The sequence below is a fragment of the Xanthomonas euroxanthea genome (assembly GCF_900476395.1).
GTDB classification, from domain to species: Bacteria; Pseudomonadota; Gammaproteobacteria; order Xanthomonadales; family Xanthomonadaceae; genus Xanthomonas; species Xanthomonas euroxanthea.
The window spans coordinates 105,604-163,274 of sequence record NZ_UIHB01000010.1 but is presented as its reverse complement, the minus strand read 5'-3'; the positions used below and the strand labels follow the sequence as shown (position 1 = coordinate 163,274).

The 57,671-nt window shown below is 67.2% G+C and carries 38 protein-coding genes, 2 pseudogenes and 1 riboswitch (1 of these 41 running past the window's edge); of the genes and pseudogenes, 21 read left to right on the top strand and 19 right to left on the bottom strand.

Translation table 11 applies throughout. From position 1 onward, the window contains the following. The 6 genes from CPBF1521_RS20700 to CPBF1521_RS20675 all read right to left on the bottom strand — a co-directional run. On the bottom strand, positions 1-360 hold the start of the coding sequence (locus tag CPBF1521_RS20700; RefSeq protein WP_115678136.1) for a mannitol dehydrogenase family protein. Its footprint begins 1,101 nt before the window's first position; only the first 360 of its 1,461 coding nucleotides appear in the window; it begins with the start codon at positions 358-360; its stop codon lies beyond the left edge, outside the window. 149 nt (positions 361-509) lie between these two features. Continuing rightward, positions 510-3,128: a glycoside hydrolase family 3 protein gene (locus CPBF1521_RS20695; protein WP_181901336.1), complete on the bottom strand. Its 2,619-nt coding sequence runs from the start codon at positions 3,126-3,128 to the stop codon at positions 510-512. A gap of 71 nt (positions 3,129-3,199) precedes the next feature. Beyond that, positions 3,200-4,891, bottom strand: coding sequence for a glycoside hydrolase family 43 protein (locus CPBF1521_RS20690; RefSeq protein ID WP_115678134.1), 1,692 nt, complete (start codon positions 4,889-4,891; stop codon positions 3,200-3,202). 125 nt (positions 4,892-5,016) lie between these two features. Further along, positions 5,017-6,276, bottom strand: a complete 1,260-nt coding sequence (gene manD, locus CPBF1521_RS20685; RefSeq protein ID WP_115678133.1) for a D-mannonate dehydratase ManD — start codon at positions 6,274-6,276, stop codon at positions 5,017-5,019. 11 nt (positions 6,277-6,287) lie between these two features. Beyond that, the gene (locus CPBF1521_RS20680) at positions 6,288-8,240 is read right to left on the bottom strand and encodes a sialate O-acetylesterase (RefSeq protein WP_115678132.1); all 1,953 of its coding nucleotides are present in this window, start codon (positions 8,238-8,240) and stop codon (positions 6,288-6,290) included. Further along, complete coding sequence (locus CPBF1521_RS20675; RefSeq protein WP_115678131.1) at positions 8,237-10,447, bottom strand: alpha-glucuronidase family glycosyl hydrolase; 2,211 nt, start codon at positions 10,445-10,447, stop codon at positions 8,237-8,239. The genes CPBF1521_RS20680 and CPBF1521_RS20675 overlap by 4 nt, the downstream gene beginning before the upstream one ends. 161 nt (positions 10,448-10,608) lie before the next feature. On the opposite strand from CPBF1521_RS20675, the gene CPBF1521_RS20670 reads away from it, so the two are divergent. Next, a complete protein-coding gene (locus CPBF1521_RS20670) occupies positions 10,609-11,682 on the top strand; it encodes a LacI family DNA-binding transcriptional regulator (protein ID WP_161960193.1) in 1,074 nt (357 codons plus the stop codon). Between the two features lie 69 nt (positions 11,683-11,751). Here CPBF1521_RS20670 and xylA read toward each other — a convergent pair whose 3' ends face one another. Beyond that, positions 11,752-13,089, bottom strand: a complete 1,338-nt coding sequence (gene xylA / locus CPBF1521_RS20665; RefSeq protein WP_115678130.1) for a xylose isomerase — start codon at positions 13,087-13,089, stop codon at positions 11,752-11,754. 477 nt (positions 13,090-13,566) lie between these two features. On the opposite strand from xylA, the gene ttcA reads away from it, so the two are divergent. From ttcA to CPBF1521_RS20640, 3 genes are all read left to right on the top strand, one after another. Beyond that, positions 13,567-14,487, top strand: coding sequence for a tRNA 2-thiocytidine(32) synthetase TtcA (ttcA, locus tag CPBF1521_RS20660; protein WP_115678228.1), 921 nt, complete (start codon positions 13,567-13,569; stop codon positions 14,485-14,487). A 66-nt stretch (positions 14,488-14,553) separates the two neighbouring features. After that, positions 14,554-15,459: a recombination-associated protein RdgC gene (locus CPBF1521_RS20655; protein WP_007974628.1), complete on the top strand. Its 906-nt coding sequence runs from the start codon at positions 14,554-14,556 to the stop codon at positions 15,457-15,459. A 992-nt stretch (positions 15,460-16,451) separates the two neighbouring features. Further along, positions 16,452-17,237, top strand: coding sequence for a YgjP family zinc-dependent metalloprotease (locus CPBF1521_RS20640; RefSeq protein WP_181901316.1), 786 nt, complete (start codon positions 16,452-16,454; stop codon positions 17,235-17,237). Positions 17,238-17,315: 78 nt separating this feature from the next. Here the strand turns inward: CPBF1521_RS20640 and CPBF1521_RS20635 are convergent, their stop codons facing one another. Both CPBF1521_RS20635 and hemH read right to left on the bottom strand, forming a co-directional pair. Beyond that, complete coding sequence (locus CPBF1521_RS20635; RefSeq protein WP_181901333.1) at positions 17,316-18,182, bottom strand: alpha/beta fold hydrolase; 867 nt, start codon at positions 18,180-18,182, stop codon at positions 17,316-17,318. 2 nt (positions 18,183-18,184) lie between these two features. Next, the gene (gene hemH, locus CPBF1521_RS20630) at positions 18,185-19,150 is read right to left on the bottom strand and encodes a ferrochelatase (protein ID WP_104649908.1); all 966 of its coding nucleotides are present in this window, start codon (positions 19,148-19,150) and stop codon (positions 18,185-18,187) included. A 152-nt stretch (positions 19,151-19,302) separates the two neighbouring features. Between hemH and CPBF1521_RS20625 the strand changes: the two genes are divergently transcribed. The 4 genes from CPBF1521_RS20625 to tatC all read left to right on the top strand — a co-directional run bounded on the left by CPBF1521_RS20625 (position 19,303) and on the right by tatC (position 21,900). After that, positions 19,303-20,205, top strand: a complete 903-nt coding sequence (locus CPBF1521_RS20625) for a lipid-binding SYLF domain-containing protein (RefSeq protein ID WP_181901315.1) — start codon at positions 19,303-19,305, stop codon at positions 20,203-20,205. A 73-nt stretch (positions 20,206-20,278) separates the two neighbouring features. After that, the gene (gene tatA, locus CPBF1521_RS20620; RefSeq protein ID WP_104584354.1) at positions 20,279-20,506 is read left to right on the top strand and encodes a Sec-independent protein translocase subunit TatA; all 228 of its coding nucleotides are present in this window, start codon (positions 20,279-20,281) and stop codon (positions 20,504-20,506) included. A gap of 15 nt (positions 20,507-20,521) precedes the next feature. Next, on the top strand, positions 20,522-21,166 hold the full coding sequence (tatB, locus tag CPBF1521_RS20615; RefSeq protein WP_115678126.1) for a Sec-independent protein translocase protein TatB: 645 nt from the start codon (positions 20,522-20,524) through the stop codon (positions 21,164-21,166). Continuing rightward, entirely contained in the window at positions 21,163-21,900 is a 738-nt protein-coding gene (tatC, locus tag CPBF1521_RS20610; RefSeq protein ID WP_104584358.1) for a twin-arginine translocase subunit TatC, read from the top strand. The genes tatB and tatC overlap by 4 nt, the downstream gene beginning before the upstream one ends. Before the next feature lie 330 nt (positions 21,901-22,230). Here tatC and CPBF1521_RS20605 read toward each other — a convergent pair whose 3' ends face one another. The 3 genes from CPBF1521_RS20605 to CPBF1521_RS20595 form a co-directional block, all read right to left on the bottom strand. After that, a complete protein-coding gene (locus tag CPBF1521_RS20605; protein ID WP_115678125.1) occupies positions 22,231-23,130 on the bottom strand; it encodes a BPSS1780 family membrane protein in 900 nt (299 codons plus the stop codon). 45 nt (positions 23,131-23,175) lie between these two features. Next, entirely contained in the window at positions 23,176-23,940 is a 765-nt protein-coding gene (locus CPBF1521_RS20600) for a glutamine amidotransferase (protein WP_115678227.1), read from the bottom strand. 537 nt (positions 23,941-24,477) lie between these two features. Next, positions 24,478-26,292, bottom strand: a complete 1,815-nt coding sequence (locus CPBF1521_RS20595) for a GspE/PulE family protein (RefSeq protein ID WP_115678123.1) — start codon at positions 26,290-26,292, stop codon at positions 24,478-24,480. A 90-nt stretch (positions 26,293-26,382) separates the two neighbouring features. Here CPBF1521_RS20595 and glyQ point away from each other — a divergent pair, with 90 nt between their 5' ends. From glyQ to CPBF1521_RS20580, 3 genes are all read left to right on the top strand, one after another. Next, entirely contained in the window at positions 26,383-27,291 is a 909-nt protein-coding gene (glyQ, locus tag CPBF1521_RS20590; protein ID WP_104584364.1) for a glycine--tRNA ligase subunit alpha, read from the top strand. Positions 27,292-27,480: 189 nt separating this feature from the next. Then, on the top strand, positions 27,481-29,673 hold the full coding sequence (glyS, locus tag CPBF1521_RS20585; protein ID WP_115678122.1) for a glycine--tRNA ligase subunit beta: 2,193 nt from the start codon (positions 27,481-27,483) through the stop codon (positions 29,671-29,673). Then, positions 29,673-31,262, top strand: a complete 1,590-nt coding sequence (locus tag CPBF1521_RS20580; protein WP_115678121.1) for a tetratricopeptide repeat-containing sulfotransferase family protein — start codon at positions 29,673-29,675, stop codon at positions 31,260-31,262. Before glyS ends, CPBF1521_RS20580 begins: the two co-directional genes overlap by 1 nt. 234 nt (positions 31,263-31,496) lie before the next feature. Here the strand turns inward: CPBF1521_RS20580 and CPBF1521_RS20575 are convergent, their stop codons facing one another. Continuing rightward, entirely contained in the window at positions 31,497-34,187 is a 2,691-nt protein-coding gene (locus tag CPBF1521_RS20575) for a TonB-dependent receptor domain-containing protein (RefSeq protein ID WP_181901332.1), read from the bottom strand. Positions 34,188-34,423: 236 nt separating this feature from the next. On the opposite strand from CPBF1521_RS20575, the gene CPBF1521_RS20570 reads away from it, so the two are divergent. The 5 genes from CPBF1521_RS20570 (at position 34,424) to CPBF1521_RS20550 (ending at position 41,447) form a co-directional block, all read left to right on the top strand. After that, positions 34,424-36,205, top strand: coding sequence for an autotransporter assembly complex protein TamA (locus CPBF1521_RS20570; RefSeq protein WP_104584372.1), 1,782 nt, complete (start codon positions 34,424-34,426; stop codon positions 36,203-36,205). Continuing rightward, the gene (locus tag CPBF1521_RS20565; protein ID WP_115678119.1) at positions 36,202-40,056 is read left to right on the top strand and encodes a translocation/assembly module TamB domain-containing protein; all 3,855 of its coding nucleotides are present in this window, start codon (positions 36,202-36,204) and stop codon (positions 40,054-40,056) included. The genes CPBF1521_RS20570 and CPBF1521_RS20565 overlap by 4 nt, the downstream gene beginning before the upstream one ends. 288 nt (positions 40,057-40,344) lie before the next feature. Next, a complete protein-coding gene (locus tag CPBF1521_RS20560) occupies positions 40,345-40,779 on the top strand; it encodes a hypothetical protein (protein WP_115678118.1) in 435 nt (144 codons plus the stop codon). A gap of 10 nt (positions 40,780-40,789) precedes the next feature. Further along, a complete protein-coding gene (locus CPBF1521_RS20555) occupies positions 40,790-41,239 on the top strand; it encodes a 3-dehydroquinate dehydratase (protein ID WP_161960178.1) in 450 nt (149 codons plus the stop codon). After that, on the top strand, positions 41,220-41,447 hold the full coding sequence (locus CPBF1521_RS20550; RefSeq protein WP_164739708.1) for a hypothetical protein: 228 nt from the start codon (positions 41,220-41,222) through the stop codon (positions 41,445-41,447). Before CPBF1521_RS20555 ends, CPBF1521_RS20550 begins: the two co-directional genes overlap by 20 nt. A 90-nt stretch (positions 41,448-41,537) precedes the next feature. Here the strand turns inward: CPBF1521_RS20550 and CPBF1521_RS20545 are convergent, their stop codons facing one another. Next, on the bottom strand, positions 41,538-43,268 hold the full coding sequence (locus CPBF1521_RS20545) for an outer membrane protein assembly factor BamB family protein (protein ID WP_181901314.1): 1,731 nt from the start codon (positions 43,266-43,268) through the stop codon (positions 41,538-41,540). Between the two features lie 570 nt (positions 43,269-43,838). Next, entirely contained in the window at positions 43,839-44,423 is a 585-nt protein-coding gene (locus CPBF1521_RS20540; protein WP_115678117.1) for a gluconokinase, read from the bottom strand. Positions 44,424-44,581: 158 nt separating this feature from the next. Here CPBF1521_RS20540 and CPBF1521_RS20535 point away from each other — a divergent pair, with 158 nt between their 5' ends. The 3 genes from CPBF1521_RS20535 to CPBF1521_RS20525 all read left to right on the top strand — a co-directional run bounded on the left by CPBF1521_RS20535 (position 44,582) and on the right by CPBF1521_RS20525 (position 52,440). Beyond that, complete coding sequence (locus tag CPBF1521_RS20535; RefSeq protein WP_115678116.1) at positions 44,582-45,964, top strand: MFS transporter; 1,383 nt, start codon at positions 44,582-44,584, stop codon at positions 45,962-45,964. A 62-nt stretch (positions 45,965-46,026) separates the two neighbouring features. Further along, a complete protein-coding gene (locus tag CPBF1521_RS20530) occupies positions 46,027-48,381 on the top strand; it encodes a GH36-type glycosyl hydrolase domain-containing protein (protein ID WP_181901331.1) in 2,355 nt (784 codons plus the stop codon). A gap of 609 nt (positions 48,382-48,990) precedes the next feature. Then, positions 48,991-52,440: a hybrid sensor histidine kinase/response regulator gene (locus tag CPBF1521_RS20525; protein WP_115678114.1), complete on the top strand. Its 3,450-nt coding sequence runs from the start codon at positions 48,991-48,993 to the stop codon at positions 52,438-52,440. Positions 52,441-52,621: 181 nt separating this feature from the next. Here CPBF1521_RS20525 and CPBF1521_RS21550 read toward each other — a convergent pair. The 4 genes and pseudogenes from CPBF1521_RS21550 to CPBF1521_RS20515 form a co-directional block, all read right to left on the bottom strand. Continuing rightward, positions 52,622-52,798 (bottom strand): annotated as a pseudogene (locus CPBF1521_RS21550) (manganese efflux pump); the annotation flags it as partial. A gap of 88 nt (positions 52,799-52,886) precedes the next feature. Then, a pseudogene (locus CPBF1521_RS21920) lies at positions 52,887-53,063 on the bottom strand (manganese efflux pump); the annotation flags it as partial. 88 nt (positions 53,064-53,151) lie between these two features. Next, complete coding sequence (locus CPBF1521_RS20520) at positions 53,152-53,736, bottom strand: manganese efflux pump MntP (protein ID WP_115678224.1); 585 nt, start codon at positions 53,734-53,736, stop codon at positions 53,152-53,154. Between the two features lie 12 nt (positions 53,737-53,748). After that, positions 53,749-53,911, bottom strand: a riboswitch (yybP-ykoY riboswitch). Positions 53,912-54,531: 620 nt separating this feature from the next. Continuing rightward, positions 54,532-55,281 carry an IclR family transcriptional regulator gene (locus tag CPBF1521_RS20515; protein ID WP_115678113.1) on the bottom strand — a complete coding sequence of 250 codons (750 nt, stop codon included), beginning with the start codon at positions 55,279-55,281 and terminating at the stop codon, positions 54,532-54,534. Positions 55,282-55,461: 180 nt separating this feature from the next. Between CPBF1521_RS20515 and fucP the strand changes: the two genes are divergently transcribed. Next, entirely contained in the window at positions 55,462-56,766 is a 1,305-nt protein-coding gene (gene fucP / locus CPBF1521_RS20510; RefSeq protein ID WP_104649879.1) for an L-fucose:H+ symporter permease, read from the top strand. Continuing rightward, entirely contained in the window at positions 56,763-57,128 is a 366-nt protein-coding gene (locus tag CPBF1521_RS20505) for an L-fucose mutarotase (RefSeq protein WP_104585593.1), read from the top strand. Before fucP ends, CPBF1521_RS20505 begins: the two co-directional genes overlap by 4 nt. Positions 57,129-57,671 lie beyond the last annotated feature (543 nt).

The window sequence follows — 57,671 nt, the reverse complement described above, 5'->3', positions numbered from 1 at the left end:
GGCGGGATCGGCCAGGCGCGCGAGCACGGCGGCCTGTTCGTCAGCGGCGCACAGCACCTCGCGGATGGCGCCGATGATGCGCAGTTGCGGGTGCTCGTCGAGCAGGGCGAGGGTGTACAGGCCGTCCTGTGGGCGCAGCGCGTCGCGCACGCTTGGGCTGTGCAGGGAGACGGCGCAGATGGCCCAGCTGGGATCGTCTGCGAGCAGGTCATCGATGTAGACGGCTTGGTGGGCGCGGTGGAAGGCGCCTGCGCCTAGATGGACGATGCCGATGGTGGTTGCAGCTGTGCCATAAGCGGGCGTTAAAACTACTGGCGGCAGGGTGGCAAGGGTGTCGAGCGAAAGACGTGGGGCTTGCATCGTGGTGTCTGCGTATTAGGGATGTGTGGTGGAGTCGCCTGCGCCGTACCCTCACCCCAACCCCTCTGCCGAGGGGAGAGGGGCTTAGGGCAATCGCGGCCGGAGGGTTTCTTTGCCCACGTCCGCAGAGCGAGGGGCTTCGAAGGGCGCTACTTGTCGGTGACGGTGAAGCGTTGCCTGCTGCGGATATCGGCGCTGGAGGCGCCGATCTGCACCTCGTAGGCGCCTGGGTCCACCGCGTAGGCCTTGCGCTGCTCGTCGTAGATGCGCAGGGCGTCTTGTGCCTTGATGGTGAAGCGCAGCTGGCGTTGTTCGCCCGGCTGCAGGGTGATGCGCTGGAAGCCGTGCAGTTCCTTGTTGGCGCGTTCGCGTTGCGGCGTGAGCGGATGCAGGTAGAGCTGCACCACTTCATCGCCGGCGCGTTGGCCGGTGTTCTTCAGCATGACCGTGGCCGTGAGTGAGCCATCGGCGGCCACGGTGTTGCGATCCAGCTGCAGATCCGAATAGGCGAACTGCGTGTACGCCAGCCCATGGCCGAACGGGTACAGCGGCTTGCCGGCAAAGTAGCGATAGGTGCGGCCGCGCATGGCGTAATCGTCGAAGGCGGGCAGGCGCTCGTCTTCGCGGTAGAAGGTGATCGGCAAACGGCCGCCGGGGCTGGCCTGGCCGAACAGCACATCGCCCACCGCGCTGCCGCCGCGTTGGCCGGGGTACCAGGCCAGCAGGATGGCGGGCACATGCTGCTGCGCCCAGTCGATGGCCAGTGCCGAGCCGGTGGTCAGCACCGCCACCACCGGCGTGCCGGTGGCCTGCAGCGCCTGCAGCAACTCGCGCTGTGGTTTGGGCAGGCGAGTGTCGGTGCGGTCGCCGCCGGCAAAGCCGGGATAGTTGACGTCCATCTCCTCGCCTTCGACATCGCCGGTGAGCCCGCCCACGAACACCACCACCTCGGCATTGCGTGCGGCGTCCACCGCCTCCTGCAGCGGCGGCTTGGCGCCGGGCATGCGCCAGGCCAGGCGCACGCCGGCATCGCGGGTGGCCTCGTAATACTCCACACGCAGGTCGTAGGCCTTGCCGCCTTCCAGTGCGACGCTGGCATTGCCGCCGCGCATGCGCGGCGCGTCGCTCCATTGATCGATCAGCAGCTTGCCGTCCAGATACAGACGCACGCCATCGTCGGCGGCGATCTGCAGCTCGTAGCTGCCCGACACCGGCGGCAGCAGCTGGCCATGCCAACGGACGCTGAAGTCGTCCTTGGCCAGCGCACGCTCGGCCTGCAGTTCACCGCGGCCCACTGCATCATCGGTAGGTGCATTGCGGTCCCAGCGGAAGGCGATGCGCGGGTCGATGCGGGTCAGCACCGGCTGGCCGGCCAACGCACGTCCACGGAAGTACTCGCCGGTGAGGCCGTTCTGTTTGGCATCTGGCGACGGGCGCAGATAGCGCGTGTCGATCGGTGCGGCGGCGTTGGGGTCTTCGCGTCCTTCCACCAGGTCGCTGCCGCGTGCGTAGACCACCTGCGCCTGCGGCGCGGCCTCGCGGATGCCCTGCAGGATGGTGACCGGCGCAGCCGGGGTGCCGTAGTAATTGCCCAGCAGCGACATCGGGTCGTCGGCGGTGGGCCCGATCACGGCGATGCGCTTGAGCGTGGGTTTGAGCGGCAGCAGGCCATCGTTCTTCAGCAACACCAGCGATTTGCGCGCGATGCGGCGCGCCAGTGCATCGTGCTGCGGCGATTGATTGGCCGAGGGCGGAATCTGCGCCCACGGCACCTTGGCCGGCGGGTCGAACATGCCCAGCCGCATGCGCGTGGTCATCAGCCGCTTGAGCGCGGTGTCGATGCTGGCTTCGTCGATCAGGCCCGCACGCACCGCCGCCGGCAACGCAGCATAGGTGTCGCCACAATCCAGGTCTGTGCCGTGCTTGACGCCGAGCGCGGAGGCGGCCTCGGGCGTGGGCACGATCTTGTGGTTCTGCCAGATGTCGCGGATGGCGGCGCAGTCGCTGACGATATAGCCATCGAAGCCCCAGTCGCGGCGCAGGATGCCTTCCAGCCGCGTGCTGGCCGAGGCGGATTCGCCGTTGACGCGGTTGTAGGCGCCCATCACCGCGGCGACCTTGCCTTCCTGCACCAGGGCCTGGAAGGCGGGCAGGTAGGTCTCATACAGATCGCGTTCGCTGGGATGCACGTCGAAGTGATGGCGGTCCGCCTCCGGGCCGCTGTGCACCGCAAAGTGCTTGGCAGTGGCATCGAGCTTGCGGTACGGGCCCTGCTGGGCCTGCAGGCCCAGCACGAAGGTCACGCCCATGCGCGCGGTCAGGAACGGGTCTTCGCCGTAGGTTTCCTGCCCGCGACCCCAGCGCGGGTCGCGGAAGATGTTGATGTTGGGCGACCAGAAGGTGAGCCCCTGGTAACGCTTGTGCTCGCCGCGTGCCAGGAACGCGTGATGCTTGGCGCGTGCCTCGTCGCCGATGGCGATGGCCACCTCGGCCATCAACGGCGTATCGAAGGTGGCCGCCAGGCCGATCGCCTGCGGAAACACGGTGGCGCCGCCGGCACGCGCCACGCCGTGCAGCGCCTCGTTCCACCAATCGTATTCGGGCACCTGCAGGCGCGGGATCGCCGGGGTGGCGTTCTGCATCTGCGCGGCCTTTTCCTCCAGCGTCATGCGCGCCACCAGGTCGGCCGCGCGTACATCGAACGGGCGCTGGGTATCCAGGTATGGCGGCGGCGTTGCGGCCTGCGTGGCGGTGGCGGCAAGCGCCATCGCCAGCAGTAAGCCGCGCGCAGGTGGGCGACTCGGGGTGGTGGCGCGGTGGGCGGGGTGCGAATGCATGGTCAGTCCTCCTGGGTGCGGTGCGGTTCCAGCTGGGCAAACGGCCCGATCATGCTGCCGACGAAACCGCCGGCCTGTGTGGTGCTGAGCATGCCTGCATCGTCGTTGCGGCGTAGCGATTGCCAGCCGCGCCCATCGGCATCGAAGGCGAAGCTGTACGCCCCACCGTCGCCGCTGATCTGCAGGCGCAACTGTGCGGTTGCGGGGATGCGTGTGCGTGCGAGCGTGGTGGTTGTTGCGCCCTCGCGCTTGTCGAGGAAGACGTCCAGCGCATCGCCGTTGCGTCGCACGCCCAGCGCATACCACGCGTTGGAATTCTGAAAGGCAGCAAGCCCTGCGCTGATGCCGGCCTGCGTGGGTACCGCCAAGGCCGTGCTTGCGGTAAAGCGCGTGTGCTGCTGGCGACGTGCGAGGAAGGCGGGTGTGGCGGTGCTGTCCAGGCCGTGTGCATTGGCATGCAGCGTCACCCAACCGGCGCGCGTGCGCAGGTTGGCCACTTCATGTTTGGGCACACGTAAATAAAGCCATTCGCGCTGTAATGAGGTGCCGGCGAAGTCGTCGCGCCAGGTGAAGTTGCCCGACAACGGGGCTTGATCGGCCGGTGTCTTGCCGCCGCGCGGGCTCTGTGCGTGATACGGAATCGGCTCGCCGGCCGGCAGGATCGACGGCCAACCATCACGCCAGTGCACCGGCAGCAGGAAGGTTTCGCGCCCGGTGTTGTAGCGCTCGCCCGCATACGGGCGGCTGGCCAGGAACACCGCCCACCATTGCCCGTCCGGTGTGTCCACCAGATCCACATGCCCGGCATTGCTGATCGGATGCGCGCGCTCGGCCGGAAGGTCGCGCTGAGTCAGGATCGGGTTGTGCGGCGAGGCCTCGAACGGCCCCCACACGTTGCGGCTGCGCAGCACCACCTGCGAATGCTGCGGCCCGGTGCCGCCTTCGGCACACGAGAGGTAATACCAACCGTCGCGTTGATACAGATGCGGGCCTTCGATCCAGATCGGCTTGCTGGCCAGCTCCACGCCACCGTTGAGCAACACCTTGCGTGGGCCGACCGGTTGATTGCTGGCGATGTCGAAACGCTGCATCCAGATCGCGCGATGGCCGTCGTACAACGGCGTGCCTTGCGGCGGGCCGTTGTTGAGTAGATACGCGCTGCCGTCGGTGTCGAAGAACAGCGACGGGTCGATGCCATCGATGCCCGGCAACCACGTCAGTGGCGACCATGGACCTGCGGGATTGCTGGCACTGGCGATGAAATTGCCGCCGCTATCGACCGATGTACCTACGACATAGAAACGTCCGGCATGATGACGGATGCTGGCAGCGAACATGCCGCGCGACACGCCCAGCCCGTCGTAGTCGAGCTGCTCGCGGCGTTCGACCACATTGCCGATCTGCGTCCAGTGCACAAGATCGGTACTTTCGAACACCGGAATCGCCGGGAAATACGCAAACGTGGAATTGACCAGGTAATAGCGCTCGCCTACGCGCGTCACGCTGGGGTCCGGATAGAACCCGGCCAGCACCGGATTGCGGTAATGACCGGCCGGCAGCGGTTTGGTGAACACCGTATCGTCGCCACGATAGTCGAACCAATCGAAAGCGACATCGGCCTGCGCTTGCGCCTGCACGGTCGTGGGCGCGAGCACTGCGATGACAGCGCTCAACACCACGTGGCGAGCCAGCATCAGAGCAACGCAGGCGGCGCGCAGACGCCGCAGGCTCGACGCCGGCTCCGCATGCCGGACAGGCCCGCTTGGCTGCCGCAAGGGCGTTGTATGGGGGGCGCCTGGACGCACCGCGCTAGACCGCATCACCAGTCCCACATCGCGCCGTCTTCCAGCCGCGCCACCGGCAACTGCTTGGGCACGTAAGGGTACTTAGCGGCCAGGGTTTCGTCGATGTCCACGCCATGCCCGGGTGTTTCGCCGCAATGCAGGCGTCCATCGCGGAACACGTAATCGTGCGGGAATACCGCATTGGCCTCGTCGGAATGGAACATGTATTCCTGGATGCCGAAGTTGGGCACCCAGGTGTCGAAGTGCAGGGCCGCGCCCATGCACACCGGCGACAGATCGGTGGCGCCGTGGAAGCCGGTGCGCACCTGATGCAGCGCGGCGAAGTCGGCCAGCCGGCGCACGTGGGTGATGCCGCCGGCGTGGACGATGGTGGTGCGGATGTAGTCGATCAACTGCTGCTCGATCAGGTGCTTGCAATCCCAGAGCGAGTTGAACACCTCGCCCACCGCCAGCGGCGTCACCGTGTGCTGGCGAATGATCTCGAACGCGCGCTGGTTTTCCGCCGGCGTGGCATCTTCCAGCCAGAACAGCCGGTACGGCTCCAGGTCGCGGCCCAGGCGCGCGGCTTCGATCGGGGTGAGCCGGTGGTGGGCATCGTGCAGCAACTCGATCTCATCGCCGTGGTCGGCGCGCAGCTGCTCGAACAACTGCGGCACCACGCCCAGGTAGCGCGGCGTGGACCACACCGTTTCGGTGGGCAGTTCGCTTTCGGCCGGCTCGTACGGCTTGCCGCCGCTGGAAATGCCATAGGTCTTCTTGATGCCGGGCACGCCGCACTGCGCGCGGATCGCGATGAAACCCCGCTCGCGAAAGCGGCCCACCTCATCGCTGGTTTCGGCGATGTCGCGGCCATTGGCATGGCCGTACACCAGCGCGCCCTCGCGCGAGCGCCCGCCCAGCAGCTGATACAACGGCAGGCCGGCCATCTTGCCCAGAATGTCCCACAGCGCCACGTCCACCGCGGCGATGGCGCTCATCGTCACCGGGCCGCGCCGCCAGTACGCGCCGCGATAGAAGAACTGCCAGATGTCCTCGATGCGGCCGGCATCGCGGCCGATCAGGTTCGGCACCAGGTGTTCCTGCAGGTACGCTGCCACCGCCAGCTCACGGCCGTTGAGCGTGGCATCGCCCAGCCCGGTGATGCCCGAGCGGGTGCGGATCTTCAAGGTGACGAAGTTGCGCCCGGGGCAGGTGACGATGACGCGCGCCTCGACGATCTCGCGATCGCGGGCCGAGCCTTGCAGCGGAGCAGGGGAGTCAGGAGTCTGTGACATCGTGGTCTCGCTCAGGGAGAAGTGGCGGCAGTGATGGGAAGTTCGAACGGGCCGGCCGGCAGGCCGCTGCGGTCGTACAGCGTGCAGACCGGGCTTTCGGCCCAGCAGTAGCGCACGCGCGTGGGGTCCAGGCCGGGAGGAATGCGCAGAGCGATGGCGTGGTCGTGCACGGTGGCGACGGCATAACGACAGGTGTCGGGGGCGGCGGCACAGACCTCGAAACCGATCGGTGCATCGTTGCCATAACTCAGCAACGTGGTGTCCACGGCATCGAAGGCGATGCGCACGCCGTCGCCTGCGCGTTGCGCGCTGCGCGGTACCGGGCCGGAGGGCGCAAGCGCCTGCCCATACGCCACCTGCCGCGCCGCGCGCGCCAGGCGCCGGCCCAGTTCCTGCTTGTTGGCCGGGTGGATGTCGTAGCGGTCGCCGATGTCGATCGTCACCGCCAGGCCCGCGTGCGCATCGTCGGCGACGAAGCGGCGCTGTGCCTCGCGCAGCTGCGCCCAGCCGCTCTCCACCGGCTGGGTGGGCGGCGCGCCATAGTTGGCCAGTTGCACGATCAGCAGCGGCAATTGCGCACCGAAGCGCTGCCGCCAGTCGCGCTGCCATGCGGTGAGCAAGGCCGGGTAATGCGCGGCATCGCCGGCGTTGGATTCGCCCTGGTACCAAAGCACGCCACGCAGGCCGAGCTGGCCGAGCGGGGCGATCATGCCGTTGTACAAGGTGGTCAGCCCGGCCGCCGACGACCATGGCGCGCGCGGTGGCGAGCCCAGTTGCGGCGGCACGATGCGGTACTGCCAGGGTGCATCCAGCGGCAGCGTGCTGCCATCGGCGAACTGCAGCGCACGCGATTGCGCATCGCCCAGCAACCCGCCACGCCGATAGGTGTTGAGCACATTGAGCACGATGCTGTTGCGCCCGGCGTGCAGGCGCCCGCGCGGCAAGCGGTAGCGGCGCGGCTGATCGGCGCCGTAGCTGCTGCCCACGCCGCGCCCGTTGACCCAGGTCTGGTCCAGCTCGTCCACCGGCCCGAGCAGCAGGCTGGCGTCCTGCGCGGCCTGCGCCTGCGTCAGCTCCACGCTGGTGCGGTACCAGACCATGCCGTTGAAGCCGACCAGCTGCGGCACGCCCCAGTCGTCCCACGCGCCCAATGCCGCCGGTGCGGTTTGCCAGGCGCCGGGCGCGTCCGCTTGCCAGGGCTCGCCCTGGCCGTGCGCCTGCCACCAGGCTTCCCAAAGCGCGGCCCAACGCGGCGCCGCATCCACCGGGTCGACGGCGTATCGCGCCAGCACATCCAGTGCCGGGCCATCGTCGCCGGCGGCGCGCAAGGCTGTCTCGCCGATCCAGGCCTGCAGTTGCGAGCCGCCCCAGGAAGCATTGATCAGGCCCATCGGCACATCGACGGTCTTCTGCAACTCACGTGCGAAGTAATAGCAGGCGGCAGAAAACTCCTTCACCGTCTCCGGCGTGGTGAGCTGCCACGCGGCAGCGCCACCGAAGCTGCGCTGCGGTGTCGGGCTGGACTGCGCCGGCACCTTGAACATGCGGATGCGCGGGTTGTCGGCATCGGCGATCTCGCTGCGTGAATCCAGCGTGCGATGCACCGGCAATTCCATATTCGATTGGCCCGAGCACAGCCACACATCGCCGATCAGCACGTCGTTGACCTGCTGCGTCACGCCCGTGCCGGTGCGTGCGCTCAAGGTGTACGGGCCGCCGGCGGCGTGCGCAGGCAGGCGCGCTTCCCAATGGCCCTGCCGGTCTGCGCGCGCCTGCACCTGCTGCGCATCCAGTTGCACGCGCACGCGCGCGCCCGGGGCCGCATCGCCCCACACCCGGATCGGCGCATCGCGCTGCAGCACCACATGCTCCTGAAACAGCGCATGCAGCAGCGGCGCATCGACCGCCTGCGCCAGGGGCGGCAGCAGCGCTGCCATGACGGCCAGCAGCGTACGCGCGCTCATTTCGGATTCCCCGGCGCATACGGAAATTTCAATGCTTGGTAATACGCCAGCGGATGCGCCGGCGGCGCCGTGCCGGCAGGCAACGGCAGCCCGGACACACTTTGGAAGTAGGCGATGCTGGCATCGCGCCACCACTGCGCTTCGTCCTGCTGAATCGCCAGGAAACTTGCCACCTGCTGGTAACGCGGTGCATCGATCCTGCCGGCCAGGCCCTGCCAGGTCGCGCGCATCGCACGCACCTCGTCCACGCCGTGGTCGTAGTGCCACACCAGCTCGTCCCACAGCGGCCGCCCGGAGGCCATGCGGTGCTCCCAGGGCACATGGTGGAACCACAGCAGGTAACGCTCCGGCACGCGCTGCACATCGCCGAACACGCGCGCCACCGGCTTGGCGTATTGCGCCACCGCATTGCTGCCGCCGGCACTGCGATCGAAGCCGATGCCGTGACGGTCGGCGCGGTGGTAGTAGACCGGGTCCCAGTCCCGGCGCTCGCTGCCGGCATCCCACGGCGCCGGGCCGTAGTGATGGCCGCGCCCCATCAGGTGATGCAGGCCGAGCGGGGTCATGTAGTCCACCACCGCCTCGCGCGAGCGCAGCAGCATGTCCACCACGGGCATCACCACAGCAGTGTCATTGGAGAACGTCATACGCACCCAGTCCTGCGCGATGGCCTGCGGCGACACCTGCGGATTCCACGCCAGCCGCCCGTAGGCGTACCAGTTGGCCTGGTCGAAGATCGAGCCACTCCAGTTGCGGTCCGCCCCGATGTTGGCCACCCCGGCGATACCGGTCAGCCGCGTGCGGCCGGCATCCTTGAACAAACTGCCATCCACGCTGCTGGCCACCGTCGAGCCCTTGCCGCGCGCGTAGGTGTCGGCCTGCAGGGTTTCGGCAAACAGCGTGCCCAGGTAGGCCAGGTGGGTGGAAAAGCCCAGATACTCCTTGGTGATCTGGAATTCCGGCATCAACGGCGTCTTGCGCATCGCGCCGAACAGCGGATGGAATGGCTCGCGCGGCTGGAAGTCGATGGCACCATTTTTGACCTGCACGATCACGTTGTCGCGGAACCGGCCATCCAGCGGCAGGAACTCGCTGTAGGCCTGCTTTGCGCGATCGTCCGGCTGCTCATGCGAATAGACGAATGCGCGCCACATCACCACCCCGCCATGCGGCGCCAGCGCGTCGGCCAGCAGATTGGCGCCATCGGCATGGCTGCGTCCGTAGTCCTGCGGGCCGGGCTGGCCTTCGGAATTGGCCTTGACCAGAAAACCGCCAAAATCCGGAATGCGCGCGTAGATGGCGTCGGCGGTGTCGCGCCACCACCGCTGTACCTGCGGATCCAGCGGGTCCGCGGTCGTCAGGCCACCGATCTCGATCGGCGCGCTGAAGCGCGCGCTGAGAAACACGCGGATGCCATAGGGACGAAACACCCGGGCCAGTGCCGCCGCCTTGTCCAGGTACTGCGGCGTCAGGCTCCAGGCCTTGGCATTGACGTTGTTGAGCACGCTGCCGTTGATGCCCAGCGATGCATTGGCGCGCGCATAGTCGGTGTAGCGCGGATCCAGATACCCGGGCAGGGTCTGCCAGTTCCACAGGGACGCACCGGCATAGCCACGCTCGACCACCCCGTCCAGGTTGTCCCAGTGATTGAGCAGGCGCAGCTGCAGCCGCGGCGACTCGCGCAGGTCCAGCGCGGCCAGCGACTGGCCGGTCTGCAGCAGGCGCAGCAGGTGGAATGCCCCGTACAGCGCACCGACATCACTGCCGCCGACGATGGCGGTGGCGCGATGCCCGTCCACGCGGACACTGCGGATCAGATAGCCGTCGCGGCCCAGGCCGGTGGTCTGCAGGTGCAATGCCGCGATCTGCGGCGCAGCGGCCGCACCCAGCACGATCGCACCATCGCGCGTGACCGTGGCAGACGACGGCGGCGCAGCACCAAGCAGGCCCGACAGCCCACGCTGCAATTCATCGCGTGCGGCCTGCAACGTGGGCGAGTCGCCGGCGACGATCAATTCGCTCGCATTGCCGCGTAATTGCGCCGCGTTGGCCAGCGGGTGGTAGCGCAACCATAAATCGTAACCGTCTTCGGCGCGCGCATTGGCACTGGCCAGCACCAAGCCGGATAGCAGCAGCACCGCCAGCAACCATGGACGTGCCAAGGCACCGCAATACGCCATGCAACGCTCCGTTGCATGCGCGCTCATGCAGCTTGCTCCATCGACATCCACGTACACGGCGGCGTATCGCCGCTCTGCCTGCTTCCCGGTACCATGCGTCGCATCGTCGTGCACGCAGTGAGCGCTTGCGTTATCGCAACGGTTTGTGTGCATCGTGCAGGTTCGCCACCCACTTGAAGAGGCCACGCTTGGAGAAGGTCAGGAAATCGGTCCGCCGCACCAGCCGCGCGACCACCATCGACGAGGTGGCGGCGCTGGCGAAGGTCTCGCCGATGACGGTCTCGCGCGTGGTCAACAACAACGGCAGCGTGCGCGATGCCACCCGCGCACGCGTGCTGCGCGCGGTCGACAAGCTGGGCTACACGCCCAACCTGGCGGCCAGTGCCCTGGCCGCCGCGCAGAGCACGCGCATTGCGTTGATCTACAGCGACCCCAGCGGCGCCTACCTGCGTGAGCTGCTGCTGGGCGTGTTGCGGGTTGCCTCGCGCACGCCGATCCAGCTGGTGATCGATTGCTGGGACGACCTGGATGCAGACGCCGAACGCCGTGCCGCGCGCAAGCTCGCCAAGGGCGTGGCCGGGGTGATCCTGCCGCCACCGCTGTGCGAATCCAAGGCCGCGGTCTTGGAACTGGTCCGCGCCAAGGTGCCGGTGGTGGCGATCGCCTCCAACCATTTCAGCCCGGATGTGGCCTGCGTGCGCATCGACGAATTCGCCGCCGCCAAGGAAATCACCGAGCATTTGATCGCGCAGGGCCACACGCGTATCGGCTATATCGCCGGGCACCCCAACCTGTCGGCCAGCACGCGTCGCTTCGAAGGCTTTCAGGCGGCGCTGGCCGATGCCGGGCTGCGGCTGGATCGGCATCTGGTGCAGCCGGGCGACTACACCTACAAATCCGGCTTGGTCGCCGCCGAAAAGCTGCTGGCGCGCAAGCGTCGCCCCAGCGCCATCTTCGCCAGCAACGACGATATGGCCGCCGCTGCAATCTCGGTCGCGCATCGGCGCGGGCTGGATGTGCCACGCGATCTGTCGGTGGTCGGCTTCGACGACACCTCCGCCGCCACCGCGGTCTGGCCCGAACTCACCACCGTGCAGCAGCCCATCGCCGCCATGGCCGACGCCGCGCTGGACATCCTGTTGAAGACGATACGCGCCAAGGAGCGCACGGCGAAGATGGTCGATCATGTGGTCGCGCACCTGCTGGTCAAGCGGGATTCGGTGGCCGCACCGGCGGCGCCGGATGCAGCGGAACAGCCCTGACGCTGCACGCGGTTCTGCGCGCAGGCTGCCGGTGATCGCCTGCGCGTGCAGGCGGTCACCGGCACGGCATCAACGCGTCAGATACTGGTTGATCAGGTTCTCGTAGGCTTCCTGGCGGCCGCTGAGTTGCTTGGGTTCGTTGCCGGCCGCGTACTGGGCCAGATCCACCAGCGTGCTGCTGCCGTTGGCAAACTCCGCACCCGCGCCGCTGTCGAAGCTGGCGTAACGCTCGGCGCGCCACTGCTCCAGCGGCGAAGCGGTCAGCAGCGCATTGGCCACTTCCAGCCCGCGTGCGAACGCGTCCATGCCGCCGATATGCGCCAGGAACAGGTCCTGCGGATCGGACGACTCGCGGCGCACCTTGGCATCGAAATTCAGCCCGCCCGGTGCCAGCCCGCCCTGGCGCAGCACCACCAGCATGGCGCCGACGGTGTCGTACAGGTCAGTCGGGAACTGGTCGGTATCCCAGCCGTTCTGCGGGTTGCCGCGGTTGGCATCGATGCTGCCGAGCAGGCCGGCATCGGCTGCCACCTGCAGGTCGTGCTCGAAGCTGTGGCCCGACAGCGTGGCGTGGTTGGCTTCGATATTGAGCTTGAAGTCCTGGTCCAGGCCGTGCTGGCGCAGGAAGCCGATCACCGTGGCGCTGTCGAAGTCGTACTGGTGCTTCATCGGCTCCATCGGCTTGGGCTCGATCAGGAAGTTGCCTTGGAAGCCGATCGCACGGCCGTAGTCGCGTGCCAGGGTCAGAAAGCGCGCCATGTTGTCCTGCTCGCGCTTCATCTGGGTATTGTGCAGGCAGGCGTAGCCCTCGCGGCCGCCCCAGAACACGTAGTTTTCGCCACCCAGCTCGACGGTGGCATCGATCGCGGCCTTGACCTGCACCGCCGCACGCGCCACCACGTTGAAGTCCGGGTTGGTCGATGCACCGTTCATGTAGCGCGGGTGCGAGAACAGGTTGGCGGTGCCCCACAGCAGCTTGACGCCGGTGTCGGCTTGGCGCTGCTTGGCGATGCCGACCATGTGTTTGAGGTTGCGCTCGTACTCACCGATGTCGTCGGCATCCGGCGACAGGTCGATGTCGTGGAAGCAGTAATACGGCACGCCAAGCTTGGTGAAGAATTCGAACGCGGCATCGGCCTTGGCTTCGGCACGGTCCAATGCGGTGTTGCCGATATCCCACGGGTACGCGCGCGTGCCCGGGCCGAACGGATCGGCGCCATTGCCGCAGAAGCTGTGCCAGTAGGCCACGGCAAAGCGCAGATGCTCGGCCATGGTCTTGTCGCCGACCTGCTTGTTGGCGTCGTAGACCTTGAAGGCCAGCGGATTGTCCGAGTCGCGGCCTTCGAAGCCGATCTTGCCGATACCGGGGAAATATTCCTTGGCGCCGATGTAGACGGTGTTGCTCATGGGGCGGAACTCCTGCAAAGAGGCGAGGGAAGAAGGAAGGGCGTTGCAGACCAGTGGCCAGTCACGCAGCGCGGCAATCGTGCATGCGCACCGCCACCGCGCCAGCAGCGCGCACGCTCGATCAGCGCCGGGGACACATATGGGCGCAGGGCCTGACCCACGTCGCACAAAATGTTAGCGCTACCACACCTGCGACCGAAAAAAGCCGCGCGGTGGAGCGAAGCTGGAGATGCCATGCCGATCCCGAGTGAAGCGGTCTGCCCGACTTTACCCAGCCCGGCGCCGAAAGGCTTGCTGCGCTGCGAGATGTGCGCTGCCCCGACCACCTGCGGCACCCGCAGCCGCGTTGGGCCCGCTGACGCCGCAGCACCACCAGACGCACGCCGAACGCCCCGCCCGCAAGCGTCTGACCACCCGTTCAGCCGCGCACGCCCGGCGCCGGCCCGCCGCGCGCCGGGCAGCTACAATGGGCGGCTTATGACCGCTGTCCTGCCGCTGCCGCAACCCCTGGCCGACCCCGCGCCGCGCGACCCGCGCCAGCGGCTGCAGCGTGAGCAGCTGCGCCTGGGCAAACGCCTGCAGCGCCAGGTGGGCCAGGCGATTGCAGACTTCGGCATGATCGCGCCCGGCGACAAGATCATGGTGTGCCTGTCCGGCGGCAAGGACAGCTACACCTTGCTGGACATGCTGCTGCAGCTGCAGCGCAAGGCGCCGGTGCCGTTCACCCTGGTGGCGGTCAATCTGGACCAGAAGCAGCCCGACTTTCCCGCCCACGTCCTGCCCACCTATCTGCGCGGACTGGACGTGCCGTTCGCCATCGTCGAGCAGGACACCTATTCGGTGGTCAGCCGGGTGATCCCGGCCGGCAAGACCATGTGTTCGCTGTGCTCGCGGCTGCGGCGCGGCGCGCTGTATGCCTATGCGCAGGCGCACGGCGTGACCAAGATCGCGCTCGGCCATCATCGCGACGACATCGTCGCCACGTTCTTCATGAACCTGTTCCACCACGCCCGGCTCGCGGCGATGGCGCCCAAGCTGCGCAGCGACGACGGCCAGCACGTGGTGATCCGCCCGCTGGCCTATGTGCGCGAAGCCGACATCGCCGCTTACGCGCAGGCGCGCCAGTTCCCGATCATCCCGTGCAACCTGTGCGGCAGCCAGGAAAACCTGCAGCGCCAGCAGGTCGGCCGCATGCTGCAGCAATGGGACCGCGAGCAGCCCGGGCGGGTCGAGCAGATCGCCCGCGCGCTGGCCGATGTACGGCCCGAGCAACTGGCCGACCGCACCCTGTTCGATTTCCTGGCGCTGGGCCGCAATGGCGATGCAGCACCGCCCGATCCTGATCTCGATTCCAGCGCCTGGCTCGCCGCAGGCGACAGCGCACACGACAGCGACTGACGCGGCCACCACGGCGGCGGCAGTCTTCCCACCCTCCACGTTTCTTCCTCCTCTTCGGTCTGACGCATGTTCTTTCGTAATCTCACCCTGTTCCGTTTCCCGACCACGCTGGATTTCTCCGAGATCGACACGCTGCTGCCGCAGGTGCAGCTCAAGCCGGTCGGCCCGCTGGAAATGAGCTCGCGCGGTTTCATTTCCCCGTTCGGCCGCGACGAGCAGGAAGTGCTCTCGCATCGTCTGGAAGACTTCCTCTGGCTCACCGTCGGTGGCGAGGACAAGATCCTGCCCGGCGCGGTGGTCAACGACCTGCTCGAGCGCAAGGTTGCCGAGATCGAGGAGAAGGAAGGCCGTCGCCCCGGCGGCAAGGCGCGCAAGCGCCTGAAGGACGACCTGATCCATGAGCTGTTGCCGCGCGCCTTCGTCAAGAGCTCGCGGACCGATGCCATCCTGGACCTGCAGCACGGCTACATCGCGGTCAACAGCTCCAGCCGCAAGAGCGGCGAGAACGTGATGAGCGAGATCCGCGGCGCGCTCGGCAGCTTCCCGGCACTGCCGTTGAACGCTGAAGTCGCACCGCGCGCCATCCTCACCGGCTGGATCGCCGGCGAACCCCTGCCCGAAGGCCTGAGCCTGGGCGAAGAATGCGAGATGAAGGATCCGATCGAAGGCGGCGCGGTGGTCAAGTGCCAGCACCAGGAATTGCGCGGCGACGAGATCGACAAGCACCTGGAAGCCGGCAAGCAGGTGACCAAGCTGGCGCTGGTGCTGGACGACAATCTGTCGTTCGTGCTCGGCGACGATCTGGTGATCCGCAAGCTCAAGTTCCTCGATGGCGCACTGGACCAGCTCGAACACAGCGAAGACGACGGCGCGCGCGCCGAACTCGACGCGCGCTTCGCACTGATGAGCGCCGAAATCCGGCGCCTGTTCCTGCTGCTGGAAACCGCGCTGAAGCTGAGCAAGGCCGAGTAACCAGGTTTCGAACTACGGCGTTGTCGAGCCACGATGCAGGGCTTGAATCATCCGAGGCCTAAATCAACAGCTCGCAGCGTCGCGGGCGCGGTGCCCTCACCGCTTGCGGGACGCGCCGTGAACCCGTCCCTGGGGGCTCGGTGGCGGCATCCATGCCGCCACACGGTCCCGCAACCGGTAAGGACACCGCACCAGACAGTTGGTCGGTGCTCTTGTGAGAGCTGTCTGTCGTGCGGCGCCCATCAGACATGGAGCCGATACGTCATGAGCGAACGACGCATCCAACACCGCTCTTACCGTGCGCACCGACCATCTCGACAGGTCCTTGCCTGCTCACCGTCGCGGGACCTTACGCGGCATGGATGCCGCGTAAGAGCCTACAGGGACGTACTTGCGGCGTGTCCTGCGATGGTGGGCAGGCAAGGGCCCTGCACCAACGCGCAGCGTCGAGGCCGCGGTGTCCTCACCGCTTGCGGGACACGCCGTGAACCCATCCCTGGGGGCTCGGTGGCGGCATCCATGCCGCCACACGGTCCCGCAACCGGCAAGGACACCGCACCAGACAGTGGGTCGGCTGCTTTCTTGAAAGCGTGGCGCTCGGCTTGCGGTGGGCAGACGCGACGTTTGCAGATTGCGCGTCAAAACGCTTGTCTGCTGCTCGGTCTGCGGTGAGACGAGTGGTGGGAAGCCGGTCGAGGCACAGTGGCTCGACCATCGCACCTCAACTTCTGCTTGCAGCCATGCACACCGACCATCTCGACAGGTCCTTGCCCGCTCACCGTCGCGGGCTCTTACGCGGCATGGATGCCGCGTAAGAGCCTCCATGGATGGATTCACAGCGCGTCCCACGATGGTGGGCGGGCAAGGGCCCTGCAGCCAACGCGCAGCGTCGATGGCGCGGCGCCCTCACCGCTCGCAGGACACGCCGTCACATCGCATGTATCAATCGCGCCATCTCACCACCTGACACATCGCAGCGCTATCCTGTGTCCATGTTCAAGCCCGTCCGCCGTCTGATCGCGCCCGCCCCGCAGGTTGTCGAACGCGACTGCGTGCGCGTGCAACTGGACGGGCGTGAAATCGCGGTCCTGCGCGTGCGCGACCCGCGTGCGCGGCGCATCAAGCTCAGCGTCGACGAACGCGGTGCGCGGTTGACCCTGCCGCTGCGCGCAAGCCTGGTGTCGGGCGAGCGCTTTCTGCTGGCGCACCTGGACTGGTTGGGCACGCAGCTGTCGCGTTATCAGCAGGTCGATGCGTTTCCGGCGCTGGCGCGTGGCGTGCCGGGGTTGCTGCCGTTACGCGGCGCCTTGTTGCCGCTGAGCTGGCACGACGGGCGCTACGCACGTATCGAGGTCACCGACGACGGCGCGCAGTTCCATGTGCCTACGCGTCTAGGTGATGCAGGCCTGCGCCGCACGTTGAAGGAATTCTACGAAGCACAGGCGCGCGCCGATGTCGGACGCTGGTTGCCGACCTATCTGCCCGGCCTGCCGCGCGCGCCGGCGCGGGTGCGGCTGAAGGTGATGTCCTCGCAGTGGGGTTCGCTGGCACCGGATGGCTCGATGGCGCTGGACCTGGCGCTGGTGCTCGGCCGCCCGTCCGCGTTCGAATACGTGCTGGTGCACGAGCTCTGCCACCTGCTGCAGGCCAATCACTCGCCTGCGTTCTGGGCCGAGGTGGAGCAGCGCTTTCCCGCCTGGCGCGACGAGCGCAGCTATTTCCACGAACACGGGCGCCAGCTCAAGGCGCAGCTGCGGCGGTTGCTGCAGGCTGAGTGAGCTGTCGCGTGCAGGGCAACAAACGGCAGGAACTTCAGCGCATTCGCATCGCGCCGACGCATGCTTGCCTCACCTGCATCACGCGCGCTGCGGCGGCAGCGATGCCAGGAATCCGTTGATCACCGCCGCCACCGCGTCCGGTGCTTCCATATGCACATGGTGGGTGCCGGGCAACAACTGCAGGCGCGCATCGCGCATCAGCGCCACGCGGTGGTCGCGCAAGGCAGCGGGGAAGTACACCTGCGCCGGCGTGGCGAAGATGGCCTGGACCGGGCAGGCGATGGAGGCCAGCAGCACGTCGATCTGCGCTTCGGTCATGCGGATGGCCGTGGGCAGGGTCAGGCGCGGGTCGCTGCACCAGCTGTAGCCGCCTTCGACCGCGCACGCGCCGCGCTCCACCAGCAGCCGCGCGGCCGGTTCGGTGAGCTGGTTGGCCATCATGCGTGCGCGCACCGGCATCTCCATCGACGGAAACACGCGCAGCGGCCGCTGTGACAAGGTGCGTGCCGAGGCAATCGCATCGCGCAGGCGGGTGGCGGTGCCTTCCACCGGCTCGGCCAGTGCACCCAGCGCCTCGATCGCGATCAGCGCCTCCACGCGTTCCGGCGCCGCGGCGGCCAGCAGGCTGGCGACACCGCCGCCCAGCGAGTGGCCGAGCACGCTGAAGCGCTCCCAGCCCAGCGCATCGGCCACCTGCAGCAGAATGCCGATCGCGCTGCTGAGCGTGTACTCGGCACCGACCGGCAACCACGCGCTATGGCCGTGGCCGGGCAGATCGAGCAGGACCAGGTCCAGGTCCTGTGCATGCAGGTGCGCGCTCAGCGGCAGGAAGCTGGCGGCGTTGTCCAGCCACCCATGCAGGGCCAGCACCCGGCGCGGGCCACGGTCCGGGTTGCGCAGTCCGGTGACCCGGCCGATCGCCAGGTCGCACGCAAACGGCTCCAACCTCACGCGCGCCGCGCCACGGCGGCCAGTGCCTGCGCATGTGCCGGGCTGGCATTGAGGCAGGGGATGTAACTCAGGGTGGCGCCGCGTTCGGCCAGCGTTTCGGCAAAGCCCAGCGCCACTTCCTCCAGGGTTTCCAGGCAATCGGTGGCAAAACCCGGGCAGACCAGGTCGAAGCTGCGCACGCCGCCTTCGGCCAGTTTCCACAAGGTCGGTTCGGCGTAGGGCTGCAGCCAACGCTCCGAGCCGAAGCGCGACTGGTAGCCCATCTGCCATTCGTCCGCGCCCAGGCCCAGCGCGGCGACGATGGCCTGCGCGCTGCGCTCGCATTGCTGCGGATACGGATCGCCGGCATTGGCCACGCGCTGCGGCAGGCCGTGGAAGGAGAACATCAGCTTCTCGCTGCGCCCGTGCGCCTGCCAGTGCGCACGGATCGAATCGGCGATCGCCGCGACCCAGCCGGCGTCTTCGCAATACTCCTGGATCACCTCCACCGCGATCTCCGGTGCGCCCGGGCGCCAGGCGTCGATCACGTCCTGGATCGATGCGGTCGTCGTGGTCGAGTACTGCGGGTACAGCGGCAGCACCACGATGCGCCGGATGCCGCGCGCACGCAGGCCGTCCAGCGTCTTGCGCAGCGCCGGGGCGCCGTAGCGCATGGCCCATTCCACGTGCCAGTCCGGCATGACCTCCTTCAGGCCTTCGGCCAGCCGACGCGTGTACACAGCCAGTGGCGAGCCATCCGGCAGCCAGACCTTGGCGTATTTCTCGGCCGACTTGGGCCCGCGGATGGGCAGGATCACCCCGTACAGCAGCGGCTTCCAGAACAGCGGCGGGATCGCGACCACGCGGCGGTCGCTGAGGAACTCGGCCAGGTAGCGGCGCACGGCCGGGGCGGTGGGCGACTCGGGGGTGCCGAGATTGACGACCAGCAGGGCGGTATCGGGGGTGGTGTTCATGCGCGCCATTCTGGCAGAGCGCGGCAGTGCTGCCGAGGACAGCGCATCGATCGCCCCCATTGACCGCCTCTGGCACCCGCTTGCGCTCACCACCGATTCATTGCGCCACCACTAACGTCGCGCCATTGCTATCTTTGACGGATCATCCCCTGGAGCTTGTCATGCCTCGTCTGTCGCGCCTGGCCCTGTTGTTGTCGCTGACCTTCGCCGCCGGCCATGCCGTCGCCGGCCCGGAAGAGGACCAGCGCGCGCGTAACGCGGTGCGGGTGCTCAACGAGATCATGAAGATTCCCGAGCAGGCCATCCCGGACAAGCTGCTCGACGAGGCGCGCGCCATCGTGGTCATCCCCGATACGCTCAAGGCCGGGTTGGTGATCGGCGGCCGGCGCGGGCACGGCCTGATGTCGATGAAGAATGCCGACGGCAGCTGGTCGCAGCCGGTCTTCGTCAAGCTCACCGGCGGCAGCATCGGCTTCCAGGCCGGCGTGCAGTCCTCCGACGTGGTGCTGGTGTTCCGCAACGACCGCAGCCTGGACAACATCGTCAACGGCAAGTTCACCCTCGGTGCCGATGCCGGCGTGGCCGCCGGCCCGGTCGGCCGCAATGCCGCCGCCGCCACCGATGGCCAGCTCAAGGCCGAAATCTGGTCGTGGTCGCGCGCCCGTGGCCTGTTCGCCGGCGTGGCGCTGGACGGTGCGGTGCTGCAGATCGACGATGCCGCCGACCTCAACGCCTACGGTGGCGGCGCCACCCCGCGGATGATCTTCGAAGGCCGTACCAACGAGCGTGCCTCCACCGACGTGATCGCCTTCCGCGACCGCCTGGAAGAGGCGACCTACACCGCACGCGCCAATCGCGGTACCGATGGCAGCGCCGACGACAGCGCCAGCGCGCCGCGTCCGGCAACGCCGCCACCGGCACAGGCGGCCACCACACTGCCGCCTGCGGTCAACGAGGCCAGCACCGTGCCGATGCAGCCCAGCACCACGCCACCGCCGCAGCAGGGTTTCCAGCCGGTGTCCGATGGCGAAATCCGCACCGAATCGCTGGACGGCAACCGCTGACGCGCTGTCATCCCCCTGCGCGGTGCGCTGGGGTATCCTGCGCCTTCCTTCTTCTTCAGCAAGCGAGCAGATCATGGGCGGTTTCAGCATTTGGCACTGGCTGATCGTGCTGGTGATCGTGTTGCTGGTGTTCGGTACCAAGCGGCTCACCAGCGGTGCCAAGGATCTCGGCAGCGCGGTCAAGGAATTCAAGAAAGGCATGCACGACGAGGACAAGCCGGCAGGCAAGCTCGGCGACGACAGCCGCACGGCCGAGCAGGCACGTGAGGCGCAGGCCGAGCGCGATCGCGACGCGCGTTGATCCGGAGCGGCGTCGGTGTTTGACATAGGTGTTGGCGAACTGACGCTGATTGCGATCGTCGCCCTGGTGGTGCTCGGTCCCGAGCGCCTGCCCAAGGCGGCCCGGTTCGCCGGATTGTGGGTGCGCCGCGCGCGCATGCAATGGGACTCGGTCAAGCAGGAGCTGGAACGCGAGCTGGAGGCCGAAGAGCTCAAGCGCAGCCTGCAGGACGTGCAGGCCTCGCTGCGCGAGGCCGAAGACCAGTTGCGCAACAAGCAGCAACATCTGGAGCAGGGCGCCCGCGCGCTGCACGACGAGGTCGGGCGCGATATCGGGCGCGATATCGATATCCGCAGCACCACGACACCGGTGGCGACGCCGCTGGAGCTGGCGCATGCGGACCTGTCGGCTGGGGCCAATGCCGCGCCGGCAGCGGGCGCCGCCGATGCGCCTGAACATGCGGCCGCCGTACCGGTCATCGCCCAGGCACGGCCCATGGCGCCGGCGCCCCATCAGACATTGGTGCCGGCCCCCCATGACCCGGTGGTGCCGGCGCCGCATGCAGCGCATCTGGGCAATGCCAGCGCGCAGACGCCGGTTGCCTCGCCAATGGAGCCGGGCACGCCAGAGGCGCTGATCGAGCCGACCGAGCCGGGCAAGCTCCAGGAGAAGCGGCCGTGAGCCTGTTCGACGACGCACAGGCCGAAAGCAGTCTGATCGAGCATCTGGTCGAGCTGCGCGCACGCCTGGTGCGCGCCCTGATCGGCCTGGGCGTGGTGCTGCTGGCGCTGTTGCCGTTTTCCCGCGCGATTTACTCGTGGCTGGCCGCGCCGCTGATTTCGCAGCTGCCGCTGGGGCAGACGATGATCGCGATGAACCCGGCCGGCGCGTTCTTCGCCCCGCTCAAGCTGACCTTCTTCGTGGCGGTGTTCTTCAGCGTGCCGTGGCTGCTGTATCAGGCCTGGGCCTTCGTGGCGCCGGGCCTGTACCAGCGCGAGAAGAAACTCGCATTCCCGTTGCTGGCCTCGGCGGTGGCACTGTTCTACATCGGCTGCGCGTTCGCGTATTTCCTGGTGCTGCCGGCGGTGTTCCACTTCCTGACCACGTTCAAGCCGGACGTGATCGCCATTACCCCGGACGCCAATTCCTACCTGGATTTCGTGCTGGCGATCTTCTTCGCCTTCGGTGCCAGCTTCGAGCTGCCGGTGGCGCTGGTGATCCTGGTGCTGCTGGGCTGGGTCAGCCCCAAGCAGCTGAGCGAAGGCCGCGGCTATGCCATCGTCGGCATCTTCATCCTGGCCGCCGTGCTCACCCCGCCGGACGTGGTCTCGCAGCTGATGCTGGCCATCCCGATGTGCCTGCTCTACGAGCTGGGCATCATCGCCTCGCGCGCGGTGGGGCCGAAGAGCGCCTAGCGCGCGGACGGGGCCAGCATCGCCCCAGACGCCAATCACCCACGTAGGAGCGCACCCGGGCGCGACTGGGGCTTCCTGGCGAACGCTTCGTCGCGCCCAGGTGCGCTCCTACGGGTTGGGATGGTCTGGCGGCGACCCCGTTCGCGCGCGATCGGGGCTCTCCCGACGAATGCTTTGTCGCGCCCGGGTGCGCTCCTACGGGTTGGGATGGTCTGGTGACGACCCCGTTCGCGCGCGACCGGGGCTCTCCCGGCGAACGCTTCGTCGCGCCCTGGTGCGCTCCTACGGGGCGCGGGTCTGAGGCGGCAAGCACATCCGCAGGTCAGGGGCTCAGGCCGCAAACACATCCGGTCGTGAGGGCGCCGTCGGCTGGGCAGAAGCGCCTTGGTGCGTGAACATCTGCTTCCAGGCCGCGTAGACCGAGCCGGCGAACACCGGCATCAGCACCGCCATCAGCAGCAGCTGGGCCAGCCACATCGCCACGGTCTGGCCGGCGACCAGGCCGACGATCAGCGCCACGATCATCACCGCGAAATAGATCGCGAAGATGGCGATGAAGGCCAGCACGAAGAACACCAGCATCGCCGGCAGGTTGTGCAGGCTGGCGCGCAGGCTCTCGCGCAGCGCGTGGCCGCCGGTGCTGCGGTCGAACATCACCTGCGGCGGCATCACGAACAGTGCCAGGGTCATCGCCGCGAAGGTGGCGATGGTCAGCAGCAGCCACAGCAGGATGCGGCCGGCCGGCAGGCTGGCGGCCAGCTGCTCGATCTGCACCGGATCCGGCTGCGCGCCGGACTGGCTGATCTGGTTGATCTTGATCATCACCTCGGACAGCTGCTGCAGCCCGCTGGCGCCGATCATCACCAGCAGCAGCACGCCCAGCAGCAGGCCGGCGATCAGCTGCGGCAGCAGCGACACCAGCAGGTGCGGCGCGCGGCCGTCCTGCAGGCCGTGCAGCAGATGCGACGGCTTGGCGATGCGGCCTTCGTCGACCTCGCGGATCGCCCACAGCAGGCCGCCCATGAACAGCGGGCCGGCCAGCACCAGCAGGAACTGCAGGGCCGGGCCCAGCAGCGGCACCAGCACCGACAGCGACACCACCAGGGTGGCGGCCACGCTCCAGATCACCCCCAGCGAGCCAAGCGCCAGTGGCGCCCGCTTCAACAGCGAGAAACCGGTCAACAGCCATTCTGCGCCGGCAGACGCCGGCACCTTGCGGATTTCGCTCATTCCCATTCCGGATCGATACGCACCGGACCATCCGGCGTGGCGCGATTATCGCTGCTTTTGCGTGTGTGCGGCGGGATGAGTGGTCACTGTTTGCAGGCCGCGTGCGTGATGCACGAACCGGCGCAGCAGCTTGCGCGCGATCGGCGCGGCGGTGACCTCCCGGGCGACCGTACGGGCGCAGTGGCCGTGGCGGGCGATGCACTCGGCGCGCGCCTGCACATAGCCGCGCATGTGGTGGGTGGCGAACTCGGGGTGGAACTGCACGCCCCAGGTGGCCTGGCCCCAGCGGAAGGCATGGCAGCGGTCCTGGCGCGAATGCGCCAGCACGATGGCCCCGTCCGGGGCGCGCACCACGGTCTGCATGTGCGTGGCGTGCGCCGGGAAATGCGCCGGCAGGCCCGCAAACAAAGGGTCCTGCTCGGCTGGCGGGTGCAGTTCCAGCGCGATCGTGCCGGACTCGCGCCCGGCCGGGTTGTAGTCGACCTCGCCGCCCAGCGCGTGCGCCAGCAGCTGGTGCCCGTAGCAGATGCCCAGCAGCGGCATGCCCTGGTGGGCGGCATCGCGCAGCCAGGCGGCACTGCGTTCGCTCCAGTCGGCGCGGTCGGTGACATAGGCGGCCGAGCCACTGACGATGGTGCCGGCAAAGCCGGTGCGGTCGGGCAGGCGGCCGCCGTTGGCGACATCGATGGCGACGGTTTCGTGTTCGGCCAGCCCGGCCGCAACGCGGATCCAGTGCCGAAAGCGGCCGTATCGCTTCATCTCCGGCACGGGATGCCCGGTTTCGATGATCAGGAACGGCAAGGCGGACATGCGGACGAGCATCCAGCAGCGACTGATGTGCCCGATTGTAGGCAGCTCCCGCCGGTTTTTTTCAATTGGCGTGCCAATACATGCAGCTAAGGTTATGCCGGATGGCTATGTGCTGATGGCTGGGGGGCGGGGAGCTGGCTACTTGCGCTGTGTGGATGTAAGAGCAGTGATGGCTGAGATGGTTTGTGCCACGTCGGTTGCCGATTCGGTTGCCGTGGTGATCGTGCGCCGCTGATCTGGTTGTACTCGGCCGTGCCGTGTACCTGGTCAATGGTGAGGCGGAGCCCCTGCCAATGGCGGCATGTGCATGCCGACGTACCCTCATCCGCCCTTCGGGCACCTTCTCCCGGTGGGAGAAGGGAGAAGGTGGGAGAACGGAGCGAGCGCCTCTCCCGCCGGGGCGAGAGGGCATGGCTTGCGCGCCACTGGCGCGCGTGCCTTGGAGCGCCCGCGTCGCAAACGCGGGCCGGGGCCCGGAGCGGGGGTTGGGGTGAGGGTCGCCTGGGCCGATAACCGTGCAAGTCCCAGGCGATCCACCTAGTCCCGCGGCGGCAGGACCGACAACACCTCTTCCACCGTGGTCAGCCCGGCGGCGACCTTTTCAAGGCCGGTGCGACGCAGCGTGCGCAGGCCCTCGCCGCGGGCGGCGTGGCTGAAGCTGGCCAGGTCGGTGTCGGCGCGGATCAGGCTGCGCAGGCGCGGTGTCACCGGCAGCAGCTCGTACAGGCCGACACGGCCCAGGTAGCCGGTGCGGCGGCATTCCAGGCAGCCGACCGGCGCGTGCACGTTGAGCACCTCCGGCAGCGCTTCGCCCGGCTCGCGGATCGCCGACCAGTCGTCGTCGCTGAGCGTGTGCGGGCGTTTGCAGTGCACGCACAGGGTGCGCACCAGCCGCTGCGCCAGCACGCCGTTGAGCGTGGAGGCCACCAGGTAATGCGGCACGCCCAGGTCCAGCAAACGGGTGATCGCCGAGGCGGCGTCGTTGGTGTGCAGCGTGGACAGCACCAGATGCCCGGTCAGCGAGGCCTGCACAGCCATCTGCGCGGTTTCCAGGTCGCGGATTTCGCCGATCATGATGATGTCCGGGTCCTGGCGCAGCAGCGTGCGCACACCGCTGGCGAAATCCAGGTCGATGTTCTGCTGGACCTGCATCTGGTTGAATTCCGGCGCGATCATTTCGATCGGGTCTTCCACGCTGCACACGTTCACATCCGGCGTGGCCAGGCGCTTGAGCGTGGAATACAGCGTGGTGGTCTTGCCCGAGCCGGTGGGGCCGGTGACCAGCACGATGCCATGCGGGCGCTCGACCAGCGCGCTCCAGCCGGCGGCTTCTTCCGGGCTGAAGCCGAGTTGCTCGATGCTCTTGAACGCAGAATCCGGGTCGAAGATGCGCATCACGCACTTCTCGCCGAAGGCGGTGGGCATCGTGGACAGGCGCATTTCCACCTCGCGCCCGCCCGGCGACCGGGTCTTGATGCGGCCGTCCTGCGGGCGGCGGCGTTCGGCCAGGTCCATGCGGCCGAGCACCTTGATGCGGCTGACCACCGCGGTCATCACCGAGGGCGGCACTTCCAGCACCTTGTGCAGCACCCCGTCGATGCGGAAACGCATGCGCCCGGCCTCGCGACGCGGCTCCAGATGGATGTCGCTTGCCCGCTGTTCGTAGGCGTACTGCAGCAGCCAGTCGACGATATGCACGATGTGGTGGTCGTCGGCATTGACGTCGCCGGCGCGGCCCAGTTCCACCAGCTGCTCGAAACTGGGCAGGCCGGCACCGGGTTCGGCGCTGCGCACATCGCCGCGCGCGCCGCGCACCGACTGGGTCACGCCGAAGAACTCCATCGTGTAGCGGTGCAGGTCCAGCGGGTTGATCAGCGCCAGTTCGATGCGGCGCCGGCTCAGGTGCTGCACGTCGGCCAGCCAGTCCAGCGCCAGCGGCTCGCTGGTGGCGATCAGCACGCGCTCGGCATCCAGCGCCAGCGGCAGGATGCGGTGGCGGCGTGCGTAGGCATGCGAGACCACGCCGGTGACCGCGGCCACATCGATGCGGGTCGGGTCGATGCGCAGATAGCGCAGGCCGGTGCGGGTGGCCAGCCATTCGGTCAGCCGTTCCAGCCCGAGTTCGCCGGCCGGCGGCTGCGCGGCATGCAGCTTGAGATTGGCCAGCAGCACCAGCGGATGCACCTCGCTGGCATTGCGCACGCCGGCGGCGGAGAACTGCACGCGCTCATGTTCGTGCGGCACCACCATGCCGTCTGCAAGCAGGGCGGCGGCCACCGGGTCGAACATCAGGCGGCCGCGCGGCAACAGTGCCGCTGCGCTTTCAGTATCGGCCGTACGCCGCTGTTCCATGCTCGAGGTTCCCCTGCAGCGGTGCTCCGCGGCAAAGCGCTGCGGGTCGGCCGGTATACTAGCGCACCCCTTCCGCACGGCCTTTGCTGCATGTCCGATTCCCGGCGCGTTCCAATCACTTTCCAGGGCCTGATCCAGACCCTCAACCAGTACTGGGCCGAGCAAGGCTGCGTGCTGATCCAGCCGCTGGACCTGGAAGTGGGAGCAGGCACGTTCCATCCGGCCACCTTCCTGCGCGCGCTGGGACCGGAGCCGTGGAATGCGGCCTACGTGCAGCCCTCGCGCCGCCCCACCGACGGCCGCTACGGCGAAAATCCCAACCGCCTGCAGCGCTACTACCAGTACCAGGTGGCGATGAAGCCCAACCCGGACAATATCCAGGACCTGTACCTGGGCTCGCTCAAGGCGCTGGGCATCGACCCGCTGGTGCATGACCTGCGCTTTGTCGAGGACAACTGGGAGTCGCCCACGCTGGGCGCCTGGGGCCTGGGCTGGGAAGTCTGGCTCAACGGCATGGAGGTGACCCAGTTCACCTACTTCCAGCAGGCCGGCGGACTGGAGTGCAAGCCGGTACTGGGCGAGATCACCTACGGGCTGGAACGGCTGTGCATGTACCTGCAGAGCTGCGACAACGTCTACGACCTGGTGTGGACCTACGGCCCGGATGGCACGCCGGTGAGCTATGGCGATGTGTATCACCAGAACGAGGTGGAGCAGAGCGCCTACAACTTCGAGCATGCCAATGTGGCCGAGCTGTTCCATCGGTTCGACGCCTGCGAGGCCGAGGCCAAGCACCTGGTCGAGGTCGGCCTGCCGTTGCCGGCGTACGAGCAGGTCACCAAGGCCAGCCACGCGTTCAACCTGCTGGATGCGCGCCGCGCGATCAGCGTGACCGAACGCCAGCGCTACATCCTGCGCGTGCGCGCGCTGGCGCAGGGCGTGGCGCAGGCGTATTACGCACAACGCGAGAAGCTGGGCTTTCCCGGAGTCAAGCGCTGATGCTGTGTCCTTCCCCCGCCAGCGGGGGAAGGTGCCCGCAGGGCGGATGGGGGCAGTACGTCTCCGCCGCCTCGGCACGACCCTCATCCGGCGCGGCGCGCCACCTTCTCCCGCTAGCGGGAGAAGGACATTCTCCAGTCACCTTCGTCCGTTGATGGCAGAAGGGACATAAGCCAAGGTTCACCTGACATGAGCGAACAACTTCCCCTGCTGATCGAACTGGGCACCGAAGAGCTGCCGGTCAAGGCGCTGCCGGGTCTGGCGCAGGCTTTCTTCGATGGCGTGCTGGCCGGTCTGGAAAAGCGCGGCGTCGCGGTCACCCGTGGCGATGCCAAGCCGCTGTCCACGCCGCGCCGCCTGGCGGTGCTGTTGCCGGGCGTGGCCACCGAGCAGCCCGAACAGCGCTCCGAAGTGCTGGGCCCGTATCTCACCATCGCGCTGGATGCCGAGGGCAAGCCGACCAAGGCGCTGGCCGGTTTCGCCGCCAAGGCCGGCATCGACTGGACCGCGCTGGAGCGCACCAGCGATGCCAAGGGCGAGCGCTTCGTGCACCGCGCGGTGACGCCGGGCGCGCGCACTGCCGACTTGCTGCCGGAGATCCTGCGCGAGGCCATTGCCGCGATGCCGATCCCCAAGCCGATGCGCTGGGGCGCGCACGAATACGCCTTCGCGCGGCCGGTGCAGTGGCTGGTGCTGCTGTTCGGCGATGCGGTGATTCCGGCCGAGCTGCTGGGCGTGCGTGGCGATCGCCTCACCCGCGGGCATCGCTTCATGCATCAGGGCGAGGTGTCGCTGGCGGCGCCGGGCGATTACATCGAGGCCTTGCGCGCGGCGCATGTGCTGGTGGATGCCGACGCACGCCGCGCACGCATCGTCGAGGAAGTCGAAGCTGCCGCCAGGCAGGCCGGCGGTAGTGCGCGCATCAGCGACGACAACCTGGAACAGGTGGTCAACCTGGTCGAATGGCCATCGGCGGTGCTGTGCAGTTTCGAGCGCGCGTTCCTGGCGGTGCCGCAGGAAGCGCTGATCGAGACCATGGAGATCAACCAGAAATTCTTCCCGGTGCTGGACGACGGCGGCAAGTTGACCGAGCAGTTCATCGGCATCGCCAATATCGCCTCCAAGGATGTGGCCGAAGTCGCCAAGGGCTACGAGCGGGTGATCCGTCCACGTTTTGCCGACGCCAAGTTCTTCTTCGACGAAGACCTCAAGCAGGGGCTGGAGGCGATGGGCGCCGGTCTGGCCAGCGTGACTTACCAGGCCAAGCTGGGCACGGTGGCCGACAAGGTCGCGCGCGTGGCGGCGCTGGCCGAGGCGATCGCGCCGCAGGTCGGTGCCGATCCGGTGCAGGCGCGTCGCGCCGCGCAGCTGGCCAAGAACGACCTGCAGTCGCGCATGGTCAACGAATTCCCGGAACTGCAGGGCATTGCCGGGCGCCATTACGCCAAGGCCGCCGGTGAACCGAGCGAGATTTCGCTGGCCATCGACGAGGCCTACCAGCCGCGTTTTGCCGGCGATGACATCGCACTGTCACCACTGGGCAAGGTGCTGGCGATCGCCGAGCGCCTGGATACCTTGGCCGGTGGCTTTGCGGCCGGGCTGAAGCCGACCGGCAACAAGGATCCGTTTGCGCTGCGGCGTAATGCCCTGGGGTTGGCGCGGACGGTGATTGAGAGTGGGTTTGAGCTGGATCTGAAGGCGACGCTGGTGACTGCGGTCAAGTTGCTGCCATGGGATCGCCTCGTGAGAAAAGCGACGCTGAAAGACGAAGAAAAAATTGCTGATATCGACTCCGCGCAGTACGCGCAGCTCGCTTCTGAAATCTTCGATTTCATCCTGGACCGCCTGCGCGGCTACTACGCAGACAAGGGCGTTGCTTCCACGCACTTCAATGCGGTCGCCGCACTGTTCTCGGTCGCGCCCGAGGGCGCTCCTACAGGGCTCGTAGAAGCGCACCTGGGCGCGACCCACGGCTCCCTCTACGACCTCGACCGCCGCATCGAGGCGATCGGCATCTTCGCCACACTGCCCGAAGCCGAAGCCCTGGCCGCAGCCAACAAGCGCATCCGCAACATCCTGCGCAAGGTCGAGGGCGAGATTCCCGGCGATATCGACACCACGCTGCTGCGCGAACCGGCCGAAGAAGCCCTGGCCGAAGCGGTGGAAGCGGCCATCGGCGATACCGGCGATGCGCTGCACCGGCACGACTACGTCGCCGTGCTCGCACGCCTGGCGCGGTTGCGCCCACAGGTGGACGCGTTCTTTGACGGGGTGATGGTCAACGCCGAAGACGCGCAATTGCGCGCCAATCGTCTGGCCCTGCTGAAGAAGCTCGGCGACCGCCTCGGCAGCGTCGCCGCCATCGAGCATCTGTCCAGCTGATGGCCGCGTCCGCCGGCGCGGTGCACTGGCAGACCGCGCAGGCCGCGTTGGCACGTCGCGAGCTGGGTGTGGCCGCGTCTGCGCTGCAGGCATTGCTGGAGGTGGAGCCCACGCACGTGTCGGCCCGCGTGCTGCTGGCCGGCACCGTGCTGGCCAACGGCAGGATGCGCGAGGCGGTGGCGCAGTTGCGGCTGGCCGCAGGCGATCTGGGTGACGACGTGGCGATGCGTTGCCGCGTGGCGCAAGCCTTGCTGCGTGTCGGCGAGCATCGCGCGCTGCATGCCTTGCTGCGGCATCCGTCGGTGATGCAGTGCAACGATGGCCCGACCCTGGCCTTGCTCGCGCATGTGCATCAATCGCTGGGCGAACATGGCGACGCGCTGGCGATGATGCGGCGCGCGCAGGCCTGCGGATTCGATGGTGCGGATTTCCGTTTCTTTCTTGCGGTGCAGCTGCAATTCAATGGTCGCCTCGATGAAGCGGCGCAGGCGCTGGAGCATGCGCTGGCGCAAAAGCCCGGCTATGGCCGCGCGGCGTTGACGCGTGCGCGCCTGCGCCGTCAGACCACCAGCAGCAACCATGTCGAGCAACTGCGTGAGCAACTGCAACGTGCCAAGCCCGACAGCGAGGACCGCGCCGGGCTGGCGTTCGCGCTGTACAAGGAACTGGAAGACCTCGGCCAGACCGGGGCTGCCTGGGACGCGCTGCAGCATGGCAATGCGGTGATGCATGCGCGCCTGCGCCACGACGCCGATGCAGAAGCTGCGCTCTATACGCAGCTGGGAGCATTGGCCCAGCAAGGCGTGTTCGCTGGGCAGCAAGCCCCGGCCGCGCACGGCCCGCAGCCGATCTTCGTGCTCGGCTTGCCGCGCTCGGGCACCACGGTGCTGGAGCGGATGCTGGGCAATCATTCCCAGATCGTGTCGGCTGGCGAGTTGAACGACGTTGGCCATCAACTGCGTTGGGGCGCCGACCAGGCCGGCCGTAGCCTGCTGGATGCGCGTGTGCTGCAGGCGCTGCCGACGCTGGACTACGCGCAGGTCGGCGCGCGTTACCTGGAACAGACGCAATGGCGCGCCGGATCTGCGCGTTGGTACATCGACAAGCTACCGGCCAACGCGGTGGCGATCGGCCCGATCGCGCGCGCCTTGCCGGGTGCAGTGATCGTGCATCTGGTGCGCGAGCCGATGGCGGTGTGTTTCTCCAATTACCGCGCATTGTTCGGCGACTCCTACGCCTACAGCTACGACCTGCACACGCTGGCGCGTCACTATCAGGCGTATCACGGGTTGATGGCGCAGTGGCGCGCGGCATTGCCGGGCCGGGTGATCGATGTGGACTATGCGCAGATGGTGCGTGATCCATCCACGGTCCTTGAGCAGCTGATGGCGCGCTGCGGGCTGGAGATCGAGCCCGGTCAGATCGATATCACCCGCAATGCAGCTGCATCGGCCACGCTGAGCAGCGTGCAGGTGCGCGAAGGTGTGCATGTGCGCAACGTGGACGAGTGGCGGCGCTACGCCACGCAGCTGGAGCCGCTGCGGCTGGATTTGTTGCATGCCGGCCTGATCCAGGCCGACGCACGCTGACAACGGCCAGCACGACGACGCGAGGCTGCTGCATCGGTGCGTGCAGCGTGCCCGCAGCCGAAGTGCCTGCGTGTCGCCAGCTTGGGCTGCGCACCTTTCGGCTACACCAAACTCGCTTAATAGCAGTAGCGGCGATCCCCGAGCGCTTGATTCAAAAACGCTTGCCCTAATGGCTGGCCAAAAACGCCAGCGGCAGCCCCATGGCTGCCGCTGGACGCTACCGCCTCGGATCAGTCAGTGTGCGCCGAAACGCCAGTTCAGCTCCAGCATGTAGGAGCGGCCGTAGCCGGTGTAGTTGAAGATGTTGTAGTACGGGTAGCTGGTGTAGGTGCGGTCGCGTGGCGGGCGGGTGTCGGCCAGATTGTTGACCGTTGCGGTCAGCGAGATGTCGTCGTTGAGCGCATAGTCGAGCGTGGCATTGAGCGTGGTCCACGCCCCGACCTTGCGTGCGCCTTCCACCGCATACCCGTCGGTGCTTTGTTGCGCCACCAAGTTGGGCGTGCGGCCATTGCGTTGACCGAACAACGTGGTGGTCCATGCATCTTTCTGCCAGGTCACCGAGGCATTGACGATGCTGCGGAACTCGGAGGAGAAGAATGGTTCGCTGAGCAGGTCGCGCACCGGGTCCTGCGGGAACTGCTGGCTTTCGTGCTTGAGGGTGAGGTTGTATTGCGCATCGAAAACGAACAGGCCCCAGGATTCGGTCGCCAGGTTGTAGGTCGCCTTGCTGAGCACGCCGGAGATTTCCTCGTTGGAGATATTGACCGGGTTGATGCGGATGTCGCTCAGGCGATTGGGTACCGGTGCATCGGCGGCGGTGCGATCGATGCGCGACAGTGCATCCACGCAGGTGGGCGAGCTGATATCCAGGCTGCCGAGGCGGCAGGCCGATTCGGTCTGCAGCAGGTTGTCGGTGCTCAGGTCGCTGACCTTGTCATCGATCTTGATGTTGTAGTAATCGGCGTTGATGCTGAAGCGTGCGCTCGGCGACCACACCACGCCGGCGCCCCAGGATTTGGCGGTGATCGACTTCAGGTCCGCATTGCCCGACCGACGGCCCTGGATACTGGTACCGCCATAGGTGCAGTCGGCGATCGGCACGTTGGGCTCTTCGAGTGCGCACCGGTAGTAATCGTTGACGCCCTGGAAGAAGCCGCTGTCGCCAGCGAAGGAAAACGCCATGTCCGGTGCCTTGAACGCGGTGGCATAGTTGCCGCGGAACAGCAGCGAATCGATCGGGCGGAATTCCAGCGCGGCCTTGTAGGTGAACTTGGAATCGCCACCGCCGCCCTGGTTCTTGTAGTCGTCGAAACGGCCGGACAGGTTGGCCGTCAACGTCGAGAGGATCGGCAGGCGCATCTCGAATGCCGCCGCCCAGTTCTCGCGCTTGCCGCTGCCCTGGGTGCCGGTCAGCTGGTAGAAGTCGCCGGCGATCACGCGTTGATCGGTCGGGTTTTCCCAGTACTGGTTGCCCGCCTGCAGCACGCCGGCCACGCCAACCGCACCGGCCGGCAGGTTGAACAACTCGGTGTTGGTGAGCTGCAGGTTGACGTTCTGGGTCCAGGTCCTGGACTTGGTGCGGATCTCGTCGTTGAAGCTGCGGTATTGCGCCGGCGTCAATGCGCGATAGAAGTCGGCGTCGTTGGGCGAATAGATCGGGTAGCCGTAGTACTCGCCTTGCTGGGGCCCCAGGAACTGCTCGCGGAAGAAGTCTTCGATGCGATCGGCCAACGGCCATTGCTGGCGGCTGTCGATGCGGTATTCGGCGCGTGCGTAGTACGCATCGTAGGTCCAGTTGCTGGCGCCCAGCCCGCCCTTGATGCCGGCGGCGATGTTGTAGGAGTCGGCAGTCTGGCGATCGTTGTTGAAGTCCAGGTTGCCGGTCTCTTCGGGCGCGAAGATGCGCTGGTAGCCTTCCAGTTGCTGGCTGTCCTGGTTGTAGAACAAGCCGCCGGTGTCGGACGAGGTCTGCCAGAAGCGCGGGCCGCTGTTGACCTCCACCTTGGTGCGATTGAGCAGCAGCGTCGCGTAGCCCTGGGTGTTGTCGTTGAAGGCGTAGGTCAGGTTGGCATAGCCACTGGCGCTGCGCTCCTTGTTGAGGATGCTGGCATACCCTGGCTCGGTGCGGCTGCTGCAGAAGTTGCCGCGATTGGCGCGGTTGTCGTATTGCACCGAACCGTTGAACAGCGGGCCCAGTGCATCGCAGTTGGCGGCGCCGGGGTCGATGTAGGTGGTTGGCGTGTTGTGAAGCGCGATGCGCGAGCCGTAGCGCAGGGTGGGATCCGGATTGTCGGAGGTGGAATCGAAATCGCGCCGCTGGGAGCCGTAGATCGGATCCTGGTTGTTGAGCTGCAGGCCCCAGACGATATCGGCCTTGCCGAGGGTGCTGCCGCCGGTAAGCTGGAAGCGCTGGTTGTTGCCGCCACCGCCGTCGTAGGTGCCCATGCGGTAATTCATCTGCACGCCATCGACGTGCTTCTTCAGGATGATGTTGACCACGCCGGCAATGGCGCTGGAGCCGTAGATCGAGGACTGGTTGCCGGGCGCCACGTCGATGCGTTCGACCATACCCACCGGCACGCTGGCCAGGTCGACGAAGTTGCTCTGGCCGTTGTAGAGCAGCGGGTAATCGGCCATCGGCCGGCCGTCGATCAGCACCAGGGTGAAGCCCGGATCCAGGCCGAGCAGGCTCAGTGACTTGGCACCGGCGGTGAAGCCGCCACTGAACTGGCCATCCTGCACCGAGCCGGTGGCCATCGGCTGCGAGCGCAGCACATCGTAGACGTCCTTGAAGCCGCGGCGCTGGATGTCCTGGGCGGTGATGGAGAACACCGGGGTGGCTGTTTCGACCTGTGACCGCGGAATCAACGAGCCTGTCACGGTGACCTTGTTCAATTCAGTCACTGCGTCCTGGTTCTGGGCCATCGCAAGCGATGGCATGGCCAGGGCGGCGCATACGGCGTTGACCAACAAATGGCGCTTCATGGAAACCTCTCTCTCCAAAGGCATGGAACGGGGCGCGACGACCGGGGAGGCCGCGCGGCATCGCTGTCAACGAAACGTTAACAACAGTTCGACTCTAACCAGCCCCTGCGCCTGCGGATAGTCGAGATTGTTTAGATTTTTTGTCCCTTCACGCCTAGGCTAGGTATCCTTTGTAGATGCTTAAAGTCGCGTTTGCTCTCTCCCTGCTGTGCACTCTGCTCGTTCCGCTGCAAGCGGTTGCCCGGGCCACCATCGACAAGATCGAAATCAAGGGCCTGGACGACGACGCCGACGCCGAGATGATCGAGAACATCGAGGTCTCCCTGTCTCTGTATGAGGCCGTGGGCAAGGAGCAGGGCGAGTCGCGACTGGAGTATCTGCTGGCGCAGGCCGAACGGCAGACGCGCGAGGCGCTGGAACCGTTCGGCTACTACTCGCCGACCATCGATCTGGCCGCGCCGCGCAGCGGCGACAAGGTGACGGTAGTGATCACCGTGGAGCGCGGCGAGCCGGTGCGCGTGCGGCAGTCGCATATCTCCATCACCGGCTGGGCCGAGCAGGACCGCTACCTGGGTCAGGATCTCAAGCAGTTCGAACCGCGCGAAGGCCAGGTCTTCAGCCACCCGCAATACGAAGCGAGCAAGGTGCGCATCACCCGTCGGCTGGCCGAGCGTGGCTACTTCGATGCCGACTTCACCCAGCGCCGCGTCGCGGTGACGCGCGCCGAGCACGCCGCCGATATCGATCTGAACTGGGATAGCGGCCGCCGCTACGACATGGGCAAGGTGCGCTTTGACTACGACTACTTCCGTCCGGGCCTGTTCGAGCCGTTGGTGTATTGGGACGAGGGCAGCTACTACCACGAAGGCAAGCTGGATCGCCTGCGCGAGTCGCTGACCAAGCTGGATTACTTCAGCACCATCGATATCCAGCCCAAGCCGGAAGAAGCCGACGACCAGGGCCGGGTGCCGGTGGATGTGAAGCTCACCCGCGCCAAGCGCACCGTGTACACCTCGGGCCTGAGCTACGGCAGCGAGAGCGGCGCCGGTGTGCGTGGTGGGGTGGAGCGGCGCTACGTCAATTCGCGCGGCCACAAGATGGACACGCAGCTGGATTACGCGCAGAACCGCAAGAGCCTGACCACCAGCTACCGCGTGCCGGCGTTCCGCTGGCTGGATGGCTGGTACACCGCCTCGGCGAGGCTCTATGACGAGCAGACCGAATACATCGACCTGCGCAACGTCAAACTCACCGGCAGCCGCAGCGGCCAGATCAACGAGCGCTGGAGTGCGATCGCTTCGATCAATGCCTTGCGCGAGCGCTGGCGTTTCAGCAGCGGTGACGACTTCGAAGGCGCGGTGTATGAAACCTCCACGCTGATCTATCCGCAGTTGCAAGTGAACTACGTCAATGTCGACGACCGCCTGTTCCCGCGCAGCGGCGTGTCCGGGCAGGCCTTCATCCGCGGCGGTGCCGAAGGTGCCGGCTCGGACACCAATTTCGGCCAGCTCTATGGCCAGCTGCGCTGGTTCCTGGGCGCCGGCGACAATGGCCGGGTGATCCTGCGCGGCGAAGGCGGCACCACCTGGACCAGCGATCTGGTGGCGATGCCGCCGAGCCTGCGCTTCTTTGCCGGTGGCGCCAACAGCATCCGCGGCTATGCCTTCCGCGAAGTCGGCCCGCGCACGCCCAAGCCGGACGAATTCGCGCTCGGTGCCAAGAACGTGGTCACCGCCAGCGCCGAATACGAGCATTACCTCAAGGGCGGCCCCTGGGGCGGCGCGGTGTTCGTCGATAGCGGCAGCGCGTTCGACGACACGCCCGACTGGCACACCGGCATCGGCTTCGGCCTGCGCTGGCGCTCGCCGGTGGGCCCGGTGCGCGTGGACATCGCGCATGGCCTGAACGACCCCGACTCGCAGTTCCAGCTCTATATCGATATCGGGGCCAACCTGTGAGCACGCCGACGCCGCCCCCCGCACCGCGCCGCGCGCGTTTCTACCGCCGCCGCCGGTTCTGGGTGGGCTCCGGGCTGACCGTGCTGGGGCTGGTGTTGCTGGCGCTGATCGCGGTGTACTGGCTGCTGCAGACCGTGGCCGGGCGCGATGTATTGCTGGCGCAGGTGACCGCGCGCCTGCCGGTCGGTGCCAGCTTCACCTACGGCAAGGTCGAAGGCCCGGTGGCCGGCCCGCTGACCTTGCGCGATGTCGATTTCCGGTATCAGGACATCCACTTCACCGCCGAGCGCGTGTACCTGGAACCGGACCTGCGTCCGTTGCTCGGGCGCAAGCTGCAACTGGATGCCGTGCAGGTCAGCAATGCCACCTTGAATCTGGGCAAGAGCGATGAGCCGTTCACGCTGCCGAGCTGGCCCGAGTCGCTGCCGCAGATCAACGTGCCGCTGGCGATCCAGGCCGACAAGATCGACGTGGAGAACCTGCGCATCACCCAGCTGCAGCAGCCGATGATCGTCCTGCACAAGGTGCAGGGCGGGCTGGAAGTGGCCACCGGCGAACTGCGCACGCGCAATCTGGTGGTCGATACCGACATGGGCGACTTCCGCCTGCACGGCGACTACGTTCCCAACGACGATTACCGCGCCGACCTCACCGCCACCGCGGTGCTGCCGGCCGCGCGTGGGCGCACCCCGGCCAGCCTGGGGCTGGTCGCACGCGGGGATCTGGACAAGATGGAAGTGGCCATCGCCGGCCGCGCGCCGGCGCCGCTGCAGGCCAGCCTGGTGTTCACCGGGCGCGATGATCCGACCTGGACCTTCAAGGCCGTCACCGAGGCGCTGGATACCTCGCTGCTGATGCCGGCCACCAACGGGCAGTATGCCGCCCCGGCCACACCGATCGCGCTGAACCTGCAGGCCTCCGGCAAGGGCGGCAACGCCGACCTGCAAGGCAGCGTCAAGCAGGGCGAGTTGAGCGCCAGCTTGCAGCCCTCGCATATCAGCCTGCTGGACCAGGTCATCACCGTCGAGCCGTTGGTGATCGATGCCTTCGAAGGCCGCGCGCAGTTGCGTGGCACTGCCGATTTCCGCGATACGCAGAATCCGAGCTTCCGCTTCGCGGTCAATGCCAGCGGCCTGCGCTTCACCCCGACGCCGGACCCGGCCACCCCCGATGCGCCGGTGGTGCCGGTGGAACTAGTCGATGCGCGTCTGGGCGTGGCCGGCACCCTGAAGGCATGGGCGGCGATCGGCCGCGCCACGCTGGAGCGCGACGGGCAGCAGGCCGCGCTGGTGTTCGACAGCCGCGGCAACGATCAGCGCGCCCAGCTCAAGCAGGTGCAGGCCAAGACCCCGGGCGGCTCGCTGGATCTCACCGGCGAAGTGGGCTGGACCCCGGAGCTGGAATGGGATGTCACCGCCCAGCTGGCCAAGTTCGACCCGGGCTATTTTGCGCCGGGCTGGAACGGCAATCTCTCCGGCAAGGTCGCTTCCAAGGGCCGCCAGTTGCCGGCGCCGGCCGGCGGTGTATCGCCGGGCTTCGAAGCCACTGCGGATATCCCGACCCTGAGCGGCCAGCTGCGTCAGCGCGCGCTGTCGGCCAACGGCAAGTTCGCCTTGCGTGGCGAACAGGGCGAAGGCGAATTGCAGCTGTCGCTGGGCAATAGCCGCATCAACGCCAAGGGCAAGGTCGGCGACCAGCTCGATATTGCCGCGCAACTGCAGCCGCTGCAGCTGGACGATGTCCTGCCCGGCGCCACCGGCACGGTGCGCGGGCAGCTGCAGGTCAGCGGCAAGCGCGATGCCCCGGACATCACCGCCGACATCGCCGGCAATGGCCTGCGCTGGAACGACTACAGCGCGCAGAGCATCAGCCTGCGTGGGCGCCTGCCGTGGCGCGGCAGCGACGGGCAACTGGCCTTGCAGGGCACCGCGATCGAAGCCGGCGTGGTGCTGGACAGCGTGCGCGTGCAGGCACGCGGTGCGGTGGAAGCATTGCGCCTGGATGCCGAGATCGCCAACAGCATGGCCAACCTCGCGCTGCAGGGCGATGTCCGTCGCAACGGCGAGCGCTGGCAGGGCCAGGTCGCCACGCTGCGGATCGCACCGGCCAAGGGCGATGCGTGGGCGTTGCGCCAGCCGGCGCAGTTCAGCACCGACGGTGCGGCATTCACGCTGTCGGACACCTGCCTGGGCGCAGCCACCGGTGGCGCGCTGTGCGCCAGCGCCAACTGGCCGCGCGAGGGCATGGTGGTGCACGGCGATGCACTGCCGCTGTCGCTGGTGCAGCCGTGGCTGCCCAAGCAGGAGGGGCGGCAGATCTATCTGCGCGGCGAGCTGGCGCTCGATGGCAGCTTCAAGCCGCGCGGCAATGCCTGGGAAGGCTCGTTCCGCATCGCCTCGCCCGAAGGCGGCATCCGCCTGGGCGAAACCCGCTACGCGGCGGTGGCCGGCAATCCCAACCGCGGCGAGTTGCTGCGCTACGACCAGTTCAGCGTGCAGGCCGATTTCACCCCGCAGCAGATCCAGGCCAAGCTGGGTATCGGCTTCCAGGGCGCCGGCTTTGTCGATGCCAAGTTCAACACCGGCTGGGATGCCTACGCACCGCTCAACGGCGAGCTGTATCTCAATATGTCGCGACTGTACTGGCTGGAGCTGGTGGTGGCCGATGTGGTGCAGCCCAAGGGCCTGGTCGAAGGCCATGTGAGCCTGCGCGGCACCCGTGACAAACCGCTGCTGGGCGGCGATGCCACCTTGAGCAACTTCACGGCCGAATATCCGTCGATGGGCCTGACCCTGAGCGAGGGCAAGGGACGCTTCGACGCACTGCCCGATGGCTCGGCCAAGATCACCGCATCGGCCAAGTCCGGCGAAGGCACGCTCAACATCGATGGCGGGCTGTCGTGGTTCGGCACCAGCACGCCGTTGCTGCTCAATATCCGCGGCCAGAACGTGCTGGCCTACAACACCAGCGAGTTGCGCATCATCGCCAACCCGGACATGCAGTTCGGCATCACCGACAACACCATGCAACTGCGCGGCAAGGTCACCGTGCCCGAAGCCGATATCGACCTGGAACGCCTGGATCGCGGCACCTCGGTGTCCGAGGACGTGGTGGTGCTGGACCCGGTGGATCCGGAAGAAGCGCCGGCCTCGCCGCTGGATATGGACCTGGCCATCGTGCTGGGCGACAAGGTCAACATGAGCGGCTTCGGCCTGAAGGGTGGACTGAGCGGGCAGATGCAGATCCGCGCGCGCCCGGGCCGCGAGATGACCGCCAACGGCGGGCTGGACGTGCGCGGCCGCTACAAGGCCTATGGCCAGGATCTGACCATCAGCCGCGGCCAGCTGACCTGGAACAACAACATCGTCTCCGACCCGCGCGTGAGCCTGCGCGCCGAACGCAAGGTCGGCGATGTCACCGCCGGCATCGACGTCAGTGGACGCGCCGAATCGCCGCGTGCCGACGTGTGGTCCGAGCCGGCGATGTCGCAATCCGAAGCACTGTCCTACCTGGTGCTCGGCCGCGGCCTGTCCACTGCCAGCAGCGACGAAACCCAGCAGGTCAGCGCCGCCTCGGCCGCGCTGTCGGCCGGCAGCAGCCTGATCGCCTCGCAGATCGGCGCCAAGCTCGGCCTGGACGAAGCGGGGGTGAGCGAATCCAGCACCGTCGGCTCGGTGGTGGGCTTCGGCAAGTACCTCTCGCCCAAACTCTACGTCGGCTATGGCGTGTCGATGGTCGGCAGCGGCTCGGTCCTAACGCTGAAATACCTGCTCAGCCGTGGCTTCGATATCGAAGCCGAATCCAGCACGGTGGAGACCAAGGGCTCGGTGAACTGGCGGCGGGAGAAATAACAGCCAATCGCGCACCAGTGCATCGCGTGGTGCGCGTGGCGCCGCATGTGTCAGGTTTGGGCTTGGCGCAATGCGGATATCGAGGGATGTTCGGCCATGCGTGAGGCATCGCCAGGTCGAGCGCTGCAGTTTTATCTACAAGCTGTGCCGCGTCGCCGGGCGCGGCACACCGGCATCGCGCAGGCATTACGCACTTTTTATGCCGGCGCACCAGGGTGCAAATAGCCCCTTTATGCCCGGCAGGCCTACCTTGGCACTCCCGCACTGTGGTGCGTTGAGCCAAACACGATGTGTATCCTGATTTTGCAAGGTCCGCAGGCCGATCCGGCGCAGCTGGCGCCGCTGCAGCTGCCCGAGTGTGCCGGGCGTGCGTTGCGCACGCTGGCGTGCGCCGATGTCGACGGCCTGATCGCCGGCTTGCAGGCCGCCGGTGGCGATGCCGAGGTGGAGCTGGTGCTGCTGGATTCGGGTGATCTGGCGCCGTCCGCGCGTGCGCAGGTGCATGCGACGGCATTGCGTGCGGCATTGGATGCGCTGCACACGCCCTACATCGAGCTGCATACCGATGCGGCGCAGGAGCTGGAGCCATGGCTGCATCCGCAGCATGCGCCGCTGGCGGTGGTGATCACGCCCCACGACGCGCCGCGCGCCTATGCGATGTCGCTGGGGATTGCCGCGCGCTGCCTGCCGTCCCTGTGCGCGCCGTTGCGCGCCGCTGCCTGAGGAGGCCGCCATGTCGATCATGATCGTGCGTGGTCCGGAGGCATCGTTGCCGCTGGTGCGTGGGCCGCAGCCGTTGCCGCGGGCCGTCATTCGGCAGCTCGTGCAATGCGCCGGCGATGCGGGCAAGACCGTGGCGTTGCGTGCCTGCGGGTCGGAGCAGGAGCTGCTGGATGCCTTGCGCGTGGCCGGGCAGGCGCGGATGGAAATCGCGTTGATCGATCCGGGCAGCTGCGTGGACAGTGCGCGCCTGCACCGTGTGCTGGGCGCGTTGCCGTATCCGTTCGTGGAGGCCCACGACGATAGCGTGGACCGACCGGAGCGTTGCCTGCCGGAGGGTTTCGGGCAACGCATCGCGACGGTGCGCGGTTACTGCGCGCAGAGCTATCTGCTCGGGCTGGAGATCGCGTTGGAACATCTGGGCTGCACGGAGATCCAGGGCGATGTCCACGTCGGTACCTGAGTTGCGCCAGTTGCATTACTTCGCCGACTACGAGGGCTATTGCGACGGTCGGCCGGTGCTGTGGGGGCAGCTGGCCCACAGCGTGGAGGTGCCCGCCGATGGCGTGCTGGATGCCGCCGGGCTGGTCACCGCGTTGCGCCGCCGCGCGGCCGAGGCGCACGGGCTGGAAGCGGGGCAGATCCGCTTGTGCCAGGTCACGCGGCTGTAGCGGCGTGACACACAACGACGCCACCGGAAGGTGGCGTCGTTGTCCTGCGGTGATTGCGCGGCGTTCGACGCAGATCACCCGGGTTGAGGCTTACTTGGCCGGGCTGGCCTCCGGCACGAACTTGGTCAGCTGGTTGGCCGTCGCCGCCGTGCCGAAGTTGAAGCGGCCGTAGCCGGCGCCCCAGTACAGCGCACCGTCCACGATGGCCGGCGAGCTGATCACCGAGCCGGTGGCGTCGTGATTCCACAGCGTGGCGCCGGTGTCGGCATCCAGGGCGACCATGTTGCCGGCCATCGACCCGGCGTAGAGCAGGTTCGGCGACACCGTCAGCGAGCCCTGGCCACCGGCCGGGACGTTCGGATTCACGCGGTTGATGCCGGGCACCTTGACCTGCCACTTGATCTTGCCGGTGGCGGCATCCAGCGCGGCCCACGAGCCGCCATTGTGGCTCTGGGTGTTCGCCGGTCCCAGTGTATAGGTGGCGTTGGTGCTGTTGTTGATGGCCACATAGACCTGCGACTTGTACGGGTCGAACGCAGTGCCCCATTCGACGCCGCCGGTGGTGCCGCCGGGGCCGACCTGGGTCGACCACACCTTGGCACCGGTCTTGGCGTCGAAGGCCCAGTAGATGCCGCTCTTCTGCCCTGCGCCGACCAGTTGTTGCGGCTTGCCGTCGCGCCATACGGTGAACAGCTGTACGCCGGCACCGCCGAAGTCGTAATCAGGACCGGTCAGGTTGGTTGCCTGGGTGTTCGGGCACAGGCCATTGGTGGGCGCCACGATGCACGACAGGTTCCAGGCGTCGTAGCCTTGTGCACGGTCGGCCCAGACCAGCTTGCCGGTGTCCAGATTCAACGAGACCACCGAGTCGACGTAGTTGTCCGGGGCCATGCACGCCAGTTCGTCCTGCACGGTGAGTTCGCTGCCGCGGTAGGAGCGCGCGTTGGAGACGCAGTTACCCACGCTGGCGGGAATGTTGTAGTTGTTGCCGGTGCCGAAATACAGGCGGCGGCTGATCGGATCGATCGCCACCTGGCCCCACACCGATGCGCCGGTATACCCCTCGGGCACGTTGTAGAACTGCCACACCTTCTTGCCGGTACTCAGATCCAGGGCCACCACGCTGCCACGGAAACTAAAGGTGTGGGTCGAATCCAGGTTGCCCCAGTCGCCGGAGGAAATGCCCACGTAAATGCGGTTGCCGTAGATCACCGGCGAGGAGGTGATGCGCGCCTGCGGGTTGGCTTCGGCGGTGGTCTTCCACAGCAGCTTGCCGGTCTTCTTGTCGATGGCCAGCACGGTACCGGCGGCCTGGTCGCCGACGATGATGCTGTTGGCGCTGATGGCCGGAGTGTTGCGCGTCACCGAGTTGGCATTGCCGGTGTAGTCGGACAGCTTGGCCTGCCAGTTCGGCTTGCCGGTCTGGGTGTCGACGCTATACAGCGTGCCGCCCCAGTCGGGCACGTACAACGTGCCACCTTCCACGCTCGGCGTGGCCGAGATGTCGCCGGTGGTGGTCAGGGTCCACGCCGGGACGAGGCCCTTGACGGTGGTGCGGTTGATCTTCCACTCGCCCGGCGCGAAGCGCTGGTTCAAGTAGCCGCCGCCAGCGGTGGTCCAGCTGGTGGGGCTGGCGAACGGAAGGTCTTTGCCGAAGCTGCGCCAGATCTGGCTGGAGCCTGCGAAGGCCTGGGTATCCAGGGACGACACCGGCTGTTGTGCGGTTGCGGGGCCGGGCTGGGCGAAAGCCACTGCGCTGGCAAGCAGGCAGGGAACGAGCGTCAAACTGCGAAATCGCAAGCGGCGAATTGAATGTGTCATCACGGCATGTCCATAGATGGAAGGAAGCGCTGGATCCCCCCGGATCTGCCGAGTGAAGATGGCCGATCGGCGAGACCATGCAACACACGCATGTCGCTGCATTCATTCAACGGTCGGGTCCGGTCGCATCTGGTACGACCAGCTCGCAAAAATTGCGTTCAGCCTGTTCGGTATTCGCACAAATACTGATGATTCATCACTATCTGCACCAGACGCGATAGGAAAAATGATTGGCCGCGAGACCGGCGTATTGCCTGCAAATCAATGGTCTGCAAAAAGTAACCAGGAAATTTTGCGCCACCTTGTCAGGTTGGTCACGGTGTTGAACAGCGCCCCTCTCCCCAGGGGGCGAGAAGGCACTGTTTGCGCGCCACTGGCGCGCGTGCCTTGGAGCGCCCGCGTCGCAAACGCCGGCCGGGGCGCGGAGCGGGGGTTGGGGTGAGGGTACGGGGCGATGCCACACGAGAGACCGGATTGCGTGGCTTCGCAGCTACCCTCGCCCGCCCCTTCGGGGCAGCTTCTCCCGGAGGGAGAAGAAAACAGCCATGCAGGGCTGCGTTATCTTTTACGTCAGGCGCTTTGAGGCGAGGGCGCGACGCTGTGCGCCGCATTGGGCGCGATCAGCGCCAACTGCGCGATGGCATCCTGCACCACCTCCGCCACCGTGGCGTCCACATCCACCGATACCACGTCGGCTTCGTCCAGCGGCAATTCCAGTGTCTGCAACTGGCTGTCGAGCAGGCTGGCCGGCATGAAATGGCCGGCGCGCGCGCTCAGGCGTGCTGCGATCACGTGCGGGGCCGCGTGCAGGAACACGAAGCGCAGCGGAATGCCGCTGCGGCGCAGCAATTGACGATGCGTGCCGCGCAAGCCCGAGAACGCGAGCACCACCGACTCGCCGGCCTGGACGCAGTCGCGCAAGGTGGCCGCCAGCAACTCCACCCACGGCAGGCGCATTGCATCGGTGAGCGGTTGGCCTGCGGCCATCTGCGCGCGTGCGGCCACGCTGTGGTAATCGTCGGCATCCAGAAATCGGTAGCCGTAATGCGCTGCCAGGGCCTGCGCGATGGTGGTCTTGCCACTGCCGGAAACGCCCATCACCACGATGGCCAGGGGCGAAGCGGACGCGGGTGTAGCGGGGGCGGCGGTGTCCATCACGTCAGGTTATATCTCCGGAGCGATTCGGCATTTTGCCGGATTTCACGTTGGCGGCAGCCGATGCGTGGTGTAGCGTCGGCGCTCCTCGCCAGGTGAGCGGGCCGCCCAGCGTAACGGCGCGCTCGGCCGGGTTCAACGCACTCCAAGGTCTGCCGATGACGTCATCGCCTGCACCGTCTCCTGCATCAGCGCGCCTGCGCTGGCGCGAAAAGCTGGGCTACGGCGCCGGCGATCTGGGCCTGAATCTGTACTGGGCCAACATCTCCGCGTTCTTGCTGATCTTCTACACCGACACCATGCATCTGCCGGCAGCGGCGGTGGGCACGATGATCCTGTTGACCAAGATCGCCGATGCGATCGCCGATCCGGCGATGGGGGCATTGGCCGATCGCACGCGCAGCCGCTGGGGCAAGTTCCGCCCGTATCTGCTGTGGGGCGCGGTGCCGATGGCGGTGACCGGTGTGCTGGCCTACACCACGCCTGCGCTGGACCAGAACGGGCGCATGTGGTGGGCCACGATCAGCTTCCTGGTGATGATGCTGGCCTACACCGTGGTGAGCATTCCGTACTCGGCATTGTCGGGCGTGATCACCGCCGACAGCAGCCAGCGCACCAGCTTGATCAGCCTGCGCTTCATCGCCGCGTTCGCCGGCACCACGCTGGTCAATTACTGCACCCTGGACCTGGTGGCGTGGCTCGGTGCCGGCAACGATGCGCTGGGCTGGCAGCGCACGATGATGCTGTACGGCGCGGTGGCGGTGGCGCTGTTCGTGACCGTGGCGCTGACCACGCGCGAGCGCGTGCAGCCACCGCCGCAACAGCGCACGCCGGTCCGCCGGGACATCGCCGACCTGCTGCAGAACAAGCCCTGGTGCGTGCTGTTCGTGCTGTCGTTGATCATCATGATCACCATCGTCATGCGCGGCGGTGCGGGCGTGTATTACCTCAAGTACTACGTGCAGCGGCCGGAGCTGACCGGGCTGTTCCTGGGCGGCTATTCGGTGTCCTTGGCGGTGGGCGCGGCGATCACGCCGCTGCTGACACGGCATTGGGACAAGCGCCAGTTGATGACCGCGCTGATGGCGATGGTGGGCGTGTTGAGCTGCCTGATGTTCTTCATTCCTGCCGATGCGGTGTGGGCGATCTTCGCGTTGAACATGTTGATCGGGCTGGCGCTGGGGCCGAAGTCGCCGCTGGCCTTTTCGATGTATGCCGACAGCGCCGACTACACCGAGTGGCGCACCGGCCGGCGCGCCACCGCGATGACCTTTGCCGCCGCAACCTTCTCGCAAAAGCTCGGTGGCGCGCTGGCGTCGGCCGGCATCGCCTGGGTGCTGGCGGGCATGGGCTATGTGGCCAACAGCGCACAGTCGGCCGGGTCGTTGACCGGCATCGTGCTGCTGCTGACGGTGATCCCGGGCGCGGTGGCGCTGCTGGCGGCCTGGACCATGCGTTTCTATCCACTCGATGACGGCTTGTTGCGCCGCATCCAACACGAACTGGCCGCGCGCAAGCGCGACGAACAGGAGCACCGCTGACCGTGTCCGCACTTTCCCAGGCTGATTCCAGCACCACGTCCAACGACGATCTGTCCGCGTTGCTGGCGCCCAGCGCCGACGGCACGCGGTATGCGCTCTACAGCCCCACCGCGATGCCGAACGCGGGCGCATTCCTGTGGAACCGCCGCATGATGCTGCAGCTCACCTGCCGTGGTTACGCCACCGGGCAGTTCATGCAGCCGGAGCCGGCCAAGTACGCCCATGCGCCACTGCTGGAGGCGCGCAACTTCATGATGCCCGAGCAGCCCTACTACGCGCATCATCCCGGGCGTTTCTTCTATCTCAAGGACGAAGACAGCGGCGCGTTGTATTCGGTGCCGCACGAACCGGTGCGCGCGCCGCCGGAGCAGTTTGCGTTTTCCGCCGGCAAGCACGATGTGCGCTGGCGGGTGCGCCATGACGGCATCGTGGTGGAGCTGTGCGTGGCGTTGCCCACTGACGATGCGGTGGAGCTGTGGGAGTGCCGCGTGCATAACCTGTCCGGCCGCACACGCCGGCTCAGCCTGTATGCGTACTTCCCCATCGGCTATATGTCGTGGATGCATCAGGGCGGTGCCTACGAGCCGGCGCTGGGCGGCATCGTCTGCCGTAGCGTGACGCCGTATCAGAAGGTGCAGGATTATTTCCGCCAGCGTGACTTCAAGGACTGCACCTTCCTGCTGCACGAGCAGCCGCCGGTGGCCTGGGACGCGCAGCAGACGGCCTTCGAAGGCGAGGGTGGCCTGCATGCGCCCTCGGCCATCCAGGCCGAGCAGCTGGGCAATAGCCAGGCGCACTACGAGAACCCGGCCGCCGCGTTGCAGTACCGGCTGACGTTGGATGCCGATGCGGCCAGCGTGTATCGCTTCGCGTTCGGGCCGGCCAAGGACGATGCGGAGATCGCCGCGCTGCGTGCGCGCTATCTGTCCGAAGCCGGCTTTGCTGCCGCCGCGCGCGACTACGCGCAGTATCTGCAGGGTGGGCAGGGCTGCGTGCAGATCGCCACGCCCGATCCGGCCCTGGACAACCTGGTCAATCATTGGTTGCCGCGGCAGGTGTTCTATCACGGCGACGTCAATCGCCTGACCACCGATCCGCAGACGCGCAACTATCTGCAGGACCACATGGGCATGGCCTACCTGCAGCCGGCCACCGCACGCGCGGCGTTGCTGCACGCGCTCTCGCAGCAGGAACCCAGCGGTGCGATGCCGGACGGCATCCTGCTGGTGGAAGGCGCCGAGCTGAAATACATCAACCAGGTGCCGCATACCGACCACTGCGTGTGGTTGCCGATCTTCCTGAGCGCCTATCTGGCCGAAACCGGCGATGCCAGCGTGCTCGACGCGGTGGTCCGCACGCAGGACGGGCAGGCGCTGAGCGTGGCCGAGCGCCTGGATGCGGCCATGCAATGGTTGCTGGACGCACGCGACGCCCGCGGCCTGAGTTTCATCGCCCAGGGTGACTGGAACGACCCGATGAACATGGTCGGCTGGCGCGGCAAGGGTGTGTCCGGCTGGCTCACCGTGGCCACCGCGTATGCACTGCGGCTGTGGTCGGGCATCTGTGCAGCGCATGGGCGAAGCGCGCAGGCAGAAACGTTTGCGCAGGCCGTGCAGACGGTCAATGCCGATGCCAATCGGGAATTGTGGGACGGCAACTGGTATGCGCGCGGCATCACCGACGACGGCGTGCGCTTCGGCATCGCCGACGATGTGGAAGGACGCATCTATCTCAATCCGCAGAGCTTTGCGCTGCTGGCCGGCACCGCCGATGCCGCGCAGCGCGACGCCTTGCTGGAGGCGGTGCGCGAACAGCTGCATACGCCGTACGGGCCGGTGATGCTGGCCCCGGCGTACACGCATATGCGCGACGACGTGGGCCGGTTGACGCAGAAGTGGCCGGGCGCCGCGGAAAATGGCGCGGTCTACAACCATGCGGTGGCGTTCTACCTGTACAGCCTGTACCAGATTGGCGAAGCCGACCGCGCCTGGGAGATCCTGCGCGCAATGCTGCCCGGCCCCACCCGCGAGGACGTGCTGCAGCGCGGCCATCTGCCGGTGTCGTTGCCCAATTACTATCGCGGCGCCTGGCATCAATATCCGCGCACGGCCGGGCGGTCCAGCCAGCTGTTCAACACCGGCACGGTGGCCTGGGTGTATCGCTGCGTGCTCGAAGGCTTGTTCGGCCTGGTCGGCGAGGGCGATGCATTGGCGATCCGCCCGCAGCTACCCACGCACTGGCCGCACGCGCAGGTGACGCGCCAGTTCCGCGGCGCGCAGTTCGAGGTGACGCTGACACGGGAGCCGGGACGCACGCAGGTAGACGTTGACGTGGATGGAGCCGCTTGCCCAGACCAGCGTGTGCACGGCATCGTCGCCGGCCGTACGTATCGGGTGCAGGTGCGCCTGCCGGGCTGACGGCCCTCACCCGCCCTTCGGGCACCCTCTCCCGCAGGCGGGAGAGGGGGGCGGGCCACCACCGGGTGGCCGCTGCATCATCGGCTGATCGCGACAACGGCGCATCGTCGCCCGACCGTGCACATCCTCGTACCGCCATGCGGCAGACGTCCCTGCCGGCTGCCTGAGTGGGTGGGCCGGAGATGCGACAGGCGAGCGCATGGCGCACACCGCAACCGAAGCGATACACGTTGGCCGCATCGGCATCCAACGTCAGCCGGTACTGCGCTCCCTTCTCCCGCCTGCGGGAGAAGGTGCCCGAAGGGCGGATGGGGGGCGCTTGACCCTTAGCCCAATGCCTCTTGCCACAGGCTGATTCAAAGGGCCGGCTGCCCGGCAGCACGAAACGCATGCATCGCCACACCAACACCACTCCTCAGGCAAGCGTACGGCGCACGCCGCAACCGCCCTCCCTTCTCCCGCGTGCGGGAGAAGGTGCCCGCAGGGCGGATGAGGGGCGTCTGACGCTTAACTCTCCGCCAACCAGTCCGGCACGAATCCCCAACCCCCAATCCCGATTCCCCACTGCGTAAACTCCCAGGCTCGCCTCGCGCCGCCTAGGAACGCCCCTTGGTCTCAAGCTGGATCCTGCTGCTGGTTTCCGTCGGCTATGCCGCGCTGCTGTTCGGCGTGGCGTGGTGGGGTGACCGTCGTCCGCTGTACCCGGAGCGGCCGTGGCTGCGGCCAGCGGTCTACAGCCTGGCGCTGGCGGTGTACTGCTCGTCGTGGACCTTCTACGGCGCGGTCGGCTCGGCGGTGCGCAACGGCATCGGCTATCTGCCGATCTACCTGGGCCCGCTGCTGTTGCTGCTGTTCGGCTGGCGCATCATCGAGCGGCTGGCGCTGATCGCACGCGCCGAGAACACCGTTTCCATCGCCGATTTCATTTCCTCGCGCTATGGCCGTTCGCGGCGGCTGGCGGCGCTGGTGGCGGTGATCGCGCTGGTCGGCATCGTTCCGTATCTGGCCCTGCAGTACAAGGCGGTGGCGATGAGCTTGGAGGTGCTGACCGGACATAGCAGTGCCGGACGCGGCATCTTTGCCGACCCGGCGCTGTACGTGGCGCTGTTGATGGCCTTGTTTGCGACCTTGTTCGGCACCCGCCAGGTCGATGCCACCGAACACCACCGCGGCATGATGCTGGCGATCGCGCTGGAGTCGGTGATCAAGTTGATCGCCATCGTCGCGGTGGGGCTGTTCGCCTGGGTGTGGCTGAGCGATCACCAAGTGCCCATCGCCGACTCGGCGCGCACCTTGTTCGAGCACACCCCGTCGGTGGGCTTCATTTCGCAGACCTTGCTCAGCTTCCTGGCGGTGATCTGCCTGCCGCGCCAGTTCCATGTGGCGGTGGTCGAATGCAGCGACGTCGGCGACATCCGGCGCGCGCGCTGGTTGTTCGGCGCCTACCTGGTGATCATCTCGGCGATGGTGGTGCCGATCGCATCGGCCGGCGTGGCCTTGTTCGGCAAGGGCAGTACGGTGGTCGACGATGCGGTGGTGCTGGCGCTGCCGCTGAGCCAGGGCAATACCGTGCTGGCACTGGTGGCGTATGTGGGCGGGTTTTCCGCCGCCACCGGCATGGTGATCGTGGCCAGCATCGCGTTGGCCACGATGGTCAGCAACGACCTGGTGATGCCGGTGCTGCTGCGCCGCCGTGGCAGCGCCGATGCGCGCGCGGCGGTGGCCTCGCGGGTGTTGTGGATCCGCCGCGTCGCCATCCTGCTGCTGGCGCTGATCGCCTACGGCTACCACCGCAGCGTGGCCAACGACACCACCTTGGCCGCCTACGGCCTGATGGCCTTTGCGGCAGTGGCGCAGTTCGCGCCGGGGGTGATCGGTGGGCTGTACTGGCGCGGCGCCAGCCGCAAGGGCGTGGAGACCGGCATGGTGCTGGGCTTCATGACCTGGATCTACACGCTGCTGCTGCCGGCCGCCACGCGCGCGGGCTGGCTGCAGCCGGACTGGCTGGTGGACGGGCCGTTCGGCATCGCCTGGTTGCAGCCGCAGCAACTGTTCGGCATGCATGGCTGGGACCCGCTGGCGCATGGCACGTTCTGGTCGCTGCTGATCAATGTCGGCGCGATGATGCTGGTCTCCGCACGCTGGCGCCCCGGGGTGGACGAGCGCCTGCGCGCCGCGCCATTCCTGGACCCGTACGCGCAGCGCCCGGCGGTGGCCGGCGACTGGCCCGGGCATGTGCGCGTGGCCGACCTGCAGGCCCTGGCCGAGCGCGTGGTGGGCGAGCGGCATGCGCACCGCGCCTTCGTCGACCAGGCGGTGCTGCTGGAGCGCGAGCTGCAGCCCACCGTGGTGGCCGATCGCGCCTGGGTGCAGTTCACCGAACGCCTGCTGGCCGCCTCGATCGGCGCGGCCTCCGCACGCCTGGTGCTGACCAGCCTGTTGCGCGGCTCGGGCATGGACCTGGGCGAGGTGGTGGCGGTGCTGGACGAAGCCGGCCAGGAGCTGCGCTTCAACCGCGAGATCCTGTCCACCACGCTGGAAAACATCAGCGCCGCGGTCAGCGTGGTCGACCCGGAAATGCGCCTGACCGCGTGGAATCGCCGCTACCAGCAGCTGTTCGGCTATCCGGACGGCATGCTGTATGTCGGCCGCCCGGTGGCCGACCTGATCCGCTACAACGCCGAGCGTGGCGAGCTGGGCGAGGGCGATATCGAAGACCAGATTGATCGCCGTATCCGCCATATGCGCGCCGGCTCGCCGCATGTGTTCGAGCGCACCCGCAGCGACGGCAAGGTGATCGAGATGCGTGGCCAGGCGCTGCCCGGCGGCGGCTATGTCACCAGCTACAACGACATCACCGACTACAAACGTGCCGAACGTGCGCTGCTGGACGCCAACGAGAACCTGGAACAGCGCGTGGCCGATCGCTCGCGCGAGGCCGAGCTGGCCCAGCAATCCAAGACGCGTTTTCTGGCTGCCATCAGCCACGACGTGTTGCAGCCGCTCAATGCCGCGCGGCTGTTTGCTTCGGCCTTGCGCGAGAGCCACCAGAACAACGAGGAGCAACGCCATCTGGCCGAGCGCGTGGATGCCTCGCTGCGCGCGGCCGAGGAGTTGCTCGATGGCCTGCTCGACGTCTCGCGGCTGGATGCCGGCGGCCTGCGGCCCACGGTCGAGGACTTCGATGCCAGCGCGCTGATGCACGAACTGGCCGCGCAATACGCGCCGGTGGCGTCCAGCCGCGGCCTGCAGCTGCAGGTGCACAGCCGCCCGCTGTGGGTGCGCAGCGACCGCCGTCTGCTGCGCCGGGTGATGCAGAACTTCCTGGCCAATGCGCTGCGCTACACGCGCCAGGGCCGCATCGTGCTGGGCATGCGCGGCCGCGGCGACCAGGTGGAACTGCAGGTGTGGGATACCGGCCCGGGCATTCCCGAGCACCACATGCGGCAGATCTTCGAAGAGTTCCGCCGCTATCAGCAGCCGTTCGACTGGGGCGAGCAGGGTCTGGGGCTGGGCCTGTCGATCTGCCAGCGCATCTCGCGCCTGCTCGACCACGACCTGAGCGCGCGCAGCCAGGTCGGCCGCGGCAGCATGTTCTCGATCCTGCTGCCGCGCGTGGCGGCAGTGCCGCTGCCACCGGTGCTGCCGGCGGCGGTGGCGCGCGCGCTGCCCAGCGGCGATTCGCTGGCGGGCCTGCGCGTGCTGTGCGTGGACAACGACCGCGAAATCCTCGACGGCATGCGTGCCTTGCTCGGTCGCTGGCAGGTGGAGGTGATCACCGCCAGTACGGTGGATCAGGCGCTGGAACGCGCGCGCGAGCAACCGGACCTGATGCTGGTGGATTACCACCTGCACGACCGGCTCGATGGCCTGGACACGCTGGATGCGCTGCAGGCCGCCGCCCCTGCACCGATTGCCGGCGCGCTGCTCACCGCCGATGGCCGCGATGAACTCAAGCAGCTCGCGCGCGAGCGTGGGTACCGCCTGCTGACCAAACCGGTGAAGCCGGCCTCGTTACGCGCGTTCCTGAGTGCGCATCACGATGCGAAAACGCGCTGACGGGTGCATCCCTGCCATCACCGCGACATGCGGCGATGCAGTCGGCATCGAGTAAACATCCACGATGCCGACGCGCGCGGAGCGCACTGCCCTGCATCGTAGGAGCGCACCCGGGCGCGAGAGGCTTTACCGATAACGCCTCGTCGCGCCCAGGTGCGCTCCTACGGCAGACTGCTGCGTGCTACGCGGCACCGCTGAGGTGTTCGTAGAGGATGACGCTGCCGACGATCACCAGGATCACGCCGCCGAGGATCTCGGCGCGCTTGCCGATCAAGTTGCCGAGCACGCGGCCCAGCACGCGGTCTAATACGCGGCCTAGCTTGACGCCTGCGGTGGTCATGCACGGGGCGCACTGCCCTGCGTCGTAGGAGCGCACCTGGGCGCGAGGGGCTTTACCGATAACGCCTGTCGCGCCCGGGTGCGCTCCTACGGCAGACTGCTGCGTGCTACGCGGCGCCGCTGAGGTGTTCGTAGAGGATGACGCTGCCGACGATCACCAGGATCACGCCGCCGAGGATCTCGGCGCGCTTGCCGATCAGGTTGCCGAGCGCGCGGCCCAGCACGCGGTCTAATACGCGGCCCAGCTTGACGCCTGCGGTGGTCATGCACGGGGCGCACTGCCCTGCGTCGTAGGAGCGCACCTGGGCGCGAGGGGCTTTACCGATAACGCCTGTCGCGCCCGGGTGCGCTCCTACGGCAGACTGCTGCGTGCTACGCGGCGCCGCTGAGGTGTTCGTAGAGGATGACGCTGCCGACGATCACCAGGATCACGCCGCCGAGGATCTCGGCGCGCTTGCCGATCAGGTTGCCGAGCACGCGGCCCAGCATGACGCCTGCGGTGACCATGCTGAAGGTGCACAGCCCGACCACCACCGCCACCACGCCGATATGCACGTCCAGAAACGCCAGGCTCACGCCGACCGCCATCGCATCGATGCTGGTGGCAAAACCCGTGGTGGCCAGGGCGAGCAGGCCGTGCCGTTTTGGCGTGTCGGCAGCTGCATCTTCGATCTCGTCGGCTTCGTTGCGCAGGCCGGCCACAATCATGTGCAGGCCCAGGCCGCCGAGCAGCACGAAGGCAATCCAGTGATCGAACGCACGCAGGTGGCTGGACGCGGCGCGCCCCAGCAGCCAGCCGATCACCGGGGTGATCGCCTCGATGCTGCCGAAGATCAAACCGGCGCGTAGCGCATCGCGCCACTGCGGCTTGCGCATGGCCGCGCCCTTGCCGATCGCTGCGGCAAACGCATCGGTGGACATCGCAAAACCGATCAACACAATGGAAAACGGGGACATCGACATTCTCGGGTTGGGCACGATCGCAACGACATGCGCCCGCGCCAACCGTTGTTGTGCGCGCATGCCGCTGGTCTCGCCAAACCACGATTGGTTGCCTGCACCACGGCGCAATGGCCGAGTATGTTGATGCAGGCGCTTTCGATGGACGAAAGCAGGCTACTCCCCAAGGGGGCGCGCAGTGTAGCAACGCATGGCCGCGTTCGGTGCGCCTGCATTGCACGCGAAGGTCGGTCTGATCTTTATAGCCGTGGCTATTGCGACCCGGGATTTACGCGGGTTTTTGCCTTGTTCCAGGCGCCAGGGCCCGGACGGCAGGTCCACCCACCGGTCGGATGTGGTGCCCGATTGCCTTGGCCATGCTGAAAAACGGTCTCCATTCCGATGAAGCAGACAGCGAAAAACGCGGGAAAAAGCCGCTGATGTGGGATGTGCTGCAAGCAGTGCGATGGAACTTCGTGGCTGGACGTGCGTACATGCGCCGGCGCCGGCTTGCCGCTGTCTTTCAGGACGCCGATGCAGGCGTGCAGCGATCAGCAACATGCAGCGATGCGCCGCTTTCCGGAACACTGCGATGTGCGCGGCCTGCGACGCCGCAGCGGGTGCACGCCACACCAGTGGGGTGGAGCGCGATGGCCAGGCTGCCCTCGCAGCCGCAGCACTCCGGAAAAATCACCCAGCGCTACACGCACAGGCTCAGCCGCGCAGCGGGTAGACGCCAGGAGCCAGCAGCCAGCGGCGCGCAGCGGGGAACCACCAGCACCGACGCAAACAAACGCCCGGCCCGGGCCACGGCTACAGCAACGCTGCGGAGATCTCCGCCGTCGCCGCACACAAGGCCTGCAGCGCCGCGTGCGGGCCGACCAGCTCCGGGCGGCGTGCGATGAACGGGACGGTCAGCGTATAGGTCGCGCTGCCGCGTTGCAGGATCGGTGCGGTCAGGTCGACCACGCCCACCACCGCTTCGCTGGGCTGCATGGCATAGCCGTCGTCGCGCGCCTGCGCGGCGGCCGCCAGGAACTGCGCACGCTCGAACGGCACCTCGCTGGCGTCGAGCATGTCCAGCCAGCGCGCCTGCACCTCCGGCTGCTGGAACGCGAACAGCACCAGCCCGGAACTGGAATGGGTCAGCGGGCGGCGATGGCCCGGGCGCACCACCAGGCCCAGGTCGCTGGGCACGTCCATCTGCGCGATCACCACGATCTGGTCGCCGGACGGTGCCACCAGGTGGCAGGGCTGACAGATCGCATCGGCCAGCCGCCGCATCACCGGCAACGCCGCTTCGCTGATGCTCTGCACCTGCGGCTGCTGCATGCCGAGCATGAACAGCCGATTGGTCAACACATAGTCGCCTTCGCCGTCGCGGGTGAGATAGCCGCGCTCCTCCAGCACCTGCAGCATGCGGAAGATCTCCCCGCGCGAGCGACCGATGCCCTGCGAGATCGCGCCCATGCTCATCGGCTGTGCCTGGCGGGCGAGCAGCTCGAGGATGTCCAGGCCCTTGTCCAGGGCGGGGGCGCGGTACTTGGCGGGTTCGGTGCTCATCCGTCTGCGGCTCCAGGCAAGGCTGCGGCGCGCCAGGGTACAGGCATCGCGGGCAGCGGTGAGGGTCGGCTCTCGCGTGCAAATATAAACAAAGTTTTTATATTTGCATGGTGCTGGCCTGCGCAGTACGCTCGCCGCACAGCAACGCAAGCGCCACAGCCTTGGGAGGGGATCGGTCGCATGCATCACAGTGACATTGCCGCGTCACCGCGCGGCAACTTGGCGCGTACCGCCATGGTTCCCCTGTTGTTGATCGTCAGCCTGTTCTTTCTATGGGGCATGGCCAACAACCTCAACGACATCCTGATCAAGCAGTTCAAGAAGGCCTTCGAGCTGACCGACCTGCAGGCAGGCCTGGTGCAGAGCGCGTTCTACCTGGGCTATTTCGTGTTCGCGATGCCGGCGGCGATGTTCATGCGCCGCTACAGCTACAAGGCGGCCGTGGTGCTGGGCCTGCTGCTGTATGCATGCGGCGCGTTCCTGTTCTATCCGGCCGCGCAGGTGCATACCTACTGGCTGTTCCTGCTGGCCTTGTTCGTGATCGCCAGCGGCCTGGCGTTCCTGGAAACCACCGCCAACCCGCTGGTGACCGTGCTCGGCCCGGCAGAAGGCGCGGCGCGGCGGTTGAACCTGGCGCAGGCATTCAACCCGTTGGGCTCGATCACCGGCGTGCTGGTCGGGCAGCACTTCATCTTTTCCGGCGTGGAGCACACCCCGGCCGAGCTGGCGGCGATGACGCCGGCCGCGCGCGCGGCGTTCTTCGCCACCGAATCGGCGGCGGTGCAGACGCCTTACCTGGTGATCGGCGCAGTGGTGGTGGTGTGGGCGATCCTGATCGCGCTGGTGCGCTTTCCCACCGGCGATGCCGGCCCGGGCGAGGCTGCGCCCAGGCGCGCACGCTTTAGCGAATTGCTGCGCAACCGGCTGTTCGTGTTTTCGGTGGTGGCGCAGTTCTTCTACGTGGGCGCGCAGGTTGGCATCTGGAGTTATCTGATCCGCTATCTGCAGGACGCGGTGCCGGGCACGCCGGAAAAAAGCGCCGCGACGTATCTGACCATCTCGCTGGTGCTGTTCATGGCCGGCCGCTTCATCGGCACCGCGTTGTTGCGCTATCTGGCGCCGGCCAGGTTGCTGGCGAGCTTCGCCACGATCAATCTGGTCTTGTGTGCGGTGGCGATTGCCTTCCCCGGTTGGACCGGCCTGTATGCGCTGGTGGCGGCAAGCGTGTTCATGTCGGTGATGTTTCCGACCATCTTTGCGCTGGGCCTGGACGGCATGCATGACGATGCGCGCAAGCTGGGCTCGTCCTTGCTGGTGATGTCGATCATTGGCGGTGCGCTGCTGACGGCAGTGATGGGTGCGGTGTCGGACCTGGCCGGTATCCACTGGGCGATGGTGGTGCCGGGTGGGTGCTTTGCGGTGATCCTGCTGTTCGCGTTGCGCGCACGGCGCGCGGCGCCGGTGATTGCTGGGGCGGGCGCATGAGCACGCGGCGGCTGTGCTACGTGCTGGATCTGCACGACGATGCGCAGTTGATCGCCGAGTACGAGCGTTGGCATCGGCCCAGCGAAGTCTGGCCGGAAGTGGTGGCCTCGTTGCAGCAGGCCGGCATCCTGGAGCTGGAGATCTTCCGCAGCGGCGATCGGCTGGTGATGCTGATGGAGGTCGGCGACACCTACGATCCGGCGGCCAAGGCCGCGCGGGATGCGGCCGATCCGCGGATCCAGGCCTGGGAAGACCTGATGTGGCGGTTTCAGAAACCGCTGCCGGGCAGCGCGCCTGGGGAGAAGTGGCGCGAGGCGGGGCGGATCTTTGCATTGAGTGCGGCGATCGACGCGCAGCGCTAGCCGTGCCCCTCATCCGCCCTTCGGGCACCTTCTCCCGCTTGCGGGAGAAGGGAGCAGTCGCTTGGCGGGGCTGCGGTCCGGCCGGCTTGGCAATACCGGGTGGGGCGCTTGTGGGTCTGCGTCTTCGGCCGGGCGAACGGCTGACCGGCAGCATGCAGCAGACGCCCGACGGTGGGGACATGGCGCAGACGCCTACCCCACCTGAGCCAACGCCGATCACGCCCTTCTCCCGGGTGCGGGAGAAGGTGCCCGCAGGGCGGATGAGGGGCTGCGTGCTCAGTCCTTGGCGTTGCCGGCCAGATCTTCGACCCGGAAACGTTCACCTGGATGGCAGAGCCGTTCCGTCCGGATTCCAGTCTAGGCCGGACAACCGCTTCCTTCTCCCGCAGGCAGGAGAAGGTGCCCGCAGGGCGGATGAGGGGTTGCGTGCTCAGGCCTTGGCGTTGCCGGCCAGATCTACGACCCGGAAACGTTCACCTGAATGGCAAAGCCGTTCCGGTCGCATCGCAGTCCCGGCCGGACAACTGCTTCCTTCTCCCGCAG

Bases quoted from the DNA above. Each gene is read 5' to 3' on its own strand.
- CPBF1521_RS20625 (WP_181901315.1), top strand. From the start codon at position 19,303: ATGCCTCGTCTGTCGCGCCTGGCCCTGTTGTTGTCGCTGACCTTCGCC.
- CPBF1521_RS20580 (WP_115678121.1), top strand. From the start codon at position 29,673: ATGGCCGCGTCCGCCGGCGCGGTGCACTGGCAGACCGCGCAGGCCGCG.
- CPBF1521_RS20545 (WP_181901314.1), bottom strand. From the start codon at position 43,268: ATGACACATTCAATTCGCCGCTTGCGATTTCGCAGTTTGACGCTCGTT.
- CPBF1521_RS20505 (WP_104585593.1), top strand. From the start codon at position 56,763: ATGAGCACGCGGCGGCTGTGCTACGTGCTGGATCTGCACGACGATGCG.
- CPBF1521_RS20535 (WP_115678116.1), top strand. From the start codon at position 44,582: ATGACGTCATCGCCTGCACCGTCTCCTGCATCAGCGCGCCTGCGCTGG.
- tatA (WP_104584354.1), top strand. From the start codon at position 20,279: ATGGGCGGTTTCAGCATTTGGCACTGGCTGATCGTGCTGGTGATCGTG.
- CPBF1521_RS20570 (WP_104584372.1), top strand. From the start codon at position 34,424: ATGCTTAAAGTCGCGTTTGCTCTCTCCCTGCTGTGCACTCTGCTCGTT.
- CPBF1521_RS20575 (WP_181901332.1), bottom strand. From the start codon at position 34,187: ATGGCCCAGAACCAGGACGCAGTGACTGAATTGAACAAGGTCACCGTG.
- xylA (WP_115678130.1), bottom strand. From the start codon at position 13,089: ATGAGCAACACCGTCTACATCGGCGCCAAGGAATATTTCCCCGGTATC.
- CPBF1521_RS20680 (WP_115678132.1), bottom strand. From the start codon at position 8,240: ATGAGCGCGCGTACGCTGCTGGCCGTCATGGCAGCGCTGCTGCCGCCC.
- CPBF1521_RS20695 (WP_181901336.1), bottom strand. From the start codon at position 3,128: ATGGCGCTTGCCGCCACCGCCACGCAGGCCGCAACGCCGCCGCCATAC.
- manD (WP_115678133.1), bottom strand. From the start codon at position 6,276: ATGTCACAGACTCCTGACTCCCCTGCTCCGCTGCAAGGCTCGGCCCGC.
- ttcA (WP_115678228.1), top strand. From the start codon at position 13,567: ATGACCGCTGTCCTGCCGCTGCCGCAACCCCTGGCCGACCCCGCGCCG.
- glyS (WP_115678122.1), top strand. From the start codon at position 27,481: ATGAGCGAACAACTTCCCCTGCTGATCGAACTGGGCACCGAAGAGCTG.
- CPBF1521_RS20520 (WP_115678224.1), bottom strand. From the start codon at position 53,736: ATGTCCCCGTTTTCCATTGTGTTGATCGGTTTTGCGATGTCCACCGAT.
- fucP (WP_104649879.1), top strand. From the start codon at position 55,462: ATGCATCACAGTGACATTGCCGCGTCACCGCGCGGCAACTTGGCGCGT.
- CPBF1521_RS20540 (WP_115678117.1), bottom strand. From the start codon at position 44,423: ATGGACACCGCCGCCCCCGCTACACCCGCGTCCGCTTCGCCCCTGGCC.
- CPBF1521_RS20550 (WP_164739708.1), top strand. From the start codon at position 41,220: ATGTCCACGTCGGTACCTGAGTTGCGCCAGTTGCATTACTTCGCCGAC.
- CPBF1521_RS20640 (WP_181901316.1), top strand. From the start codon at position 16,452: ATGTTCAAGCCCGTCCGCCGTCTGATCGCGCCCGCCCCGCAGGTTGTC.
- hemH (WP_104649908.1), bottom strand. From the start codon at position 19,150: ATGGCGCGCATGAACACCACCCCCGATACCGCCCTGCTGGTCGTCAAT.
- CPBF1521_RS20675 (WP_115678131.1), bottom strand. From the start codon at position 10,447: ATGAGCGCGCATGCAACGGAGCGTTGCATGGCGTATTGCGGTGCCTTG.
- CPBF1521_RS20560 (WP_115678118.1), top strand. From the start codon at position 40,345: ATGTGTATCCTGATTTTGCAAGGTCCGCAGGCCGATCCGGCGCAGCTG.
- CPBF1521_RS20600 (WP_115678227.1), bottom strand. From the start codon at position 23,940: ATGTCCGCCTTGCCGTTCCTGATCATCGAAACCGGGCATCCCGTGCCG.
- CPBF1521_RS20605 (WP_115678125.1), bottom strand. From the start codon at position 23,130: ATGAGCGAAATCCGCAAGGTGCCGGCGTCTGCCGGCGCAGAATGGCTG.
- CPBF1521_RS20690 (WP_115678134.1), bottom strand. From the start codon at position 4,891: ATGCTGGCTCGCCACGTGGTGTTGAGCGCTGTCATCGCAGTGCTCGCG.
- CPBF1521_RS20595 (WP_115678123.1), bottom strand. From the start codon at position 26,292: ATGGAACAGCGGCGTACGGCCGATACTGAAAGCGCAGCGGCACTGTTG.
- CPBF1521_RS20555 (WP_161960178.1), top strand. From the start codon at position 40,790: ATGTCGATCATGATCGTGCGTGGTCCGGAGGCATCGTTGCCGCTGGTG.
- CPBF1521_RS20655 (WP_007974628.1), top strand. From the start codon at position 14,554: ATGTTCTTTCGTAATCTCACCCTGTTCCGTTTCCCGACCACGCTGGAT.
- glyQ (WP_104584364.1), top strand. From the start codon at position 26,383: ATGTCCGATTCCCGGCGCGTTCCAATCACTTTCCAGGGCCTGATCCAG.
- CPBF1521_RS20515 (WP_115678113.1), bottom strand. From the start codon at position 55,281: ATGAGCACCGAACCCGCCAAGTACCGCGCCCCCGCCCTGGACAAGGGC.